49 protein-coding genes (1 of these 49 running past the window's edge) are annotated in these 57,671 nt (G+C 66.6%); 21 read left to right on the forward strand and 28 right to left on the reverse strand.

What is annotated here, in order from left to right; all coding sequences use genetic code 11:
* On the forward strand, positions 1 to 188 hold a 188-nt coding region (locus VFC51_10995; protein ID HZT07547.1), incomplete at its 5' end, for a hypothetical protein.
* 54 nt (positions 189 to 242) lie between these two features.
* Positions 243 to 1,463: a Gfo/Idh/MocA family oxidoreductase gene (locus VFC51_11000; protein ID HZT07548.1), complete on the forward strand. Its 1,221-nt coding sequence runs from the start codon at positions 243 to 245 to the stop codon at positions 1,461 to 1,463.
* Between the two features lie 4 nt (positions 1,464 to 1,467).
* On the opposite strand, the gene VFC51_11005 is transcribed toward VFC51_11000, so the two are convergent.
* Complete coding sequence (locus VFC51_11005; protein HZT07549.1) at positions 1,468 to 3,192, reverse strand: peptide ABC transporter substrate-binding protein; 1,725 nt, start codon at positions 3,190 to 3,192, stop codon at positions 1,468 to 1,470.
* A 210-nt stretch (positions 3,193 to 3,402) separates the two neighbouring features.
* Between VFC51_11005 and VFC51_11010 the strand changes: the two genes are divergently transcribed.
* Positions 3,403 to 4,668 (forward strand): Rieske 2Fe-2S domain-containing protein, encoded by a 1,266-nt coding sequence (locus tag VFC51_11010; GenBank protein HZT07550.1) that lies wholly within the window; start codon positions 3,403 to 3,405, stop codon positions 4,666 to 4,668.
* Positions 4,640 to 6,283 (forward strand): ethanolamine ammonia-lyase reactivating factor EutA, encoded by a 1,644-nt coding sequence (locus VFC51_11015; protein ID HZT07551.1) that lies wholly within the window; start codon positions 4,640 to 4,642, stop codon positions 6,281 to 6,283. The genes VFC51_11010 and VFC51_11015 overlap by 29 nt, the downstream gene beginning before the upstream one ends.
* A 3-nt stretch (positions 6,284 to 6,286) precedes the next feature.
* On the opposite strand, the gene VFC51_11020 is transcribed toward VFC51_11015, so the two are convergent.
* Entirely contained in the window at positions 6,287 to 7,525 is a 1,239-nt protein-coding gene (locus tag VFC51_11020) for a Gfo/Idh/MocA family oxidoreductase (GenBank protein ID HZT07552.1), read from the reverse strand.
* 118 nt (positions 7,526 to 7,643) lie between these two features.
* On the opposite strand from VFC51_11020, the gene VFC51_11025 reads away from it, so the two are divergent.
* Positions 7,644 to 8,837: a Rieske 2Fe-2S domain-containing protein gene (locus tag VFC51_11025; GenBank protein HZT07553.1), complete on the forward strand. Its 1,194-nt coding sequence runs from the start codon at positions 7,644 to 7,646 to the stop codon at positions 8,835 to 8,837.
* Between the two features lie 127 nt (positions 8,838 to 8,964).
* On the opposite strand, the gene VFC51_11030 is transcribed toward VFC51_11025, so the two are convergent.
* The 3 genes from VFC51_11030 to VFC51_11040 are packed head-to-tail and all read right to left on the reverse strand — an operon-like array spanning position 8,965 to position 11,296.
* Complete coding sequence (locus VFC51_11030; protein ID HZT07554.1) at positions 8,965 to 9,780, reverse strand: alpha/beta hydrolase; 816 nt, start codon at positions 9,778 to 9,780, stop codon at positions 8,965 to 8,967.
* Between the two features lie 4 nt (positions 9,781 to 9,784).
* Positions 9,785 to 10,774, reverse strand: coding sequence for an extradiol ring-cleavage dioxygenase (locus VFC51_11035; protein HZT07555.1), 990 nt, complete (start codon positions 10,772 to 10,774; stop codon positions 9,785 to 9,787).
* A 45-nt stretch (positions 10,775 to 10,819) separates the two neighbouring features.
* The gene (locus VFC51_11040; GenBank protein HZT07556.1) at positions 10,820 to 11,296 is read right to left on the reverse strand and encodes a hypothetical protein; all 477 of its coding nucleotides are present in this window, start codon (positions 11,294 to 11,296) and stop codon (positions 10,820 to 10,822) included.
* A 374-nt stretch (positions 11,297 to 11,670) separates the two neighbouring features.
* Between VFC51_11040 and VFC51_11045 the strand changes: the two genes are divergently transcribed.
* The 5 genes from VFC51_11045 to VFC51_11065 all read left to right on the forward strand — a co-directional run bounded on the left by VFC51_11045 (position 11,671) and on the right by VFC51_11065 (position 17,906).
* The gene (locus tag VFC51_11045) at positions 11,671 to 12,861 is read left to right on the forward strand and encodes a Rieske 2Fe-2S domain-containing protein (GenBank protein HZT07557.1); all 1,191 of its coding nucleotides are present in this window, start codon (positions 11,671 to 11,673) and stop codon (positions 12,859 to 12,861) included.
* Between the two features lie 150 nt (positions 12,862 to 13,011).
* On the forward strand, positions 13,012 to 14,205 hold the full coding sequence (locus tag VFC51_11050; protein HZT07558.1) for a Rieske 2Fe-2S domain-containing protein: 1,194 nt from the start codon (positions 13,012 to 13,014) through the stop codon (positions 14,203 to 14,205).
* A gap of 6 nt (positions 14,206 to 14,211) precedes the next feature.
* Positions 14,212 to 14,838, forward strand: coding sequence for a 2,3-diphosphoglycerate-dependent phosphoglycerate mutase (locus VFC51_11055; GenBank protein HZT07559.1), 627 nt, complete (start codon positions 14,212 to 14,214; stop codon positions 14,836 to 14,838).
* 92 nt (positions 14,839 to 14,930) lie between these two features.
* Entirely contained in the window at positions 14,931 to 16,646 is a 1,716-nt protein-coding gene (locus VFC51_11060) for an ABC transporter substrate-binding protein (protein HZT07560.1), read from the forward strand.
* 72 nt (positions 16,647 to 16,718) lie between these two features.
* Positions 16,719 to 17,906, forward strand: coding sequence for a Rieske 2Fe-2S domain-containing protein (locus tag VFC51_11065; GenBank protein HZT07561.1), 1,188 nt, complete (start codon positions 16,719 to 16,721; stop codon positions 17,904 to 17,906).
* A 3-nt stretch (positions 17,907 to 17,909) separates the two neighbouring features.
* On the opposite strand, the gene purU is transcribed toward VFC51_11065, so the two are convergent.
* The 7 genes from purU to VFC51_11100 all read right to left on the reverse strand — a co-directional run bounded on the left by purU (position 17,910) and on the right by VFC51_11100 (position 25,296).
* Positions 17,910 to 18,782: a formyltetrahydrofolate deformylase gene (gene purU / locus VFC51_11070; GenBank protein HZT07562.1), complete on the reverse strand. Its 873-nt coding sequence runs from the start codon at positions 18,780 to 18,782 to the stop codon at positions 17,910 to 17,912.
* 46 nt (positions 18,783 to 18,828) lie between these two features.
* Complete coding sequence (locus tag VFC51_11075; GenBank protein ID HZT07563.1) at positions 18,829 to 20,007, reverse strand: Rieske 2Fe-2S domain-containing protein; 1,179 nt, start codon at positions 20,005 to 20,007, stop codon at positions 18,829 to 18,831.
* Positions 20,008 to 20,147: 140 nt separating this feature from the next.
* Complete coding sequence (locus tag VFC51_11080) at positions 20,148 to 20,915, reverse strand: class II aldolase/adducin family protein (protein ID HZT07564.1); 768 nt, start codon at positions 20,913 to 20,915, stop codon at positions 20,148 to 20,150.
* Between the two features lie 4 nt (positions 20,916 to 20,919).
* A complete protein-coding gene (locus VFC51_11085; protein ID HZT07565.1) occupies positions 20,920 to 22,101 on the reverse strand; it encodes a Rieske 2Fe-2S domain-containing protein in 1,182 nt (393 codons plus the stop codon).
* Between the two features lie 81 nt (positions 22,102 to 22,182).
* Positions 22,183 to 22,566, reverse strand: coding sequence for a RidA family protein (locus VFC51_11090; GenBank protein ID HZT07566.1), 384 nt, complete (start codon positions 22,564 to 22,566; stop codon positions 22,183 to 22,185).
* A gap of 90 nt (positions 22,567 to 22,656) precedes the next feature.
* Positions 22,657 to 23,643 (reverse strand): extradiol ring-cleavage dioxygenase, encoded by a 987-nt coding sequence (locus tag VFC51_11095; protein ID HZT07567.1) that lies wholly within the window; start codon positions 23,641 to 23,643, stop codon positions 22,657 to 22,659.
* A 69-nt stretch (positions 23,644 to 23,712) separates the two neighbouring features.
* Entirely contained in the window at positions 23,713 to 25,296 is a 1,584-nt protein-coding gene (locus tag VFC51_11100; GenBank protein ID HZT07568.1) for a peptide ABC transporter substrate-binding protein, read from the reverse strand.
* On the opposite strand from VFC51_11100, the gene VFC51_11105 reads away from it, so the two are divergent.
* Positions 25,295 to 25,555, forward strand: a complete 261-nt coding sequence (locus VFC51_11105) for a hypothetical protein (GenBank protein HZT07569.1) — start codon at positions 25,295 to 25,297, stop codon at positions 25,553 to 25,555. The two genes, VFC51_11100 and VFC51_11105, sit on opposite strands and share 2 nt — an antisense overlap.
* A 156-nt stretch (positions 25,556 to 25,711) precedes the next feature.
* Here VFC51_11105 and VFC51_11110 read toward each other — a convergent pair whose 3' ends face one another.
* The gene (locus VFC51_11110) at positions 25,712 to 27,358 is read right to left on the reverse strand and encodes an ABC transporter substrate-binding protein (protein HZT07570.1); all 1,647 of its coding nucleotides are present in this window, start codon (positions 27,356 to 27,358) and stop codon (positions 25,712 to 25,714) included.
* A 326-nt stretch (positions 27,359 to 27,684) separates the two neighbouring features.
* Positions 27,685 to 28,833, reverse strand: a complete 1,149-nt coding sequence (locus VFC51_11115; GenBank protein ID HZT07571.1) for a Rieske 2Fe-2S domain-containing protein — start codon at positions 28,831 to 28,833, stop codon at positions 27,685 to 27,687.
* 209 nt (positions 28,834 to 29,042) lie between these two features.
* Between VFC51_11115 and VFC51_11120 the strand changes: the two genes are divergently transcribed.
* Together VFC51_11120 and VFC51_11125 are read left to right on the forward strand one after the other, a co-directional pair.
* Entirely contained in the window at positions 29,043 to 30,110 is a 1,068-nt protein-coding gene (locus VFC51_11120; protein HZT07572.1) for an LLM class flavin-dependent oxidoreductase, read from the forward strand.
* A gap of 3 nt (positions 30,111 to 30,113) precedes the next feature.
* Complete coding sequence (locus tag VFC51_11125) at positions 30,114 to 30,977, forward strand: alpha/beta hydrolase (GenBank protein HZT07573.1); 864 nt, start codon at positions 30,114 to 30,116, stop codon at positions 30,975 to 30,977.
* A 196-nt stretch (positions 30,978 to 31,173) separates the two neighbouring features.
* On the opposite strand, the gene VFC51_11130 is transcribed toward VFC51_11125, so the two are convergent.
* Together VFC51_11130 and VFC51_11135 are read right to left on the reverse strand one after the other, a co-directional pair.
* Positions 31,174 to 32,883 carry an ABC transporter substrate-binding protein gene (locus VFC51_11130; protein ID HZT07574.1) on the reverse strand — a complete coding sequence of 570 codons (1,710 nt, stop codon included), beginning with the start codon at positions 32,881 to 32,883 and terminating at the stop codon, positions 31,174 to 31,176.
* A 16-nt stretch (positions 32,884 to 32,899) separates the two neighbouring features.
* Complete coding sequence (locus VFC51_11135; GenBank protein HZT07575.1) at positions 32,900 to 34,651, reverse strand: ethanolamine ammonia-lyase reactivating factor EutA; 1,752 nt, start codon at positions 34,649 to 34,651, stop codon at positions 32,900 to 32,902.
* A gap of 267 nt (positions 34,652 to 34,918) precedes the next feature.
* Between VFC51_11135 and VFC51_11140 the strand changes: the two genes are divergently transcribed.
* The 4 genes from VFC51_11140 (at position 34,919) to VFC51_11155 (ending at position 37,918) form a co-directional block, all read left to right on the forward strand.
* Entirely contained in the window at positions 34,919 to 36,217 is a 1,299-nt protein-coding gene (locus tag VFC51_11140) for a Rieske 2Fe-2S domain-containing protein (GenBank protein HZT07576.1), read from the forward strand.
* 76 nt (positions 36,218 to 36,293) lie between these two features.
* Entirely contained in the window at positions 36,294 to 36,719 is a 426-nt protein-coding gene (locus VFC51_11145) for a transcriptional regulator (protein HZT07577.1), read from the forward strand.
* Between the two features lie 32 nt (positions 36,720 to 36,751).
* Positions 36,752 to 36,952, forward strand: a complete 201-nt coding sequence (locus VFC51_11150) for a hypothetical protein (GenBank protein ID HZT07578.1) — start codon at positions 36,752 to 36,754, stop codon at positions 36,950 to 36,952.
* Between the two features lie 69 nt (positions 36,953 to 37,021).
* Complete coding sequence (locus VFC51_11155; GenBank protein HZT07579.1) at positions 37,022 to 37,918, forward strand: VOC family protein; 897 nt, start codon at positions 37,022 to 37,024, stop codon at positions 37,916 to 37,918.
* Positions 37,919 to 38,024: 106 nt separating this feature from the next.
* On the opposite strand, the gene VFC51_11160 is transcribed toward VFC51_11155, so the two are convergent.
* The gene (locus VFC51_11160; GenBank protein HZT07580.1) at positions 38,025 to 38,915 is read right to left on the reverse strand and encodes a hypothetical protein; all 891 of its coding nucleotides are present in this window, start codon (positions 38,913 to 38,915) and stop codon (positions 38,025 to 38,027) included.
* 127 nt (positions 38,916 to 39,042) lie between these two features.
* On the opposite strand from VFC51_11160, the gene VFC51_11165 reads away from it, so the two are divergent.
* Positions 39,043 to 40,548, forward strand: a complete 1,506-nt coding sequence (locus VFC51_11165; GenBank protein HZT07581.1) for a diguanylate cyclase — start codon at positions 39,043 to 39,045, stop codon at positions 40,546 to 40,548.
* A gap of 377 nt (positions 40,549 to 40,925) precedes the next feature.
* Entirely contained in the window at positions 40,926 to 41,204 is a 279-nt protein-coding gene (locus tag VFC51_11170) for a hypothetical protein (GenBank protein HZT07582.1), read from the forward strand.
* Positions 41,205 to 41,250: 46 nt separating this feature from the next.
* On the opposite strand, the gene VFC51_11175 is transcribed toward VFC51_11170, so the two are convergent.
* From VFC51_11175 to VFC51_11200, 6 genes are all read right to left on the reverse strand, one after another.
* Entirely contained in the window at positions 41,251 to 41,394 is a 144-nt protein-coding gene (locus VFC51_11175; protein ID HZT07583.1) for a hypothetical protein, read from the reverse strand.
* Positions 41,395 to 42,136: 742 nt separating this feature from the next.
* Entirely contained in the window at positions 42,137 to 43,861 is a 1,725-nt protein-coding gene (locus VFC51_11180; protein ID HZT07584.1) for an ABC transporter substrate-binding protein, read from the reverse strand.
* 151 nt (positions 43,862 to 44,012) lie between these two features.
* The gene (locus tag VFC51_11185; GenBank protein ID HZT07585.1) at positions 44,013 to 44,825 is read right to left on the reverse strand and encodes an NAD(P)-dependent oxidoreductase; all 813 of its coding nucleotides are present in this window, start codon (positions 44,823 to 44,825) and stop codon (positions 44,013 to 44,015) included.
* A gap of 68 nt (positions 44,826 to 44,893) precedes the next feature.
* Entirely contained in the window at positions 44,894 to 46,057 is a 1,164-nt protein-coding gene (locus tag VFC51_11190) for a Rieske 2Fe-2S domain-containing protein (GenBank protein ID HZT07586.1), read from the reverse strand.
* Entirely contained in the window at positions 46,054 to 47,763 is a 1,710-nt protein-coding gene (locus tag VFC51_11195) for an ABC transporter substrate-binding protein (GenBank protein ID HZT07587.1), read from the reverse strand. Before VFC51_11195 ends, VFC51_11190 begins: the two co-directional genes overlap by 4 nt.
* A 199-nt stretch (positions 47,764 to 47,962) precedes the next feature.
* On the reverse strand, positions 47,963 to 49,138 hold the full coding sequence (locus VFC51_11200; GenBank protein HZT07588.1) for an amidohydrolase family protein: 1,176 nt from the start codon (positions 49,136 to 49,138) through the stop codon (positions 47,963 to 47,965).
* 144 nt (positions 49,139 to 49,282) lie between these two features.
* Here VFC51_11200 and VFC51_11205 point away from each other — a divergent pair, with 144 nt between their 5' ends.
* On the forward strand, positions 49,283 to 50,407 hold the full coding sequence (locus tag VFC51_11205) for an amidohydrolase family protein (protein HZT07589.1): 1,125 nt from the start codon (positions 49,283 to 49,285) through the stop codon (positions 50,405 to 50,407).
* Between the two features lie 159 nt (positions 50,408 to 50,566).
* Here the strand turns inward: VFC51_11205 and VFC51_11210 are convergent, their stop codons facing one another.
* Positions 50,567 to 53,329, reverse strand: coding sequence for a cation-translocating P-type ATPase (locus tag VFC51_11210; GenBank protein HZT07590.1), 2,763 nt, complete (start codon positions 53,327 to 53,329; stop codon positions 50,567 to 50,569).
* Positions 53,330 to 53,430: 101 nt separating this feature from the next.
* Here VFC51_11210 and VFC51_11215 point away from each other — a divergent pair, with 101 nt between their 5' ends.
* A complete protein-coding gene (locus tag VFC51_11215; protein HZT07591.1) occupies positions 53,431 to 54,210 on the forward strand; it encodes a class I SAM-dependent methyltransferase in 780 nt (259 codons plus the stop codon).
* 87 nt (positions 54,211 to 54,297) lie between these two features.
* On the opposite strand, the gene VFC51_11220 is transcribed toward VFC51_11215, so the two are convergent.
* The 4 genes from VFC51_11220 to VFC51_11235 form a co-directional block, all read right to left on the reverse strand.
* A complete protein-coding gene (locus VFC51_11220; GenBank protein ID HZT07592.1) occupies positions 54,298 to 55,395 on the reverse strand; it encodes an ethanolamine ammonia lyase-activating protein in 1,098 nt (365 codons plus the stop codon).
* A gap of 113 nt (positions 55,396 to 55,508) precedes the next feature.
* On the reverse strand, positions 55,509 to 56,381 hold the full coding sequence (locus VFC51_11225; protein HZT07593.1) for an NAD(P)-dependent oxidoreductase: 873 nt from the start codon (positions 56,379 to 56,381) through the stop codon (positions 55,509 to 55,511).
* Between the two features lies 1 nt (position 56,382).
* Positions 56,383 to 57,597, reverse strand: a complete 1,215-nt coding sequence (locus VFC51_11230; GenBank protein ID HZT07594.1) for a glycerate kinase — start codon at positions 57,595 to 57,597, stop codon at positions 56,383 to 56,385.
* On the reverse strand, positions 57,590 to 57,671 hold the 3' end of the coding sequence (locus tag VFC51_11235) for a putative quinol monooxygenase (GenBank protein ID HZT07595.1). 212 nt of this gene lie beyond the right edge of the window; the window shows 82 of its 294 coding nt (coding positions 213-294); the start codon falls outside the window, past its right edge — the gene reads right to left on this strand; it ends in the stop codon at positions 57,590 to 57,592. The genes VFC51_11230 and VFC51_11235 overlap by 8 nt, the downstream gene beginning before the upstream one ends.

Consider the following 57,671-nt stretch of genomic DNA (forward strand, 5'->3'; position numbering starts at 1 on the left):
ACTATCGCACCCCGTATGCCGCCCTCAAAGCCGAACTGCCGAACATCGACGAGGCCATCCGCTTCCCTATCCCGTTCTTACTCGACGACGTCAGCGTCCGCCTTGGCCCTTGGAGTGGATACCATCTGTTGGCGCATCACCTAACGTTGATTCGTCACGAAAAAGTCCGGTTTGGCCGCGCGGCCTGAAAACACGGATTGGAGTAGGATTCGCTGATCAACAGCAATGGGAGGAGGCCTACGATGGCAGGCGACGTCCTGGTCCGCGTAGGGATCTGCGGCCTCGGTGTCGCGGCCCGGCAAGTCCGCAGCAGCATCGATCGCACCCGGGGCGCGAAGCTGACAGCCGTGTGTGACGTCCGAAAAAGCGAGGTCGACGCGTGGACAGAGCGGTACGACCTCGAAGGCTTCACCGACATCGCCGACCTGTGCCGGAGTAGCTCGGTCGACGCCATCTGGGTCGCCACCCCGAACAACTTGCACGCCGAGCACACGGTGATGGCGGCGGACCACGGGAAGCACGTGATCTGCGAGAAGCCGATGGCGATCTCCATCGACGAGGCTACGCGGATGGTGGACGCGATCGAGCGCAACGGCGTGAAGTACATCCAGGGGCATAGCCGCATTCACCGCCCCTACGTGCACAAGATGGGCGAGGTGATCGCCAGTGGCCGCTTGGGCCAGATCGTTCACATCAATAGCTGGATGTACAACGACTGGATGCAGCGCCCATGGGAAGTTCACTCGGTCGACGAGCGATTGGGGGGCGGTGTGGTCTTTCGGCAGGGCCCGCACCAGATGGACGTCGTCCGATATCTGGCCGGGGGGCTGGTGCGAAGCGTCCGGGGCACCGCCGGCTACTGGCACCCGCACTACCACGTGCCGGGCGACTACCACGCCTTCATCGACTTCGAGGACGGACCGACGGCGATGATCAGCTTCGTGGGTTACGGGAACTTCGACATCCGGGAGCTGACCTGGAACATCGGCGAGGGGGGCGGCATCGCATCCGATGACGTCGTGCTGGGGCCGAAGCCGCGCGCCACCGGCGACATCCCCGCAGACCAGTTCTACGCCCTCGACCAGTACTCCCTTGATGCCTTCGATCGGCGGGACCAGGCTCGCCGCAAGCAGGACTTCTTCGGCCTCATCGTCGTGAGCTGTGAGCGGGGGGACATCCGCCAATCACCGGATGGGCTGTTCGTCTACACCGAGAAGGGGCGCGAGGAGGTACTGCTCTCCGAGGAGGAGCTTCGAGCGGGTGAGATCCAGGCCCTGGTCGACGCGGTGAAGCAGGACGGGCCCGGGTTTCCGGACGTGCGCTGGGGCCGCGCGACGCTCGAGGCGTGCATGGCGATCAAGGAGTCCGGTCAACAGCGTCGGGAGATCATGATGCAGCACCAGGTCCCTTCCCCGCTTCGGCCGGCGCTCCAACGGATCGGAACGCGCGCGCCGCGCGGCTAGCGGACTACCGCAGCTCCCAGGTGTGGACGTTCCACGTCGTCGAGCTGTCGGGCGAGGCCACCTGCGGCCCATGGAGGGCCGCCACGTACGCGGTGATTCCCGGATTGAAGTTGATGGCGATCGCGGGCAGCTCATCGCTGAATATGTGCACCATCTGCGCGATCTGATGGATGCGCTCGGTTCGGTCGAGCGTCGTATTGAACGCGTCTACGAGGCGATCGTACTCCGCGTTCGACCACGAGCTTCGGTTCGTCCCGTTCCACCGGTTCTCCGGTCGCGGCGTTCCGGCCGTGCCGAGGTTCGGCAGCGAGTTCTCGCCGAGCGGTCCGCCGGTGGTGAACATCGACGGAAAGGTGGCGCGGATCTGCGGGTCCTGCGCCTGAGCCGCCGGCAGCACGGCCTCCTGGATATCGAACCCCGCCTGCCTCCACACTGAGGCCATGATCGATTGCTCCGCCTCGTTCTGCGAGTTCTGAATGACCTTCAGCTCGGGGGACAGCTTGCCTCCGGGCGGACTCGTGAAGAACCCGTCCGCGCCTTTCGTGAACCCTGCCTCGTTCATGAGCTGCTCGGTCCGTCTGACGTCGAACGGATACTTGACGGTGGCCGCGTCCACCTCGGCGTAGTAGTCCACGGTGGGCGGAATCACCGAATCGGAGTTGATCCCCTGCCCTTCGTAGATGCCATCGTCGATCGCCTGCTTGTCAACGGAATAGGCAAGGGCCTTGCGGACGCGGATGTCGGTGAGAGCGCGCGGCGACACCCGCTCGGGATGAAGCTGGATCTGGGTGTATCGCCACAGCCCCGGCGTCACGAGGACGCTCCCGCCCTGGTTCGCGGCCCACTCGCGCTTGATGACGGTCGCCTGCTGGAAGTAGATGGCGTCGTCCATAAGGACCTGCACGGCGCCCGATAGGAGGCTCGCGAGCGCCGTGTTCGCGTCATTGATGAACAGCAGCTTGATTCGATCGATCTTGGACCGGCCGAGGGCGTGCCCCCCGAAGGCCGACGCCTCGATGTAGGCGCCGGGCTCCCAGTGCTCGATCTTGAATGGCCCCAGGCCGATGTAATCCGTGGTCCAGAACGGGAGCGCGACGAAGGCGTCTGAGCTATTTTGCTGGAGCGCCGCCTCGAGGATGTGGCGCGGCAGTGGCGGCAGGTCTCCGTAACCGAGAATCCCGGCTCGCGGGTAGGGACGCTTCCATCGGATCGAGACGGTTCGGTCGTCCTGGGCAACGACATCCTCGATGAGCCCCTGAGGCGCGGCGCTGGAGATCCCGAAATCCGGCGTGGTGTAGGTGCGCCACGCAAAGATCACGTCCTCGGGCGTCAGCGGCTCACCGTCCTGCCACGTCAGTCCCGGCCGGAGCCGGTACACGGTCTCCATGCGCCCGTCCGGCGCGACTTGCCAGCTCTCCGTGTTGAGCTGCGGAAGGGACTCGGCCAGGTACGGCTGCGCCGCCCCGCGATCGTCGATGATGGCGAGCCCCGCGTTGAAGAGGCGGATCGTGGCGCCGAGCGTCAGGCCGGCCTGCTGAAGCCCCTTGCCGGCGACGTATGCCGGCTCGACGCGGATCGCGGCGGTGAGCGTTCGCGGCTGTTGGCCCGCGGTCGCCGCGCCCTGAACCGCACCACCGGCTGTCGCCTGCGGTCGGCTCGCCGGTGCACAGGCGACGAGGACCAGCACCCCCAGCACGACGCTCGATGCCACACGCTTCGATCCGATCATTCACGTCCCCCATTCGCGATCATCACGCCAACCGTGCCATCCATATTACGCGCTCAGCGGGAGACGATTCCCGTCGTCGATGGCCTACGCGTGTCGCGCCCAGCGATATACTGCCATCACAGTCGCCAGGAATCGTCGGACCAGCGGGCGGGAAGCTCGTCGAGCGAGCGCTCTTGCAGCAGGTCGGGCGCGATTCAGGGGGGAGGGTCCATGCTCACGAAGGAAGAAAACGCGCTGCTGACCCAAATCGGACCAGGCACGCCCTGCGGCGAGCTGCTCCGACGTTACTGGCATCCAGTGGCCCTCACGCGTGAGCTGACCGACGATCGGCCCATGCGGCGGGTCAAAATCCTCGGCGAGGAGCTGGTCCTTTTCCGCCAGCCCGACGGCGCGTTCGGGTTGGTGGGCGAGCACTGCTCGCATCGCGGGACGTCGCTATACTACGGCTTCCTTGAGGACGGCGGGATCCGCTGTCCATACCACGGCTGGCTTTACGACGCCGTGGGGCGCTGCGTCGAGCAGCCCTTCGAGCCAGCGCAATCGATGCTCAAGCACACCCTTCGCCACCCCGCGTACCCGGTCCAGGAGCTGGCCGGCATCCTGTTCGCCTATCTGGGGCCGCCCGAGCGCCAGCCGCTGCTTCCCCGATGGGACGTCCTGGTCTGGGAGGGCGGCATCAGGACGCTGCGCCGCCAGCAAACCCTCTCGTGCAACTGGCTGCAGGCGGAAGAGAACTCGGCGGACGTCACGCACACGTACTTCCTCCACGGCCACGCGATGAAGGCCAAGGGGCTGCAGGGCGGTCAGTACTACTACCGGCCCATCGAGCGCTTCGGGTTCCAGCCCTTCGAGTTCGGCCTGCTGAAAAGCTGGCACTACCAGGACGGCGGCACCCGGTTCGGGGAGGAGCGCGGAGGCGGAAACCCGCTCATCTTCCCGAACATGCTGCGCGTCCGCGAGGGCGCCTGGCATGCGATCCACTGGCGGGTACCCATCGACGACGCCCACACCGAGATCTTCTGGGCGGGCTTCATGCGTGACGCGGACGTGGAGCGCGGCCGATGGCTCGCCGACGCGGACCGCGAGGGCGAGGTTCGTCTCACGGGACCCAACGGCGAATACACGATGGACACCTTCCCCAGCCAGGACACGATGGCGTGGGAGACCCAGGGCGCGATCTTCGATCGCGGCCGCGAGCATCTCGGAGCGTCCGACCAGGGCATCGCGCTGTTCCGGCAGATGCTGCGCGACCAGATCGAGGCGGTCCAGCGGGGCGACGACCCGATGGCGCTCGTCCGCGATCCGGAGAGGAATCGCATCATCGAAGTGCCCGAGTGGGTCGCCGAGTTCGAGTCGCCCGACCTGACCGACCTAAGCGGCACGAGCCCCACGTTCACGTCCATGGCGGACGTCTTCGACGAGCGGCACCAGGTGTTCGAGGTGCCGTTTGGCGCCGCGCGGCCGCGAGCGAGTTAGTCCGGGCCGCATGGTCAGCTCATTCACACACGAGCACGGCGGCGAGGGCGTCCACCGTCATGGGCCAGGTGAGTCCCACTCTCACGCGATCGAGAGCTTCGCCGAGCACGGCCACTTCCACGAGGAAGACCTGGTCGCCCTCATGGCGCAGGACACGACCATCGACGCCATCTCCACCGCGGGGATCAATCCAGGGTGGATGGTCCTCAACAGCGTTGGCATCGACATCGGGTCGTCGACCTCGCACCTTACCTTCTCGCGCCTCTTTCTCGAGCGTCAGGGGCTGGAGATGTCCAGCCGTTTCGTCACCGTCCGCCGGGACGTGCTCTATCGCTCACCGATCCAGCTCACCTCCTATCTGGACGTCGAGACTATCGACGTGGATCTCCTCTCCGCCTTCGTTCGCGAGAGCTACGAACGGGCCGGCGTCGATCCGTCGGAGATCCACACCGGCGCGGTGATCTGCACGGGCGAGGCCGTTCGCAAGCGCAACGCCGAGGCGATCACGCGCCTCTTCTCCCACATGGGCGGAAAGTTCGTGTGCGCAACGGCCGGTCCTCGGCTGGAGGCGATCCTCGCCGCCCACGGCTCCGGATCGGTAGCCCGATCGCGGGATCGGCTCACCGTCATGAACGTCGACGTCGGCGGGGGTACGACGAAGATCACGGTCGTTCGCGATGGCGCGATTCTGGAAACGGGGGCCATCAACGTCGGAGCGCGCCTCCTGGCCTGGGACCCGGCCACGGGACGTCTGAACCGAATCGAGGTGAGCGGGCGCCGCATCGCGGAGGCCATCGGCATCGCTCCCGAGATCGGCGGGACCCTGTCGGAGGACGAGAAGTGGCGCTTCGCGCGGTCCCTGGTCGACCGCCTGCTCGCCTACCTCGCCGGCGATTCGACGAGCCCGCTCATCGAGGCTCTGCTCATCACCGGGCCGCTGGTGTTCCGAGGGCGCGTCGACGAGGTGATTTTTTCCGGGGGCGTCGGCGAGTTCATCTACGATCGCGAGGCGGCCGACTACGGGGATTTTGGTCGCTACCTCGCCGCCGAGATCCAACGGCGGATCTCCGACTTCCCCGGTCCCGTCGCCGAGGGGGCCGAGGCGATCCGCGCGACCGTCATCGGCGCCTCCCAATACACCGTTCAGGTCTCCAGCAGCACCATTTTTCTATCGGATCCGTCGATGCTGCCCATGCGCGATTTCCAGGTCGTTGCGCCGCGATTTTCCGGCGCCGAGGCCGACGAGGGATCCGTCGCCCTGGCCATTACGGATGCGATGGCGCGCTACGATCTCCTGGACGCGGCCACGGCGCATCCGGTGGCGTTGTACCTCGCATGGCCGCACGAGACCTCGTACGCGAACCTCTCGATGCTCGCGGGCGGCATCGTTCGAGCGCTGGCGCCGGTCAACGACGGCAAGCCCCTGGTGCTTATCTTCGACCGCGACATCGGCGCGCTGGTCGGGGCCCTCATCAAGGAGGACATGGAGGTCCCGAACGCAGTCGTCGCGGTCGACGAGGTCGAGGTGAAGGAGCTGGACTTCGTGGACGTGGGCCAGCCCCTGGGCAATCGATCGGCGGTGCCCGTCGTGGTGAAGTCGCTGATCTTCGAGTAGCGCTCAGTCCCGCGCCGGGCACTGGTGTGAGAGCAGCACCTCGCGCCGCTCCCGCCCCGACTGCATGATGGCGAGGCACACCTCGAGCGTCGCCATGCCCCAGTGCCCATCGTGGCTGATGGGCTTGCCCTCGACAACGGCGTCGTACAGCTCGCGCAGCTCCGCGTTGCCGGTCGACCGACCCCGCGCGACCGGTACCTCCCGGCGGCCGTCGTCGCCGTACACGTAGAGTCCCTCCGGCGACTGGCGCACGTCGCCGCGCTCGCACGAGGCCAGCGTGATGCCGAACCAGCTCCGGTCCGGCGGAAGCGGGCTCCCGTCGGCCGAGCTGTTGCCCCGCGGCGGCTCGCCCGACTGTGCGCCGAACCGCATCGCCTCTTTCTCGGCCTCGACGTTGACCGAGCCCGCGCGCAGGCCCTTGCGCACCGCGACGGCCTGCTCGTCCGAGTAGAGGCGGCTCCCGAACCCCCAGGTCAGCTCTGACGTGTAGAAGTACCCGTAGCCGCTGTAGGCGATCGTCGCCGACGCCCCGTCCTCGAACTCGAGGAAGGCCGAGTAGTTACCGGGCGCCGGCCGTTCCGGCAGCCACTGGCCCACGGCTGCCCGCACGCTGCGGACCATCCCGCCGCCGAGCACGCGAATCGTGTCGATGAGGTGCGGACCGTGGCGATAGACAACGCCGCCGCCGAGGGTAACATCGATCTCCTCCGGCATGCGTGGCTTCAGGAGCCAATCGGTGTAGAGCCAGCAGTGCACGGCGTAGAGGTGGCCCAGCTCGCCCGAGCGCACGACCCGCTTCATGGCCTGGATCGTCGGGTGCAGGCTATAGGTGTGGCCGCACACCATCTTCACGTTGTTTCGCTCGGCCGTCTCCACCATCCGCTCGGCCTCGGCCATCGAGAGGGCCATCGGCTTCTCGCAGACGACGTGCTTCCCGCGCTCGGCCGCCATGACGATGTGCTGGCAGTGCCGATTATTGGGCGTGGCCACCCAGACCACGTCCACGTCCGGATCGTTGCACAGATCTTCGACGCTGGTGTAGACGTGGCCGCCATATTGCGTCTGGAAAGCCTGCAGCGCGCCGGTCCGGAGGTCGGCCGCCGCGGCGAGGCGAACCTCGGGCATCTTCGCGAGCCCGGGTATGACCTGCGACCCGCCGACGCCGAGGCCCGCGATGCCAACCCCGAGGGTTCGCTTGGGTGCTCCGCCCGTCTCGCGTGCCCGCTCGTCGACACTCGCCACCGTTTCACCTCTCTGGCCGTGGGCCCACGGCGCCCGAATTGTTGAATGATATACTGGGTCGCAAGCCATCGCCGGCCCGGCGCCCAGCGTCGGCAGGATCTTTGAGGGGGAATGTGCAGTGATCACGAAAGAAGAGAACGACCGCCTCACGCAGATCGGTCCCGGCACCCTCATGGGCAACCTGATGCGGCGATACTGGCACCCGGTCATCGCGACGGCCGCGCTGGACGAAGACCCGGTGCAGCCGATCCGGCTCCTCGGCGAGGACCTCGTGCTCTATCGCGACGAGGCGGGCAAGCTCGGGCTCGTGTCGCACCGATGCGCGCATCGCGGCATCTCCCTCGCCTACGGCATCCCGCAGACCAACGGCCTTCGTTGCGCCTACCACGGATGGGTCTACAACGAGCAGGGCCAGGTGGTGGACATGCCCTTCGAGCCGGCCTGCCTGCCCCTGAAGATCACGGCGTACCCGGTGCAGGAGCTGGGCGGTCTCATCTTCGCGTATCTCGGGCCCGCGCCGGCGCCACTGCTCCCCAGGCACGAGCTGTTCGTGCGGGAGGATTTCGACAAGTCCATCGAGATGACGCCGTTGCCCTGCAACTGGCTGAACGCCATGGACAACTCGCTCGACCCGGTCCACTACGAGCATCTGCATGGGCATTACGGCAACTACGTCGCCAAGAAACAGGGGCGAAAGCCACCGATGAATCCGGTACGGCACCTCAAGATCGACTTCGACGTGTTCCGGTACGGAATCTATAAGCGGCGGCTGATGGAAGGCGAGCCCGAGGACATCGACGACTGGACGACCGGGCACCCGATCCTCTTCCCGAACACGCTGCTGGTCGGCGACGCGCGCGTGGCGCGCTATCAGATCCGCGTGCCGATCGACGATACGCACACCATGCACTACAACTACAACGTGTTCTCCCGCGCGCCCGACGCCCCGCGGAAGTGGGAGGGCATTCCCGTCAAGCGTACGACGATCTACGAAGAAAACGGCGACATCGTGGCCGACACCGTGTTCAAGCAGGACGCGCTCGGCTGGGTGGGCCAGGGACCCGTCTCCGACCGGACCGTGGAGCACCTGGTGACGTCCGACCGCGGGATCATCCTGTACCACAACATGCTCATCGAGCAGGCGGAGAAGGTGGCGCGGGGTGAGGACCCGATGGGGATCGTGCGCGACGAGGACGAGAACGAGCCGATGATCCGGATCCGGTGGGAGGAGCGCGCGAAGGAGGCCTACTGGCCGGGCGGTCGACCGGTCCAATACTTCACGCCGGCCGCGGAGGCCCGCCCCGTCGGGTGACGATCGCGCGGGTTGCCGTATCCGCGGCCGCTCCGAGCGACATGAACGGCCGCGTTCCGTCTATCTCGGGCCCTTGGCCTGTGCGAGCACACCTATCCGGTTCGATTCGCGCAACGCGTCCCGACCGTCACGCCGTCAGAAAATCGCGCACGATGGTGTTGAAGCGCTCGGCCTGGTCCCACTGGACCCAGTGCCCGCAGCGATCGAACACGTGCAGCTCCGCGTTCGGGATCTGCTGGAAGAGGAGCTGCGACCGCTCCAACGCGACGCCGCTGTCGTTCGCGCCCCACAGCAGGAGCACCGGGATGCGCAGGTTTTTCAGATCCTCGTACACGGGCCGCGGCGGCTTCACGCCCCTGCGGAGCTGCTGCGTCTCGTAGTTCTTGCCGATGCTCATCTGGTAGCGCTCCGTCACCAGCTCCTCGGTCACGCGGTCCTGGTTGTAGAGCGTTCCCCGAGTGAGGGCCCAGCAGTTCTCGAGCGACGGCTCGTACGAGCCGGTGAAGTCGGCGTGCTGCCTCGCCAGCTCCTCGGCGGCCGGCGAGCCCCGGGGCGCCAGCGTCCCGCTCGACACGAGCACCAGCCGCCGGACCCTCGGGTCCTCCAGCGCGATTCGTGCGACGATGTAGGACCCCTGTGAGTTCCCCATCAGGTCGAAGCTGTCGAGCCGCAGGCCGTCGATGAAGGCCTTCGCGTGCGCGACCCGGTATTCCAGCGTGTAGTCCCCCGGCGCATCCGTTCGCCCGTATCCGGGCTGGTCATACGCGTAGACGGAGAAGCCCGCCTCCGCGAAGAAGTCGACGTTGTTCCCCCAGTTCACGCGCGCGCACGCCCCGGGCGATCCGCCGTGGACCATGATCAGCGGATGCCCGACGCCTTTGTGAATCCAGTACGTCTTGAGTCCGTCGACGTCGCTAAAGGTGCCCGGCTCCGTCGTAATCACGCGGTCACCGCCAGTAGGCGAACGCCATCCCACACCCAGTGCCCGCGGGCGAGCGGTAGGCAGGGATGTAGTCGCCGATCAGGTGCACGTCCATCGGCTCCATGGCCCCGGCCACCGTGATCCAGTTGCGGATCTCGGACGTGCCCAGATTCAGTCGCTCGCGCGGGAGATTGCGCAGGGCATCCGCGTCCTTTTCCATTACGCCGTCGAGCGTGGCGTGGTCGATCTCCTCGTCGAGGATCGTGTGGCTGAGACCCCCCGAGGCGACGACGGCGACCCGCTTGTCGCTCTCCCAGGACTCAATCGCCTCCCGCAGCCGCTGGCCCAGCGCGTAGCAGCGGGCGGGCGTGGGCTGGTTTGGCGGAAAGAAGGTGTTGATCATGAAGGGGACCATGGGAACGTCCCCGTTGGGCAGCATGAACTCGTACAGGAAGGTGAAGGCGTGGCCCAGGCCCACCTCTTTCTTGAGTTGGTTGGAGCACGCGATGTCGAACCCGTCGTCGCGCAGGCGATCGATCAGGTGCTCGGCCAGCGCCGGCTCGCAGGGGTGGTCTCCCCACACGTTGAGCCGCTCCGCGATGGCCTCCTGGATCTCATCCAGCCGCGCGGCATTCCACATGCCCGAACCGGACCGCGCGTTATGCCCGCGCCGGGTCACCGCGACGGATTCCCCCCGGTAGACGCAGAACATCGGCATCAGCTCGTCGTGGAACTGCTCGTGCTGATCGTCGCCGACGACGACGAGAACGTCTGGAACCGCCTCGGCCAGGACCTGCGAGAGCTGCTTCAGGGACGTCTGGCACGCATCGTACCGCTCGCGCAGTCGGGCATCGGCTAGCTCGGAGTCCATGTCCGGCTTCGCGCGTTTCAACAAGTCCGCGTAGTTGATACGGCGATCCGTCTCGTCTTTCTCGCGCAGGGCATACCACCCCTCGAGGGGCAGGCGCAGCTGCGGCGCGTGTGGGGTCGCGATGCCAACAACGATTTCGGCCATGATCTCGCTCCTTCTAGCTCAGCTCCCATTCGTAGACGTTCCAGTTCACCAGGGTGTCCAGGGCGTGCGGATCGGGCCCGTGCAGCGACGCCAGGTGGGCCGTGATGTTCGGATCCAGTACAGGCTCACGATCGGCAGCTCCTCGCTGATGATGCGGGCCATCTCGATGATCTGGCGCGTCCGTTCCGCGGGTTCCAACGTTGAGTTATACGCCTCCCACAGCCGATCGTAATCGGGATTGGACCAGCCGGCAAAGTTCGACCCGCGCCAGCCGTTGTCCGCTTCAGACTTGATGTCGGCCGTCGTCCAGTTCGCCAGGTTGACGGCGCCGCCCTTCCAGGCGGGCGAAGCCGACGCCGTGAGGAGCGCGGGGAAGACGGCCCGGGCGGGTCCGTCGCGGATCTGGACCGACGGCAGGCCTCGCGCGTGCGTCTCGAGGTCGCCCGCCTTGCGAACCATGTACACGCGCATCCCGAAGTCTGTCTCCTCGGGAACGATCTCCGGCGCTGCGCTCCCCATCATGCGGGGATCGCGCTCGAGAGGTCCCGATGGAGGAATGAGACGTGCGCGGGGTCGAGGGCGAGCCGTCGGAGCGCGTCCCGCGCCACTGTTCGAGGGAGAGACGCTGGTTCGCACCGTCGATGCAGAGGGGGACGAGCACACAGTCGAATCCCGCGCGCGCCGCGTTCTCGCGCACGCGGGGCCCAGCGGCGGTCGCGCTCCGCCAGCGAATAGCCTGGCCAGATCTCGCCGCTATCGTCGCCCGTGGAGGCCCAAGGATATCACGGCCCCGTCTGTGCATACACTTGGAAAGACGCCCCGCACAGCCGGCCGTTGACCGATCGCCGTCTTCCATGGTTCAATGACCCACTTCGAGCGAAACGAGGAGCGTGCAGATGCTGACACAGGAAGAGAACGAGCGGCTTTCGCGCGTCGGACCGGGTACGCCAGTCGGCACCCTCTTGCGCCGGTACTGGCACCCCGTCGCACCGACCGCTGACCTCGACCAGGATCCGGTCCGCCCGGTGCGGCTCCTCGGCGAGGACCTCGTGCTCTACCGCGACGAGTCCGGGAAGCTCGGCCTCGTCGCAGAGCGCTGCGCGCACCGGGGCATCTCTCTCGCGTATGGCATCCCCCAGGGCAACGGCCTCCGCTGCGCCTACCACGGCTGGACCTACGACGAGCAGGGGCACGTCGTCGATATGCCGTTCGAGCCGGCGTGCCTCCCCCTGAAGATCACGGCGTACCCGGTTGAGGAGCTGGGCGGGCTCGTGTGGACCTATATGGGGCCGGACCCGGCCCCGCTGCTTCCCCGCTGGGACATGCTGGTTCGGACCGACTTCAACAAAGAGATGCGCATCACCCCGCTCACCTGCAACTGGCTCCAGTGCATGGACAACTCCCTCGACCCCATTCACTTCGAGCACCTCCACGGCGTCTACGGCAACTACACCATGAAGCGCATGGGGAAGCCGCCCATGCTGAACCCCGCGCGCCACGTCAAGATCGACTTCGATCTCTGGGAGTACGGCATCTACAAGCGGCGGCTCCTGGAAGGACGGCCGGAAGACGACCCGGACTGGACCGTTGGGCACCCGATCCTCTTCCCCTACATCCTCGCCCAGGGCGGGCCCGATCGCGGCAACTTCCAGATCCGCGTCCCCACCGACGATACCCACACGATGCACATCTGCCTCAACGGCTGGGCGCCGAGGAACGGCGAGGAGCTGCGCTCCGAGGTCCCCGTCGTCTACGATCCGCTCGTATACGACGACCTCGGCCGCGTCGTCGCCACGCACATCGTCCGCCAGGACGAGATGGCGTGGGTCGGTCAGGGCGGCATCACCGACCGGAGCACCGAGCACCTCGCCACGTCGGATCGGGGCATCCTCCTCTACCGCAAGCTGCTCCTCGAAAACATCGAGAAGGTGGAGCGCGGGGAGGACCCCATGGGCGTCATCCGCGATCCCGCCAGGAACACGCCGATGATCTCCATTGAGCGCGGCACCCGCTACGCCGCGTTCAAGACCGGCATCGACGAGGCGAACTACGGCGGGGTCCGCGACACCGTCGCGATGGCGCGCTGACACCCGGCGCTGGGGCAGCGGTTCCAGCAGGGTGCGAAAGGGCCGGTGCTATACTCGGGCAGAAGGCACGCGCGGTGCATTGGGAATCGTATCTATTGCGCACGGGCGCTCAGACTCCTGGGGCCCGCGGCGTGAGGAGATGGGAAGACCATGATTACGCAGGAAATGAACGACCGCCTGACCCACGTAGGCCCCGGAACGCCCATGGGCACCCTGCTCCGCTGCTACTGGCACCCGGTTGGCACGACCGCGGATCTCGACAAGGACCCTGTCCGTCCCGTTCGGCTGCTGGGGGAGGATCTCGTCCTGTACCGAGACGAGGCGGGGAAGCTCGGCCTCGTCGGCGAGCGATGCGCGCATCGCGGCATCTCCCTCGCCTACGGCATCCCGCAGACCAACGGCCTGCGCTGCGCCTACCACGGCTGGACGTACGACGAGCAGGGCCACGTCGTGGACATGCCCTTCGAGCCGGCCTGCCTACCGCTCAAGATCACCGCGTACCCAGTCGAGGAGCTCATGGGCATCGTCTGGGCCTACATGGGCCCGCCCGAGAAGAAGCCCCTCCTCCCGCGCTGGGACATCCTGGTCCGCGACGATTTCAACAAATGGATCCGAATCACCCAGCTCGACTGCAACTGGCTCCAGTGCATGGACAACTCCCTTGACCCCACGCACTTCGAGCATCTGCACGGCGTCTACGGAAACTACGTCATGAAGAAGCTGGGCAGGCCGCCGATGATGACGCCGGCGCGCCACGTCAAGATCGAGTTCGACGTCTTCGATTACGGGATCTACAAGCGGCGCTTGCTGGAGGGCGAGCCGGAGGACAACACCGACTGGACCGTCGGCCACCCCATCCTGTTCCCGTACATCCTGGCCCAGGGCGGCCCCAACCAGATGAGCTTCCAGATCCGCGTCCCAGCGGACGACACGCACACGACGCACGTGGTCGTGATGGCCCAGCGGCCTAAGGACGGCGAAGCCGTGGATCCGGAAGTCAAGGTCACCCACGCAACCCTCGATCGCGACGAGCTGGGCCGCATTTTTGCACCCCAGATCGTCGTGCAGGACGAGATGGCGTGGATCGGGCAGGGGCCGATCACGGACCGCACGGCCGAGCACCTGGCGACGGGCGATAAGGGCATCCTCCTGTACCGGCAGCTTCTCCTCGACAACATCGCGAAGGCCGAGCGCGGCGAGGACCCGATGGGCGTCATCCGCGACCCGGAGATCAACGAGCCGTTCATCCAGATTCGGCGGGGAAGCACGTACGCCGCGTTCCGCGCAGGAGTCGCCGACGAGGACTTCGGCGGCGTGCGCGAGCCGGCCGGCGCGGCGGGGTAGAGGGCGATGGCCAAGCTTGCGCTCCTCCGACACGGCCAGTCGGAGTACAACGCTAAAGGGCTCTGGACCGGTCTCACCGACATCTCGCTGAACGAGGATGGGATCGCGGAAGCCCACCGCGCCGCCGACGCGCTCCGCGACGTCTCGTTCGATGTGGCGTTCACGTCGATGCTGAAGCGCGCCCAGGAGACCCTCGACATCATCCTCGCCGATTTGCAGAACACGGCGATCCCCATTCATCGGAACGCCGCCCTCAACGAGCGAGACTACGGCGACCTCACCGGCAAGAACAAGTGGCAGGTCCGCGACGAATATGGCGAGGAACAGTTCCTCAAGTGGCGCCGAAGCTGGAACTATCCCGTGCCGGGGGGCGAGACCCTCGAGGACGTGTACGCCCGGGTCGTTCCGTATTACGAATCCCAGATCCTGCCGGAGCTGCGGGCGGGTCGGAGCGCCATCGTGGTGGCGCACGGGAACAGCCTGCGCGCGCTGGTGAAGCACCTGGAGTCCATCAGCGACGAAGACATTCCCAAGCTCGAGATCGGCACCGCCGAGGTGTACCTGTATGAGATCTCCGCCGACGGGAGAATCCAGTCAAAGGAGATCAGGGCGGCGAACCCCAATCTCGTTTGAGCGCGATCCCAGGCGCGCGTGGCTCATCGCGTGGAGCCATGCCATTCGCCGCCATTCACCCAGGAGCTGACGGAGGTCCCATCGTGAACTGGATGCGTGCGTTCCCCGTCGTTTTCGCAATGCTCATCCTCGCATGCGCGCAGCAGCCGGCGCGCCCCTCCTCCGGACCATCTGGCGGGCCCGTTCGGCCGCAGGCCACCGCGAGCCAGCCGAGCCGAACGCTGCGCGTCGTGATCCGGTCGGAGCCCGGGTCCGTCGCCGGCACGATCCTGATCCCCACCGGCATCACGACGGAGAACCAGCGGCGCATCTTCAACGCCAGCCTGGCGCTCCTCGATGGGGACAGTAAGCCACGACCGTATCTCGCCGACAGCCTGCCCGCGCTGAACTCCGATAGCTGGCGCGTCGCCGCCGACGGAACGATGGAGACGACGTTCCACCTCAAGCCCAACCTCACCTGGCAGGACGGTACGCCTCTTACCGCCGACGACTTCGTGTTCGCGCGGCAGGTGTACGCCAACAAGAACTACGGTCTCGCGGGCACCGTGCCCCACTCCGTCATGTCCGAAGTGGTAGCGCCCGATCCCCAGACGGTCCAGATTCGCTGGAAGGAGCCATATCCAAACGCGGCGGAGATGGACCTCGAGGCCTTCGCCCCGCTGCCCAGGCACCTCCTCCAGGCCTCGTTCGAGCGCGAGCCGGAGAACCTTCCGAATCTTCCCTTCTGGACGAGCGATTTCGTCGGCGCGGGTCCGTATCGCGTCGACAACTGGCAGCCCGGCGCCTTCATCGACGCGGCCGCCTTCGATGGCCACGCTCTCGGCAAGCCGAAGATCGATCGGCTGAAGATCACCTGGAGCGCCGACTTCAACGCCACGCTCGCCAGCCTGGTGTCGGGCGACGAGGACATGCCGCTGGACGACTCCATCCGCGTCGACCAGGGCCTCGTCCTCGAGCAGGACTGGACCGCGCGAAACGCGGGCACCGTCCAGTACCGGCCGAACCTCCCCCGCTTCGTCCAGGTCCAGCATCGCGCGGAATACGCGAACCCTGCCGTCGTTCGCGACGCGCGGGTCCGGAAGGCGCTCGCCCACGCCATCGACAAGTCCGTCATCAACGATACGCTCTTCTCCGGTAAGGGGATCACGACGGACACGCTCATCTACCCCACCCTCGACTACTACGCGGTCGTCGACGCCAAAGCCGTCAAGTATCCCTTTGACCTTCGTGCGAGCGAGCAGCTCATGAACGAGGCGGGCCTATCGAAGGACGCCAGCGGCGCGTACACCCTTCCCGGTGGCGGACGCATCAACCTGGAAGTCCGCAATATTCAGTCCGCGCAAAACGACGCGGAGCGGTCGATCATCGCGGATGGCTGGCGGAAGGCGGGCTTCGAGGTCGAGGAGAACGTCTTCACGCCCGTTCAAACGCAGGACGGCCAGGTGCTCGGCACGTTCCGGTCGCTGTCCATCACCAGCGCCGCCGCCGTGCACGAGGGTGAAGACGTGGGAGCGCTGACCACGAACTCCGTGTCGCGGCCCGAGACGCACTGGTTCGGGCAGAACCGGGGGGGCTGGTCCAATCCCGACTTCGACCGGGCTGCCACCGCCTTCGCCACGACCCTGGACCCCGACGCGCGCCACCAGGCGCTTGCCGATGCGATCCACGCGCTCACGGACGACCTCGGCGTGATCCCGCTGCATTTCAACCCCGGCGTCATCGCCTGGGCAGCCGGGATGCAGGGAGTTTCGGTGAAGGCGCCGGACGCCGTGGTGAGCTGGAACATTCACGAGTGGACGTTCCGCTAGAGGCTAGAATACGCTGGAAGTCCACGCAGCGCTCAGGACGAACAACGAGCGGACCATCGAAGGGGGCGACGAATGCTGACGAAGGAAGAGCACGAACGACTCGCGCGCGTGGGACCTGGCACCCCCATGGGAGAGCTGCTCCGGCGCTACTGGCACCCAGTGGCCGCGACGGCCGACCTGGACCAGGACCCGGTGCGTCCGGTCCGCCTGCTGGGCGAGAATCTGGTCCTGTACCGGGATGAGACGGGAACGATCGGGCTGGTGGCGGAGCGATGCGCACATCGCGGCATCTCCCTCGCCTACGGCATCCCGCAGACGAAGGGCCTGCGTTGCGCCTACCACGGCTGGATCTACGACGAGCAGGGCCACGTGGTGGACATGCCCTTCGAGCCCGCGTGCCTTCCCCTGAAGATCCAGGCGTACCGAGTCCAGGAGCTCGGCGGCCTGGTGTTCGCCTACCTCGGGCCGGAGCCGGCGCCCCTTTTGCCCCGCTATGATCTCTTCGTCCGCGACGACTTGAACCGAAACGTCGAGATCACGATGTTGCCCTGCAACTGGCTCCAGTGTATGGACAACTCCCTTGACCCGATCCACTTCGAGCACCTTCACGGCGTCTACGGCAACTACGTGATGAAGCGGACCGGCAAGCCGCCGATGCTCAACCCGGCCCGCCACCTGAAGATCGACTTCGACGTGTTCGAGTACGGCATCATCAAGCGTCGACTGGTGGAGGGAGAGCCCGAGGACTGCGACGACTGGACGACGGGCCACCCCATCCTCTTCCCCAACATCCTGTCTGTCGGGGACGTCCGTCGGCCGAACTACCAGATCCGTGTCCCGGTCGACGACACTCACACCCTCCACGTGCGATACCAGGGCATCCTCCGAAGGGACGGCGTCGACCCGCGCGATGACGTGCCCGTCCAGCATCTCTCGCTCTTCGACGAGGACGGCCACCTCAAGGGCTGGGCCGACGACATCCCCTCGCAGGACATGCTCGCGTGGGTTGGGCAGGGGCCCGTGTCCGATCGGACCGCCGAGCACCTGGCGACGTCGGACCGAGGCGTGGCGCTCTACCATAAGCTGCTTTTCGACAACATCGAGCGCATCGAGCGGGGCGAGGAGCCGATGGCCGTGGTGCGCGACGAGCGGAAGAACTTCCCCATGATCCAGCTTCCCCGCGAGAATCGCGGCTACCGCGCCTTCTTCACGGTGAACGGGGAGTACCGCGAGCCGGTCCGACCCGGCGCCCGCGGATAGCGTTCAATCGAAGACGACCGTCCGGCGCCCGTGGACGACCACGCGGTCTTCTGCATGGGCGCGAACCGCGCGTGCCAGCACGATGCGCTCCACGTCCCTGCCTTTCCGGATCAGATCATCGGCGGTATCTCGATGCGTCACGCGAATGACGTCCTGATCGATGATCGGCCCGTCGTCCAGCACGTTGGTCGCGTAGTGGCTGGTCGCGCCGATCATCTTCACTCCGCGCTCGAGCGCCTGATGGTACGCTCGCGCACCCGCGAACGCAGGGAGGAATCCATGGTGGATATTGATGACGCGCAGCGGAAATGCGGCCAGAAACGTCGGGGTCAGCACCTGCATGTAGCGCGCGAGCACGACGAAGTCGCAGCCCGCCTCGCGCAAGTGCCGAAGCTGTTCCGCCTCCGCTTCGGATTTCGAATCCGGGGTAACGGGCACCACACGAAAAGGCACGTTGAAGGCGGCCGCGATCGGCTCAAGGTCCGCATGGTTGCTCAGGATCAAAGGGACACGAACGGCAAGCTCACCGATGCGATGCCGCGCGAGAAGATCGATGAGGCAATGGTCCAGTCGCGAGACCATGATCCCCATCGAAGGTGTTTCGGACGTGGCGCGAATGCGCCAGCGCATCCCAAACCGGTCCGCTACCTCCGCGAACGGCTTTCCGAACTCAGCGAGGCTGATGTCCAGCCGCGTGGCATCGAACCTGACGCGCATGAAGAACGTTTCATCCGAGCGATCGGTGTGCTGCTGGGCATCGAGAATGTTGGCCCCGTGCCCGAAAAGAAAGCCCGAGATTGCGGCGACGATCCCCTGCCGGTCGGGACAAACGACCGTCAAGATACCGGTGTCCGGGCGTTCTACTGCCGGCGCCACCCCATCACCAGGCGCGACCCGCGGGGACCGAGAGGAGCAATGCCTCCTACCGCCGACCGGCAGCCGACGGCGGGAGCATGCCCACTTCGACGATCAATGAGCCCGTCAGGTTTGTATCGATCATCGGGTGACTCGGATCGCGGATGACACCCAGCGGGTCCAGCCCCGCCTGCACGCGCTCGATGTTCTCGCGCATCAGCTTGCGGAGCATGACGATGCCGCGGTCTGACGTCGCCAGCCGCTCGGTCGTGCGATCGAAGATGGGCCCCTGAGTCTCCCATGCCATGTAATCCTGCGCGTCCACCCGATCCATGCGATACCGGGCATGCGGGTGCCGCTGATCGGCGGGAGCCTTGTGCGAATCCTGCGGCACGAACTCGGGCTCTTCATCTTCGGGCACCAGCGAGCCGTCTTCCGTCGGGATGAACCGGATCTCATAGATCCACATGGCCGTGTCGTCCCGAGGGACGCGCACCTCCATGCCGTTCCCCTGGCGGAGGATGTTGGGGAAGATCAACGGATGCTCGTCGACCCGCCCGTCCGTATACACTCGCCGCTTCATGATCCCGTACTCGGTCTGGTAGAAGTCGAAGCTGACCACTTCGTCGGTGAAGCCGCGCGTCGTGCTGCGCGCGCGACGGCCGCCCGCCACGTTGGCGCCCGCGTCCTGGTGCAGGATCTGGAGGTGCGCGGGATCAACCGAGTTCTCCATCGCCTGGAAGTAGTTCGCATCGACCTGGCCGCGGAGCTGCACCGTATGGTGGCCATCCCGGCGGACGAGGATGTCGTACGGCGGGATAACTGGGGCTGGGAGCGGCCCGAGATACCCCCAGTAGAGGCCCGCCAGCCGCCGTACCGGGTACGCCTTCGCCTTGACCGTCAGATAGAGCTTGCTGTCCGCCGGCTCGGCCGGCGTCTCCAAGCAGTTCCCCTTCGCGTCGTAGAGCCAGCCATGGTACGCGCAGGCGATCCCGCGCTCCTCGACGCGGCCGTACAGCAGCGACGCGCCCCGGTGGACGCAATGATCCTGGATGAGGCCCACGTTCCCGCTCTTGTCCTTGAAGAGCACGAGGTCTTCACCGAGCACGCGCGTGAAGTGCGTTGGCCTTTCATCCGTCAGCTCGTGACAGAAGGCGACCGGGTACCAGTACCGGCGAAGCAGCTCGCCCGCTGGCGTTCCCGGTCCAACCCGCGTCAACAGCTCGTTCTCTTCCCGCGTGAGCACGGCAACCTCCGGCTTTGAAGTGTGCTGTAAGACCGCTCGCTCCGAGTCAGTCGAAGGGCGCTGCGTGCTTCGACTGGCCTGCCCCGAGCGAAGTCGAAGGGCTCAGCACGAACGGTTTACGCACGTTCTTCAGCATCGTGTCAGAAATCGGCGGGGATCCCGACGGAGTCCTCCACGAGCTTCACGTAGTGGGCCCACACCCACTCCTCGCCGCGCGGGATATTCGCGCGCGTCGGCGCGCGTCCATCGACGTATCCGAACGCCTCCAGGTCCTCCTGGGAGATGCTCGGGGCCTCGCGGCCCAGGTGCGCAATCTCGAGGATCATCTCCGCGAGGCGCTCCAGACGCAGCGCCAGAAGCGTCGCCGCCTCCACACTCGGCCCGACCGCGGTGATGCCGTGGCCCTTCATGAGGCAGCAGTCCCGCGGACCCATGGCAGCGACGAGATCCTGGCCCAGCTCCTGCCGATTGATCAGCACGGACCTAGGGTAGACGGGCAGCCCCTTCGCGGCGATACCCATGGCGCCGGGATCGTACGCGCCGAAGATCGGCTTGAACTCGAGCCCGAGGATGCCGCACAGCACCGCCGCGTGCGGGTGCGCGTGGACCACGGCCGCGACCTCAGGGCGAGCCTTATAGTTCTCGCCGTGGATCGGCAGCTCCAGCGGGGCCATGAAGTCCGCTCCGAGCCCGTCGCCCTTCCCGTCGAAATCCAGCCGACGGATCTGCTGGACGTCGGTGTACATCAAGCCCCGCTCGTTGCCGCCTCGGCACCGAATGAACATCTCGTTCGTGCCCGGAATCCGGGCGCTCACGTGGCCGGTGATGTCCTTCACCAGCCCCTCCATGCCCAAGATGCGCATGGAGATCGCGACCTTCTGGCGAAGCAGGTCGAGAGAGTCAGGCACCCCGCTACGCCTGGGCCGTGGTGGCCAACTGGCCGCTTCGGCCCCAGCCCTCCCGTACCTCGACGAGCGACTCCTGCAGCTTCGTGTCGATCAACCCGTGGTTTGGATCGCGGATCACGCCCTTCGGGTCGAGCCCCATCTGCACGCGCTCGATCTCGCGCTTCAGGACCTCGCGCAGCAAGACGATTCCCCGGTCGGTCGTCGAGAGCCGCTCGATGCTGCGATCGGCGATCGGGCCCTGCGTCTCCCACGCCATATGGTCCTGCGCCTGGACGTCGAGGGACATATCGAACCAGGTGTAGGGGTGGAGCTGGTCGGCAGGCTGCTTGTAGGAGTTGATGAAGGTAACCGGCGGGTCCCCCTCCTCCACGATGCTGCCATCCGGGCTGGGCTTGAACCGGACGAAGAAGATCTTGGTGTGGGTGTCGTCGATGGGAACGCGGATCTGCGTGGCGTCGCCCTGGCGCAGGATGTTCGGAAAGATAACCGGGTGCTCGTCCACGTGCCCGTTCTTATAAGTCCGCTTCTTGATTAATCCGTAGTCGACTTCGTAGAACTCGAACTTCTCCACGTCGTCCGTGAAGCCGCGGGTCGTGCTGGCGGGCGTCCGGCCGCGGAACGCGATCGTCTGGTGGAGGATCTGGAGGTGAGCCGGGTCCATGGAGTTCTCCATGGGCTGCAGCCAGTTGGCGTCGAGGCGCGGCTGCAGATACAGCTCGCGGTGGCCATCCTTGCGCGCCCACACGTCGTACTGTGGGATCTCCGGCGCCGGCAGCGGCCCCAGGTACGCCCAGTACATCCCGATGAACTTCTTCACCGGGTACGCCTTCGCCTTCACCGTCAGATAGAACTTGCTGTCCGCCGGCTCGGCCGGGGTTTCCAGGCAGTTCCCCTTCGTGTCGTAGAGCCAGCCATGGTACGCGCAGGCGATCCCCCGCTCCTCGACGCGCCCGTAGAGCATGGAAGCGCCGCGGTGGACGCAATGGTCCTGCATGAGGCCCACGTTGCCGCTCTTGTCCTTGAAGAGCACCAGATCCTCGCCCAAGATCCGCACGAACTGGGTGGGTTTCTCGTCCGTCAGCTCCTGCACGTAGCCTACAGGCATCCAATAGCGTCGAAGCAGCTCGCCTGCCGGGGTACCCGGCCCGACGCGCGTCAGGAACTCATTTTCTTCCTTCGTGAGCATCAGTTCCTCCTCATGAGCTTCACTGGCCCATTATCGCACAGCATTTTGGACGAAGGGGACGAGCGGTCCTCTCGCGCGTCATTAGGAGGGCAGTATGGCCACGATCTCGGCCTGGAAGAAACCCTGGCGTACGTCCGTCGTCAGCGCGTGGCGCGCGGGGCGGCTGTGCTCGTCGGGGAACATCTTCTGCCACTCGGGGTCGATGTACTTGCGCAAGTCCGGGTCCTTCATCAGCAGGCGAACGTGGATGATGTCGTCCGGCGAGCCGCCGGCGATCTCCATGAATTGCTTGATGTTCTTGAACATGCAGACAGCCTGCTCAGCCGGGTCGCTGGGCATCACGTTCTTCTCCTGGTCCCTACCAGCGATGCCGGATGAGTACACGACGTTGCCGATCTTCGATCCCATGGGGATCGGCGCGCCGTGCGCCATGCCGGGAAGGTTAATGGATTCGCGCTTCGCCATGAGTCCTCCAACGTCAATCAAATCTGGAGATCGGGCAACCATGGGCGCGGACGAACGTCATCATACTACGGCCACGAAGGGCGACTCGTCCTACTTCCAATATGCGAAGGTCATCCCGCACCCCGTCGCGGCCGGTGAGCGGTAAGTCGGCACATAGTCGACCAGCGTCATGTCGAGCCCCTCGAGCGCTGCCCCCGCGATGATCCAGTTCCGAATCTCTGATGTCCCGTGGACCATCTTCTCAACCGGCAGGGCACGGAGGCGATCCGGGTCCCGCTCCATCAGCCCATCGATGGTGCGCCGGTCCAGATCCTCGTCGATGATCGTGTGGCTGAGACCGCCGGACGCGATGACGGCGACGCGCGCGTTCGAGTCCCAGCGCTCGATGGCTGCGCGGACGGACTGGCCCAGCGCATAGCAGCGCTTCGGTGTGGGCGCGTTCGGCGGATAAAACGTGTTGACCATAAAGGGGACCATCGGAATGTCGCCCTCGGGCAGGAGCCGTCGATAGACGAAGCTGAAAGCGTGCCCGATCCCGACACCGTCGCGCATATGGTTCGACCGCGCGATGTCGAACCCGTCGTCGCACAGCTCGCGGAGCAGATGGTCGGCGAGAGCCGGATCGGCGCGGAACTCTTTGCCCTCTTCGGCTTGGTCGCGGCCGCCCTCCACCGAGCGCCATTCCGTGCTCGTGCTGACCGGCGGCGCGCCCGCCCGCCTTCCGCGGTGGATGGCCATTGTCTCGCCATTGTAGATGCACAGCATCGGCATGAGGTCGTCGAGGAACTGCTCGTGCTGATCATCGCCGAAGACGAGCATAACGTCCGGGCGCGTATCGCGCAGCAGCTCCCCAAGGGCGCCGATGGCGCGCTGGCATGCCTCATCGCGCTCCCGGAACTTCTCGATCGTCAGCTCTTTTTCGAAGCCGGGCCGTGTCTGCCGAACACGCTCGGCCAGCTCCCGATAGTTCATCCGCGAGTCGCCTTCGTCCTTCGCCTGAAGAACCCGCCACTGTTCGCCGGGGATCCCGAGCTGCGGACTGTGCGACGTCCCAATGCCGAGAACGACCTCTGCCATAATTCACCTCCTGTGAGCCCTCGCGATGCGCATCCAGTGTAGCGCGGGTCCGTCGGCCGCGCGAGCGCGCTATCCCACCCACGTCCAGCGGTAGATGTCCCAGCTGATATTGCCTTTCGGTGAAACCAGCCGCGGACCGGTGAGGCCGGACACGTAGGCCATGACACCGGGGTCGAAATAGAGCGGAATCTCCGGCAGATCCTCGGTAAAGATTCGCGCCATCTCGACGACCTGGCGCCTGCGCTCGGTGGGATCGAGCGTCGTGTTGAAGGCCTCGACCAAGCGGTCGTACTCCGGGTTGATCCATGCCACCCGATTTCGACCCACCCAACGGTTTTCGGGGCCCGGGATATTCGCACTGCTGTAGGCCCGGAGCAGGTCTTCGCCCAGAGGACCGCTCGAAGAGAAGACGCCGGTAAAAGTGGAGCGCACCTCGCCGTCCTGTGCCAGCGCGGCCGGGTTTACGGACTCGCGGAAGTCGAAGCCTGCATCGCGCCACCCGGCCGCCAAGATGGACATTTCCTCCTCGTATTGCGCTCCGCCGTTTACCTTCAGCTCGGCTGAGAACCGACCCTCGCTCAGATTCGCGTACGTGCCATCGGGCGCCCTGCTCCACCCAGCCTGGCTCATGAGCGCTTCGCTCTGTTTGGGGTCAAACGGATACTTACGAATGCTTCGCTCCACGTTGTCAATGTTCGGATCCGTAGGCGGAATCATGCTGCCGGTGACGATGCCCTGACCTTCGAACAACGCGTCGTTCAGCGCGGCCTTGTCGATCGCGTGCGCCAGCGCACGCCGCACCCGGACGTCGAGGAGCGCGCGCGGGCTCGCGAGCTCCGGTCGCAGTTGGACCTGCGCGGCGCGCCAGAGGGTCGGCGTCAGGAGGACGGACCCTGCCGAGCGAGGCGTCCACTCCCGGCGCAGAAGCGACGCCTGGCTGAACTGGAGCGAATCGTCGGCTGCGATGTTGACCTCGCCCGCGAGCAGGTTCGCCACCACGGTGTTCGGATCGCTGTTCCAGCGCACCTGTATGCGGCCAATCAATGGGCGACCGAGCGCATACCCGTCGAAAGCGGAAGCCTCAATGGACGAGCCGGGCTCCCAGCGCTCCAGGCGGTACGGGCCCAGACCGACGTAGCGGCTGGTCCAGAATGGGCTTGCCAGAAAGGTTTCCGGCGAGTCCTGCTGGAAGCTTTGCTCGAGGAGATGGCGCGGGAGGACCGGAAAATCGGTTGCCTGCAGCGAGCCGGCGTCGGGATACGGCCGTTTCCATTCGATTTCGACGGTGTGATCATCGGTCGCACGAACATTGTCGATGAGCCCGAACGGGAGGGACGCAGCCTGTCCCATCGCCGGAGTCGAATACACCTGCCAGGTGAACACGACGTCGTCAGCAGAGAGCCGGGTCCCGTCGTGCCACCTGAGGTCGGGCTTGAGCACATACGTCGTCTGCATGTGCCCGTCGGCGGACACGCGCCACGCATCCGTGTCGAGCGCCGGCACGCGCTCAACGAGATCCGGCTGAGGATCGCCATGCTGGTCGCGGATGACGAACCCGGCATTGAAAAGCCGTACGAGTGTCGCCGTCGTGACCCCGCCCGTGCGTACGAGCGGCCGCGACGACAGGGTGGGCGGCTCGACGCGGATCATCATGACCAAGGCTCGCCCCGAGGCGCCCGGCTGGGACGGGGACGGCGACCCCAATGAGCGGGATGGCACAGCAGGCTGCGCGCACGCCGTGAGGGCAAGCAGCGCAAGAACAGTCGTGGCGAATGGGTTCATCGTCATGGGGCTGGCAACGGCTCCACGGCCGCGTATCGAGGACCAAATCCTATCACAGTCTGTCGTCGACGACGCAGGCGGCAAGGAGGCCGTCGACGATGCCGATGCGACCGACAATCATCGTCCCTGACCAACGCGCACGCGTCGCGCCCGGAGCCCAAGATGTTCGACGGTCCGTATCGTGGCGCCGGTTGCGAGCACAGTCGCCGTCGTCAAGCGTAGCCCGTGAACAGGATTGCCACTCCGAGTGGGTCAATTCCCTCCATGGTGCCCTTAGGGCTCTGGGCTAATCGAGGTCCCAGAGGTATGCGTTGCGCGTGTACGAGCCGTACGGCGCCCCAGCCCCAGCGCCGCCGGCGAAATCGGCGAAGGCCTGCACGCCCTTGCGCATGCCGATGTTGTCCGCCTCGAACATCGTCACGAGGTAGGGCATCTCCGCGACGATGAAGTCGCTGATCGCTCGAACGGCTTGCCGCTGGTCCCCGGGCTTCATGCTGTGGTAGTAGGCGTCCACGAGACGGACGGCCCGGGAATCGTCGTAGCCGGCCCGATTGGCACCCGCCCAGCGCGTCTCCGGGCCCGAGGGGTCCTTGAGACGGCCAAAGGTCGAGTCGTCGTAGTTGGCCGTCGTCTCCCATCCGGGGTAGCTGGCGCGATACTGATTGTCCCGCGTGAATGCCGCCGGCACGATGGTCTCCTCCACCTCGAGCCCGACGCGCCGCCAGTAGTCGGCGATGGCGGCGATCTCCTTGTCCGAGCCGGGCGTGGACCAGATGGATGTCTGGAACCGACGTCCATCCGCGTTTCTCAGCAATCCGTCCGGCCCGGGCGTCCAGCCTGCCTCGGCCAGGAGGGTTTTCGCTCGGTCCGGATCGAACGCGAATGGCTTGAGCCCATCGCGCACGGCCTCGTAGTTGCGGTCCTCGGGGGGCAGGATCGAGGTCGCCGCCAGCTCGGCATGGCCGTCCTGTAGCGCGGCGGATAGCGCGGGCCGGTCCAGGGCAACGTACAGGGCTTGCCGCACCGTTGGGTCGAGGTTCGCCGGCTCCTTCTGGAACTGCGCTCGATACTGAGGGATCAACATCCGCACGTACCCGGTTGTCAGGAGCACCGTTCCCTGGCCCGACTTGTCCCATTGGTCCTTTAACTGAAATCCGACGTCGGGGCTCATGGCGAGGTCCATGAACACGTCCACCGCGCCCGCGAGCAGGTTGGCCAGGAGCGTATTCTCGTCGCCGAAGGTCTTGAGGTAGACGACGTCGATCTTCGGTCGACCAAGGAAGTAGTTCTCGTACGCCTCGAACTTCAGGCCCTCTCCCGGATCAAACGAGGTGAGCCGGAACGGTCCAAGGTTGACGTAGCCGCTCGTGAAGTAGGGCTGGTTGATGAAGTCGTCGGCGTTTTTTGTGCTCACGTATTGGTCGTAGCTGTCCTGGAGCAGGTGCTGGGGATAGGGCCAGAAGAGTCGAAGCCCCAGGGAGTCGGCCAGGTAGTACGGGCTGCTGAAGACGAACACGAACGTCTGGTCGTCCGGCGCCTCGGTCGTGGTCACGAGCTTCATGGCGTCACGATTCACGAAGGGCAGGCCTGGGTCGGTGTTCACCTGATAGGAGAAGGCGAGGTCGCGCGACGTGAACGGCGCGCCGTCTTGCCACGTCACACCCGTCCGCAGGTGGTACGTCGCCCGCATGGTGCCGTCGGGCTGGACCACGATGGAGCCATCGTCGAAGGACGGCGCGCGCTCGGCAAGCCGGCCCACCGGAGTCCGCGAGCTGGTGTCGGAGGTCACCAGACCCTGCGAATGCAGCTCACCCGCGGACATCCACCCGCCGGCCGTGGTCGTCGTTCCTGCGAGCCCGAAGGCCCGGACGGTGCTGGTGATGCCGACGGTCAGGGTCTTCACGCGGTGCGAGCCCGGCGTCGCAGGCGCCACACCTTCGCCGGGGCGCTGGGGGGATGGCGCGCCCGTGGTACACGCCGTCATCAGGAGCGCGACGGCTACGAGAAGTGTGTGGCGTCCAATGAGCTGCCCGTGCGACGGAGGCGCGCACCCCGCTCGCCTCGCCCACCGCGAGGAGCCCAGCGCCACCCCCGCTCGCCTCGCCCACCGCGAGGTGCCCAGCGCCACTCCCGCTCGTCTCGCCCACCGCGGTGGGCGAGGCCGGCCGCCGGCCGCCGCAGGGGGCCGCGACCGGGTGAGGGCAACCCGGGCCCTCCACCACGACCGGAGCAACGCTGTCCACCGGGATCCTTGCCAGCTCATACGCGCGCCCGACCCACGCTCAACCGCCTCGTGCGTCGCCATTCCTTCAAGGGGCGCCCTTCGGCCAGGTTCCGCAACTCGCGCTGCCACAGGTTGCGCAGCATGATGACGGTCACATCCTCATAGCCCTGGTGCCACTGGCTGCGATCCGGAAGCGCCCCCTGTCCGACCTGAGAGACGTAGTCCTGCATATTGAACAGCCGGTCGGGATGCTTGTGCCGGTCCTCAATGTCCTCGATCCTCATCTCACCGCGCAGCACCGCTTCGGCGATTTCGGCATAGGGAGGGAGCGTTGCTGCCTCCGCCGCCCGCGTCGCCCGCCGCTCCAAATAGGATGGGCGCGCTTCTTTGGGCATATGGGTGAAGTTGACGCCAAATGTCGTGCAGTGCTCGTCGTCAATGGGCACGCGGAATGCGAGAGCTTCACGCCACGCCTCCGGACCCAGCTCGGGCGCGGTCCGCGTCGCGTAGCTGCCCAGCGGCATGAGGTAGTGCGTTTGGGACTCGGGCCAGAGGGTGGCGCCCTCTGGGAGGGTCACGAACGTCGTGTACCCATATTCGGTCTCCTCGCACCGGACCCGCGGGATCCCGATGCGCCCGGCCGCGATGTACGACTCGCGATGGACCCAGGCGCCGTGGAAGGGATCGTTCTCCAGCGAACTGAAGACGTTCATCGGCCAGGGCGTTGGGTACGTGTAGTTCTCGCGGATTCCCTCTTCATCGTCCTCGAACTCCGGGAAACGCGGAAGGTCGGGCGGCTCCCCTTCGCCCAGGTACGCGAACACGAGGCCGAGGTAGTCTTGGGCCGGATACGAGCGAATTCGGATCCGGCCGCAAAATGGCTCGGGCTCGGCGGGCTGCTCGGTGCATTGTCCGTCGGGACCGTACTTCCAGCCGTGATAGAAGCAGCGGATCTGGTCTCCCTCGACCCAGCCGGTCGAGAGCTGCGTACCTCGATGGGCGCAGCGGAACGCGACCGCGTGAGCGTCACCGCCCTCACCGCGGTAGAGGGTGAAGTCCTCGCCGGCGATACGGACGGGCTTGGCTCGCCCGGCGATCAAATCCTCCGAGCGATGGATGGGGATCCAGAAACGCCGCAGGTAGCGGCCCGCCAGCGTCCCTGGCCCGGTCCGCCAGAATTCCATCCATTCTCCTGTGGCCGCGCTGTGCTCGTTGGGCATCCGACACACCCCGTGAACTGGTTTCTGTCCCGCGCCCCGGGCAGGAGCGGGTGCTTCTCGCCGTAATAATAGTCGCGGCGACCTCGAGCCGAGGGGTCGAGTGGCTGCTCGACCGACGGTCCCACCAGCAGGCAGGCCACGCGCGGTAGAATCGCCGCACAAGGAGGCGGTGCGTGGAGTTCGGGATCTTCTCCAACGGCGAGCGCCGAAACGCGGTGGCGGCCGATAGCTACGACGAGGATCTGTACGAGATCCAGCTCGTTGACCGCGCTGGCTTTCGTGAGGCCTGGATCAGCGAGCACCTCCGCGGGGTGCAGTACACGAGGCCGGACGCCCTGTCGGCAGCCGACCTTTTCATCTGCAAGGCTGCGGCCCTCACGAAGCAGATTCGGCTCGGGCCGGGCGTTCGGCCCATTGCCCTTTATCACCCGATCCAGGTCGCGCTCGAGGCCGCGGTTTGCGACCACCTCACTCGCGGGCGCTACCTCTTCGGGTTGGGCGTCGGGCTGCCCAACGACAACGGCATGGCCCAGCGCGGCATTGGCGACGATAGCATGCCGTTGCGCCGTGCCCGAATGCACGAGGCGGTCGACCTGATCCTCAAATGCTGGTCATGTGACGAGCCGTTCGACTACCAGGGCGAGTTCTGGCACGGAAAGAACATCCAGGTGATGCCGAAGCCCTACACCCGGCCCCACATGCCCGTCGGCGTGGCCAGTAGCACGACCCAGGGCACCGTGGAGCTGGCCGCGCGGAACGGCTTCATCCCGATCCTGAGCCAGTACGACAACACGGAGCACATGCGCGCCCACGCCGACGCGTACGTGGCGGCGGCGCGGGCGGCCGGACGCGTCGCCCGACGCCGCGACATTCGCGCATGCCGCCTGGTGTACGTCTCGGACAGCGTGAGGAAAGCGAAGGACGAGCTGCGCGAATCGATCGCGCCGACGATCGCCGAGCACGTTCGCCAGTTCCCGCGCTACTACGAGAAGTTCCTGCCACCCAGCGGCAGACTCGAGGACATCACCTGGGACCACCTCGTGGACTCCGGCTTCTACTTCGTCGGCGACCCGGACACGGTCTACGAGCGGATCGTCGAGCACTATCAGGCAAGCGGAGGATACGGCGTGCTGCTGCTGGTGATGGGGAAGGACTATGGCACGCGGCGCCTTCGGACCCGCTCCCTGCGTCTATTCGCGCGCGAAGTGGCACCGCGGCTACAACACCTCTCGCCCGACTGACGCGTGCGCAGTGTCTTCATCACGACCGCGGACGGGGTCCGACTCCCGTTCGATTGGTACCCCACAGACGGCCCGGAGCGCGCGGCGCTCCTCGTTATCCACGGGTATGCGGACCATGGCCTCCGCTATCGCGCCGTCGCCGAGCGCTTTGCGTCGGAGGGTTTCGCCGTGGCGACGTACGACTTTCGCGGGCACGGTCGCGCCGAGGGCCAGCGCGGCCACTGTCAGTCCTTCGACGAATATCTCACCGATCTGGAATGCGCGCTGGCCGCGGTGCGAGCGACGGACCCGCAAGCGCCGATCTGCCTCCTGGGGCAGAGCCTGGGATCGCTGATCGCCCTGCGGTATCTCTCCAGCTCAGAGCGAGAATCCGGCCAGGTGTTCGCCGCGATTCTGACCTCGCCCTACATCGCCCTGGCGATGCCGGTCTCGCCCATCAAAGTCGCGCTGGCGCGCCTCCTGAGTGGACCGTTCCCGCGCCTCACCATGAGCAACGGGCTGCGCGGCGAGGTCATCAGCAGCGACTCGAACCTCGGGCGCGACTTCGACTCGGACCCGCTCGTCCACCATGCGGCCACCGCGCGCTGGTTCACCGAGACGGCGGCGGCCCAGGGCGCCATTCTCGACGCGGTAGGCCGGCTGTCCGTGCCGACCCTCTGGCTGGCTGGAGACGCGGACCGGATCGCAGATGTCGCCGCGACGCGCGCGGCTTACGCCCGGGCGGGCGGGTCGAAGCGCCTCATCGTGTACGACGGTCGGTCGCACGAGCTGTGGAACGAGGCGGACGGCGACGCCGTTTTTCGGGACGCGCTCCGGTGGCTCGATGGCGAACTCCGGGAGGGTGGGATGCCCGCGTCCCCGGGGTGACCTTGCCACCCCCGCACCGACCCGCCCCCGTCGACGTCGAGGGAGAGGGAGGGATCCTTCCCCCCTTTTCTGGGGCGGGAGGGCTCCCTCCACCCTTGCGAGGAAATGGCCTGGCTTGAGCGCGCCGAAGGGCTGCGATTGGGAGGGTCGCTCACGCCCTCCGGGGCCATTGCCCGGGCGGAGGGGCGAGCGCGGGTCAGCTCCCGCCGGCCGTCCAGCGGTGCGCATCCCACACGTCGCCCGGTGAGCTGACGTTTTTCAGGCGGCTGGACACCACCGTCGGTGAGATGTCCCAGAACATGCCAAGCACGACGAGCTGGCTCGTCATGATCTGAACGATCCGGCCCAGCACCTGCATTCGCTCGGCCACCGGCACGGTGACAAAGTATCGATCGATAAGCGAATCCAGCTCCTCGTTCTTGTAGCGCGGCCGGTTGATGCCCGTGTAGTTGTTCTCCGGCAGCGGCGTGTAGCCGCCATAGAAGCGCTCGACGTTCTTCGCGCCTCCGGGCTGGCGCACGACCTCGAACGCTGGCCGCGTCGCGCGATACTCGCGGTCCGACTCGCGCTGCTGCGGCACCGCTACCTGGTCCACCCCCACGCCCACCTGCTGCCAATCGTCCGCAAGCGCGTACATCGTCTTCATCTGCGTGTCGTCGGTGGCCGTGCTGCGAATCTCGACCGTCAGACGCTGGCCGGTCGCGTCGCGGAACGTTCCGTCCGACCCGCGAACGTAGCCAAGCCCCTCGATCGTCTGCGCGGCCGCCGGTGGATCGTAGGCGTACTTGACGATACTCGACTCGATGGCGCTCCTCTCGCTGGCGGACTCGTTTACGATGCAGTCGGCAATAGGGGCGAGCCCGCCCAGCAGACTGTCGATGAGCTGTCGGCGATTCGCGCCCTGCATCAGCGCCCGGCGGAACTGGACGTCGGCGACGACGGCCGGATTGGGGTTGATGAACTGCGGATACGCGCCGAGGTACGTGGTCGGCGTGCTGTGCTCCACCTTTCCATCGCGCCACTGGTCCGCGAGCTGCGCTCCCCACTCATAGGACAAGCGGCCGCCCAGGGTCAGGTCCACGCCGCCGGAAAGCACGTTCGCCGCCATCGCCGAGGGGTCGGGAATAAACTTCACCTCGATCTGGTCGATCTGAGGCCTCCCCAGGACGAACGCATCGTTCGCGTCGAGGATCACGTGGGTCCCCGCTTCCCATTCACGAAGCTTGAATGGGCCAGTTCCGACAAACTCGCGGTTCCAGTAGGGGAGGTTGACGAAGTCTTCCTTGTCGGTCGTGTAGGTCTTCTCGAGCAGATGTCGCGGCAGCGGGAGGGCGCGAGCGTTGGTGAACATCGTGTCCGCTTCGATGAACGGCCGCTTCCAGTGGATCGTGATGGTCTGCGTATCCGGCGCCTCGACCCGGTCGACCGAGCTGTATGCGACGTTGCGAAAGATCGGCAGCTCGGCATCCTGTTCCACGCTGGCGGTGAAAAGCAGATCCGCTGATGTGAAGGGCGTCCCGTCGTGCCAGGCGGCGCCTGATCGAATCTTCCACGTCGTCTGCATCGTACCGTCGGGATAGACGACCCAGAGCCCGTTCTCCACGGACGGCACCGCTTCCGCGAGCTGCGCGTGGAGTGCATCCGTCGAGTCCTGGATCGCGAGGCCGGCGTTCAGCAGCGTCTCGGTCTCCGAGACGCCGGGCACGCCTCCGGCGCCTGCCGCCGAGTTGAGCTTCGCACTCAGCGTCTTCGGGTCGCCGCGAATGCCGATGGCGATCCGCTTCGGGCCCGCCGTGGGCTGGGCAGGCGCTGGGCCACCGGGCGCCGAGCGCGTCCCGTCCGGCGCGGTGCAGCCGAGGACCACGAGCACGAGGGCAGCGCCAACGACGCGGGTGAGCGCCCCCATGGTTTACGTGGGCAAGTCAGTGGGTGTGCGGGTGATCATGGTCGTGGTGATGGTCGTGATCGTGATCGTGATCGTGATCGTGATGATGATCGTGGTCGTGCTCGTGGTCGTGCGCATGGGCGAGGGCACCCGCCCCGCGGACGAGGCCGGACTCGCGCTCGCGGGCCGTGCTGAATACGAGAGACTTCACCACGACCGGCACCGCGTGCACGTCCTCCAGCTCCTCGCCCAGATCGATGAAGTCCAGATCGCCGAGGGTCACCTCGTCGATGGAGACGATGTCGTAGTCCGGCAGCAGCTCGCGGGTCAGCAGGCTGCCGACCGCGCCCCCGATGTCCGTGTCGAACACGATGGTGAGGGGGATTTTCGCCGCGATGGTGTTCGGCATGGCGGCCACGATCGCCTCGGCGAGGGTCTTGACCCGGTCGTACGAGGGCTCCATTCGCCAGCGGAAGGAGAGGGCGACGGGTCGATCCCCCTCCTCGATGTCGAGGCGCTGCATCGCCTGCTCGATGGCCACCCTGGCCGACTCGACCGTATAGGTCCCATCGGGCATGACGGGCGCCACGACCTGGAGGTTTCGATGCGGCAGGAGCTCGGGCCGCGTGATGTAGATGGTGCTGCCGCTGACCTGCAGCGTGTATTGGCCAGCGCCGATGACGGTCGCGCGGATCATCTGCTCCGAGGTGTCCATGGGCACGCCGAGGCGTACGACGCGGTCGGCGACGGCCTTCCCCAGAAGGATGCCGAGATCGCCAAAGTTTCGCGGCTCGTTGCCGTACACGTACTCAGAGACTCCACCTGAGAAGCTCACGGAGTCAATGGGCCCCGTGTACGTGAGCGGCCCAGTGATCATGAGGCGATTGGCCAGCCGGCCGAGCGGGCGCCGCTCCGCCACGTTGTAGAGGCACTCGGCGAGCAGCTCGGCCATGGCCTTCTGGTGCTCGGGTGAGAGGGGCGCGCCCACGACGAGGGGGATGCCCAGCTCGTCAGCGATGATCTGCCCTGCCAGCTCGATGCGACTCACCAGGCCCTTTTCATCCATCGCCACGAGCCGCGCACCGACGTTGATGGCCGCCGTCTCGAGGACCTCGCCGTCGCGACAGATGGCGAGCTTGGCGGTGCCGCCGCCCATGTCGATGTTCATCACCGTGTGCGACTGTCCATCGCGCCGGGCGGAGCGCGCGCAGGCGCCCGAGCCGTAGGCGGCCATGACCGCCTCCAGGTTCGGGCCGGCCACGGCGCACACGAACTTGCCCGCGTGCTCGGCGAACAACGCGGAGATCGCCTCGGCGTTGCTCTTCTTCGCCGCCTCGCCGGTGAAGATCGTGGCGCCCGTCTCCACGTCGTCGACGGTCATCTGGGCGTCCTTGTACACACCCTGGATGAAGCGCTCAAGCTCTTCTGTGTCGATCGTCGTTTCGTCGACGTACGGGGTGAGGAGGATGGGCGAGCGGAAGGTGATGCCTCGCTCCACGACCTTGAAGCGGCTCGAGAGGGCGATGCCCTGCCGCTCGAGGACGAGGCGGGAAAACATCAGGTGGGAGGTGGAGGACCCGACGTCGATGCCCACGCTGGTGAGGGTGATCCGGTTCCCCGCCTCCTCTGGCGTGAGGATCACCATCTCCTCTTCGCCGGGATGGGTATGGAAGAAGGGGTCGTCGTGGATGTGCCCGAACATCCCCTCGGCATGGTCATGGGCGCCCCAGTGCCCGTGCTCGTGCATCTGGTCGGCCGTTGTCGGGTTTCCGGCTTCCGTTGGTTCCATACTCCTCTACGGTCCTCCGAGCTGAAAATCTCTGCCGTCACGGAACTGCGCAACGTGGGTCAGGCGCGACGTTACCGGCTCCATCCCGCCGATCGGGGGCCCGACGCGACGGAAGTCCTCGCACTCGGAGGCGGAGTCATTGGGTTCGTGATCCGCGAGGCTATTCTGGTGGTACGAGTGTATCTGCAATTGATGGCGATCACAAGAAAATCCAGGGCTTGACGGGAAGGCCGCCGGCGGGCCAGGATGGCATCATCGGAGGGGAGGATGCTGAGCAAAGAACAGAACCAGCTATTGACCCAGACGGACCGGGGAACACCGATGGGCGAATTGATGCGCCGATACTGGCTGCCGGCGCTGCTCAGCGAGGAGATCCCTGCGCCGGATTGCCCGCCCGTCCAGGTGCGGCTGCTCGGCGAGGACCTGGTCGCCTTTCGCGACACGAACGGCCGAATCGGACTGCTCGCCGAAGCGTGCTCGCACCGGGGGACCAGCCTCTTCTACGGACGCAACGAGGAGGGCGGGCTTCGGTGCATCTATCACGGGTGGAAATACGACGCGGAGGGGCGCGTGCTCGACACGCCGGCCGAGCCGGCCGGCAGCACCTTCAGGCAGCGCGTGAGCCATCCCGCGTACCCAACACGCGAGGTGGGCGGGATGGTGTTCGCCTACATGGGACCGCCCGAGCGCGAGCCGCTCTTCCCCGCGTACGAGTGGGCCGGCCTCCCCGCGGAGCAGTGCTACGCGACGAAGGCGATCCAGGACTGCAACTACCTCCAGGGGCTGGAGGGCGAGTGCGACTCGTCCCACCTCTCGTTCCTGCACCGCAGCTTCCGATTCGAGCTTCCCTCCGACACCGCGCCACGCTACGAAACGGAGGACACCGACTTCGGCGTCCGACTCATCGCCCTGCGCGACGCGCCCGGTGGCGCGACGTACGTCCGCGTGTCGTCGTTCATCCTCCCGGTCGCGTGCGCCGTCCCGGTCGGGCGCGGGGGCACGAGCCTCGATACCTCTGAGGGGTACGAGGTGCACTTCTATACGCCGATCGACGATACACACTCGGCGCGATTCGACTTCGGGTTCAATCGGCGGCGGCCCATCGAGCCCGACGAGCCCGTGCGCCGGCGGGCCATCGGTCCCGGCTACCGCCGCTTCGCCAACGCCGCGAACCACTATCTGCAGGACCGAGAGAAGCAGCGGACCGAGAACTACACGGGGATGACGGACTTCGGGTTCGGTAGCTTCCTCGCCCACGATTCCTGCGCGACGGAGAGCATGGGTCCGCTCTACGATCGGAGCCGCGAGCACCTGGGGGTCAGCGACCTAGGCGTCATCTCCGTGCGCAGGCGGCTGCTGGACGTGGTCCAGGCCTTCCAGCGAGGCGAGCAGCCGGCCCACGTGGTGACCGAGCCCGCCCGCAACGTGATGACCCACGTCACATCCTTCGCGGAGATCTCCGATGCGGCCAATTGGCGCGCCGAATATCCGGGCCTCGCGTCGTCGGCCGAGGAGGCGCGAGCGGACGTTCCCGGGCACGCGCGCGTTTCGGTGGCTTCCCGGTAGACTGCGCGCGGGTCGAGGGGGTGCGCGGCAGCGATACGAGTTCCAATGTCACTCGAAGCTCTGAACGGAGCGAGAGATGCGCACGGTCGTTAGCCTCCGGCTCAAGGCCGATCAGGTACAGCGGCTGAGGCGAGCCAGCAGAGCAGTGGGGAAAACACCGTCGGAGACGGCCGCGTTCCTCCTCGGAGAGGCGCTGCGCCGACGCGATTTTCCGTTGATCGACTTCCGCGACTCGCCCGCCGGACGACAAGCGTATATCCTGGGCTCGCGTACGGCCGTGTGGCACGTTGCGAAGCTCGCCCGCGAATTCGGAGGCGACTCCGCCGCGATGGCCGCGTTCCTCGAGATACCGGAGGTGCGCGTTCGGGCTGCGCTCGCGTACGCGCAGTCCTTTCCTCGGGAGATCGAAGCGGCCATTGCCGACAACGAGTGGATCGAAGAGCACGTGTTGCCGCTGACTCCGGGCTCCGAGACGCTCACCGTCAAGATGACGGGCAGATAGCCGGGGCGGGGTTCTGGGCTCCGGGAAGCCCCGTGCGGACGATCCAACCGCTTGCGAAGCGCTGGGCCGTGACACGACTCCATCACGCGGGAATCGCCATCGTCAGCACGCGGACCGTTCAGCAGAACGACCTCAGCGCATTCGTTCGTGGACTCGCCACCTTGGCGGAAGGCGCGGCCGAAGAGTCGTGGACGGACCGCCTAATCTACCTGACCAGCTTGACAGCGACGTAGCGTTGCCGTCAGGATGTGAGGCTGGCGCGCCACGGGACCCGGAGAGCGCGAGCGAATGGAGGACCGGACATGGCTGCAGTATCCCAGCTCGGTTACGTGGGGATCGGCGTGAGCGACGCCGGCGGGTGGAAGAAGCTCGCCACCGAGATTTACGGCATGGAAATCGTCCCCGGCGACGATTCCCGTACCACCTACTTACGGATGGACGACCAACCCCACCGCATCCAGATCCAGGAGAACGGCCGCGACGACATCGAGTTCCTCGGCTGGCAGGTGCCGGACTCGGCGGCGTTTCACGCGGTCGCCCAGCAGCTCGAGGGGGGCGGCGTCAAGGTGACCGCCGGTACCCAGGGCGAGGCCGATGAGCGCCGCGTGGTCGAGCTGTTCCGCTGCGAGGACCCGAACGGCGTGCGGACCGAGGTGTTCTACGGGCGACCGGTCAATCAGCGGCCGTTCCGTCCCAGCCGGGCGATCAGCGGCTTCAAGACGGGCGCGCTGGGGCTCGGCCACGCGCTCATGTTCACGACGGAGCTGGACCGAAGCGTGGCCTTCTACCGCGATCTCCTGGGATTTCGAATCTCCGATTACGTCAACCTGAAGACGCCGGACGGACGGATTCGCGCCGCGTTCCTCCACTGCAACCCACGCCACCATTCCATCGCCTTCATCGAGGCGCCGGCGCCCAAGAAGATCAACCACCTCATGTTCGAGGCCGAAGACCTGGACGACGTCGGCTCCGGCCGCGACCTGGCGCAGCAGCAGGGCGTGCCGGTCATCATCGACCTCGGCCGCCACATGAACGACCGGGTCGTCTCCTTTTATATGGGCAACCCCTCGCAGTGGGCGCTGGAATACGGCTGGGGCGGCCGGCTCATCGACGACGCGACGTGGCAGGTCGAGCAGTACACCGCGATCGATAGCCTCTGGGGGCACCCGCAGCTCATCAATCTCATCCCCCACGACTGAGCGGTTACCGGCGATCGCATCGGGCCCGCCATCAAGGTCGCGTTGTCCGCGTGGCGGCCGCGCGCTCCGGGGGGAGCGCCGATGAGAAGCGGCTCCGCTTGCGCGATCAGAGCGCGACCGCCACCTCGTACGGCGCCTGACCGAGCTGCCCGTCGGGGAAGAGCTGAAGGCTCTCCATCCACCGATGGGTCTGCTCGTACATCTCCCGCGTGTAGTCCTCGAACACGATACGCTCGCCCGGGCCAAAGCCGGTGACGTCCACGATGCTGTGGAGTCGCTCGGGGATGGCCTTGAGAAGGTAGTGCTTGTACCGCTCAGGCTCGAGGTCGATCGCCTTCTGCGCGCGCTTCATGGCTCGGAAGAACTTTTCCACGTCCTCGATTCGCGCCTCATTACTCACCATGTGGCCGATCATGAACGTCGTATCCACGATATTCCGAAAGCCCTGCTGCGACAGAATGGAGAAATCGACGCTGAAGACGTTGACCGCCGGCACTTTGCGGTCGAGCGCCGCGGCCAGGCGGTCCTGCGTCCCGCCGATGAAGCTCAGCTCGATCTCCTCCGGCCGCAGGATCTTGTGGAGGGCCTGCAACGCCGAAAAGTGGCTGCCGGAGTGGTAGCCAACCCCGATGGGTACGCCGATCAGATCGGCGGGCTTCCGAATCGGGGATTCTGGCGGAACGAGGATGCCGGCCGGCGCGACGGAATACGCGTGGCCCCACATGCGACCATGCCGGGCGGACGAAGCCATGTTCACCGCCCAGTGGCAGGCGGAGTTGATCTCGCACGCGCTCCCCTGCTCCATGGACTCGAAGGCGCCCGAACGCACCTGGGGCGCCCCGCCGTCCACCGTCTGCACGCTCGCGTAGCCGCCGCGGGAGACCATCATGGAATCGGTGACGAACTCGTAGTCGAGACCCTCGTCCCGAAAGTAGCCATTCTCTTCAGCAACCCATTCGTGCAGTCGGCTGTGGGGCTGAATGCGGAACCTGCTCATGATCGGCGCCCCCTCTTGCTCGGAATACCCGACTGTAGGCAACGGCGCCGCGATGTGTCAATGACAGCGTGATACACTGGCCGCCAACGAATCTCCGTCGAGACGCTTATCCAACGAGGACGGCCGCGTGTCGATCGAAATCCCACAGCACAGACAGGAGATCGATGACCGCGACCGGGCGCTTCGCACGCTCGCCGAAATTGGCTCGGCCGTCCTCGAGGCGTTCGACTCCGGCGCTGTCGTCGATCTCGTCCTCGACAAGGCAATGGTCGTCGGACACTTTGACTTGGGCATCCTCCACATGGTTCGTGGCGACCGCCTCGAGGCGGTCGCAGCACGGGGCTTGAATGATCCCAGTCACGCCCAGTCGTACAGCCGGTCCGCCGAGGCCGGAGGCAGAGAAGCGATGTTCAACGTGATCGCCAGACGGGAGCCGCTCGTCGTGGAGGACGTGCAATCCTTCGACGGACTGCGGGTCTTCAAGGCTGAGGATGCTCGATCAGCGATCGTCGTTCCAATTCAGGCAAGAGCCGAGGTGCTCGGAGTGATCGCCCTGGGGAGCCGTGAGTCCAGGCGTTTCCCTCCACCCACGGTGGAGCTGCTCGCGGCTATCGGGAGCCAGCTCGGCCTCGCAATCCAGAAGGCGCGGCTCTACGAAGAGATGCAGGTCGCCTTTGCCGAGCTGAGGCGCACCGAAGAACAGCATGCGCGCCTCGCCGCCATACTGGAAGCGACGCCTGACCTCGTCGCCATAGCCGACGCGGCCGGGCGCCGGCTCTATCTCAATCCGGCCGGGCGTCGGCTTCTGGGTATCACGGCCAGCGACGATATCTCATCCGGCCGGCTCGACGACGACCGACCCGATTGGGCCAGGCAGCAATTCCTCCGCGAGATACTCCCGGCTGTTACACGCAATGGCGTGTGGTACGGCGAGAGCGCTTACCGCGATCGGGAAGGGACAGAGATCCCGGTATCGAAGGTGGTGCTCGCGCACAGGGCTGAGGACGGCACGCTCGCCTACTACTCCACCATCGCCCGCGACATCAGTGGACGCAAACGAATGGAACGGGAGCTCGAGGAGCGCGCGCGCGAGCTCGCTGAAGCGAACGTCCTGCTCGCGGAGCGGGCTTCTACGGACACCCTCACGGGGCTGTCGAATCGCGACCATGGGGTAGAGCTTCTGCAGAAGCTCATCGCGCTCGCCCGTCGTCAGGGCATGCCCCTCGCGTTCGCATTTCTCGACATCGATCACTTCAAAGACGTGAACGACCGATACGGCCACCCCGTCGGCGACGAGGTGCTCCGCCAGCTCGGATTGCTGCTGAACGCATCATTCCGGGGAGAAGATGTGGTAGCGCGGTGGGGCGGCGAGGAGTTCCTGGTCGCCATGTTTGGGACCGGCAAGGCGCAGGCCGTGAAGCGCCTCACAGCCGTGCTCAGCGATTTCCGCGACTTTCCGTTTGCCTCGTCCGATGAAAGGCTCTTCCACGTCACGTGTAGCGCGGGCGTGGCTGAATTCCCGCGCGACGGGACCGATCCCAAAGCCCTGCACCTCGTGGCCGACGAAGCGCTGTACGCGGCCAAGACGGCCGGCCGCGACCGAGTCGTCGCCGCGCCCGACGCGAGGTGCTGACGGATGAGTCGACCGCGCTGCCGTTGAGGGCAGCGCCTGCGCCGGGCACCTCAGCCGAAGTCGTGTGCTCAGCGCAAGCGAGGGGCTGCTCGCTCAGGTCGCGCGCATCGTTGAGGACTTCATCCGCGCGGGACGCTGGGCGAGAGCAAGCACGCTCAGAACGTCGTCAGCGCCGTCACGTCGGGCTCCACAAACGACCTGGTGCCGGTGTCCGATCCGGAGCGGCCCGTCCGTAGCACGGGCGACATGGCGCCGTGCTACACGGGCAGGCCGTGCGGCGCGACCAGCCATTCCCAGGTGAACTTCTGCGTCTACGACAGCACGTCGGAGGCTCGGAGGCGTTCCAGCGCGACCGCGGCCCGCTGGTGGCCGCGGGGGTGAAGAACGACCATCTGGGGTTCGACGTGACCTACGTCTTCAACAGCGTCGACCACCGATACGTGCCGGACTTTCTGGTGCGCCTTGCCGGCGGCGCGACCCTCGTGCTAGAGGTCAAAGACAGGGACAGCCAGCAGAATCAGACGAAGCGCGATGCACTGGCCGAGTGGGTCGGGGCGGTCAACCGGCACGGCAGCTTCGGCCGCTGGACATGGGACGTCTCGCCGGGACGCGGCCGACGCGCTCGACATCCTCGCGAAGCACGCCGAGGCAGTTGATCAGATCCGGCCGGGGTGAGGAGCGCGTTGCCGCCCTTTGACCTGGTCAATCATGAGGCTTCTCTTGCGCCGGGGGCGCGGCTCCGTTACGCGCGTCTGGCTTGGGTTCGGTATGAGGCGTGATTTTTTCGCCAATGTCGGCCAGCTTCTCAACGACGGCCGTGGCCAGTTTGTTGAGCGCCTCCTCCATCGGACATCCCCTTCCTGTCTCTGATTAAGTCTATTGCATAGACGTAGGCTGTGAGTTTAGCCAAAGGCGCCCACGTGGTAGCCTCACCGGTCACGAACCATGGCCATAACGTTTCTGCGAATACGGCCTTCCCAATTGGTGCGCTGGCCACGGCTGGACCAAAGAGCAGGCCCGCGGCAACGGTTAGTCCATGCGTGAAGTGCCCGCGGCGCAGCTCGAGGACAAAATAGGCAAACGGCGTTAGCGCCAGCACCCCCATGAGCGCTCCAACGATTAACGAACCCCATGTAGGTGGCATCGGGGGTAGGATACCGCAACTAGGCGTCTGTCAAGCAGCGCCCGTCGTCGGTTGTGCCAGTCAATCCACACCTAGCCCGTGCGCGAGCACCTCGTCTTGTCAGCAATCGAGAGGTCGGGCATGCTGGAAGGCGTGTGCCGTAGCTTCGAGGGAGCGGCGATGGGAGGTCCAAACGGCCAGGTCGTCGCTGGCGAAGAGTCGAGCGGGCTCGCCCGTTCGGGACGCCGGCCTCTGATGCCAGAAGGTCGGTTGTGTCGATCTCCCAATTCTGGTACGCGCCGCGGCCCTGGGTTCCCTCCATCCGATGAGCCATTTCCGGAGAGCATCGACTCGACGTCCCAGACGGACCGACGATTGTAGAGGTGCCGCACCCGATCGCGGTCCGGGCGCGGCCCGCGCGAGGCCGGCGGCCCATCCACCGCTCCTCCCCCTCGTGACCGGCGTCTACCGCATCTCCCACTCGTGGATGTTCCAGAAGTTCGTCGACGTGTTGGCGATGCCAAGCGCCGGGCCCGTCACCGTCGCCAGGTTGGCCATCACGTTGAAGTCCCAGTAGATGGGCCACGCGGGCAGCTCATCGCTCACCATCTTCAGCATCTGCGCGGCGATGCGATCGCGCTCGGCGCGGTCGAGGGTCACGTTGTACGCGTCCCACAACCGGTCGTAGTCGGGATTCGACCATGCGCCGCGGTTCGCGCCGGTCCACCCATTCTCCGGCTTCCCGATCTGGCGGCTCGTCAAGTATTCCAGCGTTCCTCGCTCGCTTCCGCCCGCCGCCCCGGGCGTCGAGATGCCGGGAAACGCGTCGCGCACTTCGTTCTGCCGCACCTGCACGGCCGGCAGGATCGAGAGTTGCACGTCGATGCCGGCGCGCTGCCACGTGTCGGCCATGATGGCGCCACCCCGCTCAAACTGCGTCCCCGTGAGGACCTGGAAGTCGGGGCGAAAGCGCTCGCCCGCTGGATTGGCGAAGTACCCATCGCGATCCTTCGCGAACCCGGCCTCGCTCATGTCCTGCTCGGTCAGACGCGGATCAAACGGATACTTGGTCACGGTCCGGTCGATGAGATCGTAGTTCGGCGTGCCCGGCAGGGCGAAGTGCTGCGGATTGATGCTCTGGCCCTCGAAAAGGGCGTCGTTCAGTCCCTGGAGGTCGAGGGAGTGCACCAGCGCGCGCCGCACCCGCACGTCGAACAGCGCTGGCGTGCGCTGGAACTCCGGCCGAAACTGCACCAGATTGTTCACGAGCCGCGATGGCGCCATCGACACGACGCCGCGCTTCGTCGCGCCCCACTCACGCTGGAGCACCAGCGCATGCTCGAAGCGCAGCGTGATCCCGGTCGCGACCTGGATCGACTCGGACAGGACGGCCGAGAGCACCGTGTTTTCGCTGTCCATGATGCGCGCGACCACCCGATCGACCTTGGGTCGGCCCAGCGCGTATCCCGCGAACGCGGAGCCTTCCAGCTCGGAGCCCGGCTCCAGGCGCTCCAGCCGATACGGGCCAGCGCCGACGTAACCGTCGTTCCAAAAGCGGTGGTTCACGAAAGCGTCCCGCGCGCCCGCGTCCTGTTGGAACGCTTCGAAGGCGTTGGAGAGGATGTGGCGCGGCAGCGGCGGGAATTCGTCCTCGGTGAGCTTGTCGGCGTCGGGATACAGCGCGCTCCAGTGAAGGACGACCGTCTGCGGGTCGGGCGCGGTCACCTGGTCGATGTGGTCCTGGGGCGCGGGCGAGAAGATCCCGAGCCCTGGTGCGGTGTAGGCGCGCCAGGCGAAAACGAAGTCGTCGGCCGTCAGCGGCTCGCCATCGTGCCACGTGAGGCCCGGTTTTAGCCTCCAGGTCGTTTCCATCCCGTCCGGGAAAACGCGCCAGCTCTCCGTGTTGAGCTGGGGGACCTCCACCGCGAGCTGCGGCTTCAGCGCGCCGGAGCCATCGACGAGCGCCAGCCCCGCGTTGAAGAGCGGGCGGTACTCCTGCCCGGCCTGGGTAAGCGTCTTCGTGCATAGGTCGTTTTTCTCGTAGCGGAACGCGAGGATCATGGTGCGCGGCTCACTCCGCGTCGCCCCGGTGGACGCCGGAGACGAAGCCGCTCCGCCCTGGCGCGCGGTCGGCTGCGCGCACGCGCCGACGAGCACAATCAGTCCGACGATCGCTGCCGCTCGATGCATGTCAGTTCCGCCCAATCCGCCCCGTTTTCAATTCCGATCACCCTGGCCCTGTCGAAGGGTGCGGTGACACTTCGCGCTGACCTCGTCGAAGCGCGCCGCGCAGCCCTCCGCCCGATGCCGAGAGCGGACGACATCTTACCCTGGAGGGCGATCACTGCTCCATCAGGGCCCACGGGATGACCTGCTGCGCCAGCGCCGTCGCGGGCGCGGGGACGTCGAGGTCGAAGGCGAGCCCCAACACAGCGCGGAGCCCCCGGTAAAAGGGGCGCGGGTCCGTCGTCGCCATGGGACGATAGTGCTGCAGCCAGCGGTCCGTCATGTAGCTCTGGCCCGCGCTCACCGCCAGCAGCTTCTGGAACGACTCGAGGTCCACGCCGGCCGTCTCGGCGATCCGGAACCCTTCGACGGCGGCGAGGATGTTCACGACGGTGATGGCCTGCTGCGCCGCCTTGGCCGCCGCCCCCATGCCGAGGTCGCCCATGTGAAAGATGTTCTCTCCGGAGGCCTCCAGCACGGGGCGACAGCGCTCGAACGCGTCCCTCGGTCCGCCCACCATGAAGCAGAGGGTGCGCGCCCGGGCCCCGGTCTGGCCGCCGCTCATCTGCGCATCGATGACCTCGACGCCGCGCTGACGCCCGCGCGCGGCGAGGCGGCGCGCCGTGTCCGGGTGGATGGTGCTGTGGATGGCGACGACGGTTCCCGACACTGCGGCGTCGAGGGCGCCGTGTTTGCCGACCAGCGCCTCCTCCACAGCCCGATCGTCCGGCACAGCGAGAGCGATGATCTCGCTGCGCGCACCCAACTCGCGCGGGGACGCGGCCGCCACGGCGCCGAGGCGGACAAGCTCGTCCATCGGCTCCTGGCGAACGTCGTAGACGGCGAGGTCAAACCCCGCGTTCTGAATGTTGGTCGCGATGGGTTTGCCCATCTGGCCGAGGCCGATGAACCCGACTCGAGTCGGCACTCCCGTCACTCCTTCATGATTCGAATTCGGATGCCCACGATCAGGCCGAACGGAACAGGGGCGGGACTTCACCCGCCGACGCTGCTCATGTCCGCAAGGCCCGCCGGCTCGGTCCACTCCTTCAGCGGTCGTCCGTCGGCCAACGCCTTCAGCTCCCGCTCCCAGATGGCCCGCTTGAGGATCACCGTCTGGTCGATGCTGGCGAGCCGCTCAGGCGGACGCTCGCGCGACGGGCCCTGGCCGACCTGCGTGACGTAGTCCTCGATCCAGAACAGCTTGTACATGCTCGTCTCGGGCGCCACATCCTCCACGCGCAGGTTCCCGCGAAGGATCGCCTCCCCGATTTCGTTCGGCGATGGGCCCTCGGCCTCCTCCGACCTCTGGCGACGCTGCGCGTACGCCTGTGCCTCCTCGCCCGTCAGATGCAGGAAGTCCACAACAAAGCTGATGCAGCGATCGTCGTTGATGGGGACGCGCCAGAAGAGCCGGTCGACGAACAGCCGCTGCGCGTCTTCCATAGTCCCCTCCACGCGCACGACGGACCGCGTCTGGTTGATATTGGGCATATGGAAGTGGATGTAGAAAGGCGGCCGCCCGGGGGCGAGCACGGCGCTCCGCACGCCGTACTCCGTTTCCGTCACCGTCGTGGAGCGGTCGCCGATCTGCGCCGAGCGGCCGGCCCGGAGCTGCGACTCCCGGTGCGTGTACGGGACGTGGCCCGGATCGTTGTCGATGCGGCTGAAGTAGCTGCACGGCCAGATCTCCGGCACGCCCGTCTCGACGAGCCCCGGGCGCTCGAAGTCGGGGAAGCGGCGCAGGGGTGGCGGATCGCCCTCGCCCAGGTAGGCGAAGACGAGCCCCAAATACTCGCAAACGGGGTACGTGCGAATCGTGACCCGGGCCGCGTACGCCTCGTCCTCTCCGGGCATCTCTACGCACTGGCCGGACCCGTCGTACATCCAGCCGTGGTAACGGCAGCGGATGCAGTCGCCCTCGACCCAGCCCACAGAAAGCTGGGTGCCCCGATGCGCACAGCGGAACGCGACCAGGTGGGGGTCGCCGCCCTCCCCGCGATACAGGGTGAAGCGCTCGCCCATCAGCTCGATGGGCTGCGCATAACCGGGCTTCAGGTCCTTGACGCGGGAAACCGGCTGCCAAAACCGGCGCAGATAGCGGCCGGCGAGGGTTCCCGGGCCGACCCGCTCGAAATCGGCGTAGGTGATCTCGGTCATTTCCACGCCCACTCGTGGATGTTCCCGAACCGGGTGCTGTCCGGCGTGATCGGCTCCGGTCCGGTGATCGCGCCCGAGTACGCGACGATCTGGAAATTGTAGTAGAGCGGGAGCGAGGGTAGCTCGTCGCTTAGCCGCTTCATCATCTGCACCATGAGCCGGTTCGACTCCGCGCGGTCCAGGGTCGTGGTCCACTGGTCGTAGATCCGGTCAAACTCCGGGTCCGACCAGCCCATTCGGTTCCCGCCGACCCAGTTGTCGTCCGGTCCGCCGATGTTGGTCGTGAGCCACTTGTTGAGGCCGAGCCCGATCTGGAGCGTGTTGTTGTTCAGCGTCAGCGCCGGAAAGGTCCCCTTGGTCTTGTCGTCGACGGCCCGCGTGGACGAGGGCAGCAGCATGATCGCGGGATCGAAACCACCGTCGTGAAGGTTCCCGGCGACGATGGTCGTGTCCTGCTCTTCCTGACCCCCAGACACGCCACGAACCTCGAGGTGCATCCGGCCATCGGTTGGGCTCACGTACACGCCGTCTGGTCCTTTCGTGAAGCCGGCCTGGGCCATGTTCTGCTCGGCCGCGCGCAGGTCGTACGGGTACTTGGTGATGGCCTTACTCACGTCGGGGAAATAGGGCTCGCTCGGCGGGGGGATCGTATCGGCAACCATGGAGCTATCGTCCAGCATCGTCTCAGCCAACGCGGATCGGTCGATGGATTGCAGGACCGCGCGCCGGACGCGCACGTCGAGCAGCGCCTTCGGGTTCACGTAGTCGGGCCGCGCCTGGACCTGGATGTAGCGAAGACTGGTCGGGTTCAGCAGCAGGGTCCCGTTCGTCTGTGGGACCCACTGCTCCTTCAGCGTTCGGGCTTGATCGAAGCGCAGCGAGCCATCGAGGGCAACGTCCGCGTCGCCCGCCATGAGGCGTGTGACGGTCACGTTGGGATCGTTGTTCCACGTGAGGCGCACCCGGCCGATCTTCGGCTTGCCGAGGGCGAACTTGTCAAACGCGACTCCCTCGATAAACGCGCCGCGCTCCCAGTGCTCCACACGGAACGGCCCCGCGCCGACGTAGTCGGTGGTCCAGTAGGCAAGGTTGCCGAAGGCGTCGCCGTCTCCCTGATCGAGCGACGCCTGCAGCATCGCGCGCGGGAATGGCAAGAGGTCAGGGGCCGCGGCGAGCATATATGGACGCTTCCACCGAATGACGACCGTTTGAGTATCCGGCGCGACTACCTCGTCCGTCTGGCGGAGCTCCGCGCTCGTCTGGTCGAGCCCCCAGTCGACCCGCGCCACCTCGACGCGCCAGCCGAAGGCGAAATCCTCGGCCGTGAGGGGCGTTCCGTCGTGCCAGGTGAGGTCACGCCGCAGGCGGTACGTCGTCTCCATCTTCCCATCGGGCGTCACCTTCCACGTGTCGGTGTTCAAGGTGGGAAGCTTCTCGGCGAGGACCGGGTACGGCTCATTCTGGAGGTTCCAGTAGCCGAGCCCGGCGCTGAAGAGCGGCTTGTGCACGGCGCTCCGGTCAACGGCGGAGTCCATCATGGTCGGCGGCTCGACCCGCATGATGATGCCGAGGGTGCGGCTCGACGGATCGCCGGCGGTCCCCGAATCCCCGCGCGGCGCGCCGCCGGTCGTGGGCGCCGGCCCCGGTCCACACGCTGCCAGACCCAGGGCGATCAGCAACACGATGGATGTCAGATCGAGTCTCACAGCGCAGACCTCCCGGCGGGCCGTTCGCGTCGGAGCGAGACGTCGCGTCGGCGGACTCGGAGGCAACCGTCGGACCAGCTGACCTCACGCATCTTCGCCACGTCGATCTCCTCTCATACGATGCCTGTATATCCCTGTGCAGCGAGCGCCGTCAAACCCCGGTCCGGTCCCTCGGGCCCCAACGCCCGGACGTCCGGGTCTACGGCTCGCCGAAGAACCGCACCGCGTTGTCCCAGAGGAGCTTCCGTAGCTGATCTGGAGTGAGGCCCCTCCATTCGAATGGGATCTCGGCCGAGTTGGGAAAGCGCGATTCCGGGTGCGAGTAGTCTGATCCGAAGGTCAGGATGTGGTCGCCCAGCAGCTCGGTGACCATCCGCACCATCCGCTCGCCCTCGTGCAGCACGGTCGCGGCGAAAAATCGCCCGCCGGTCATGTACTCGCTCATCGTGTGCTCGAGGCCTTCAGCGACGTACCCCATATAGACAGCCTGGTCGTCCATCCGCTGGGCCCAGAATGGGAGCCAGCCGATGCCCGATTCCAGGATGCCGAATCGGAGATTCGGGAAGCGGTCCATGATGCCCGCCCCGAAGAACGCGGCGACCGCGCGCATGGCCCCCCACGGGTGCGACGCCAACCGCCCCAGGAAGGGATTGGACCACAGGTCGCGGTGGCCAGGATACCCGGCCGAAAAACTGTGGTGGATTACGGCCAGGTTCTCGTCCTGCGCGGCTGCCCAGATCGGATTGAGATCCGGGTGGTCGAGCGGGTAGTTGAGGGGCAGGTGGGGCTCCACGGCGACGCACCAGCGGCTGCGCCCCCATCGCCTGATCTCCTCGACGGACTGCTCCACGGCCGCTGGGGTGACCGTGAGCCCGGCTTTCAGGCGGTGCTCGTCGGCGGCGCAAAAATCGTTCAGAAACCGGTGTCCGGCGCGGAGAAACTCCATGGCGATGTCGGGCTCGGGGTGGGTGGGAGCCCCGCCCACCATGAAATGCGCGTCCACGCCCTCGGCATCCATGTCGCGGAGGCGCGCCTGCGGATCGTCGTCGTCGCTTCCATCTGTCGGGTAGATCTCGGCCATGTTTTTCCCGTACGCGCGCGTGACGCCAGGCCGCGGTTCCGACTCTCCCAAGTACCGCGGGGGGTCGGTCCCCCAACCGCCGCCTTCGTCCATGCCCGCGCCGCGGAAGCGGTACCAGTGTCGGTACGGGGGCTGCATGGTCTTCCCAGCACGGGTGATGCGGATGGGCACGCGGTGCTCGTCCAGGTCCGGAATGCGCTCCAGAACGCTGCTCGGCAGGTAGGGGCGAAGCGCCTCGGCGGATGGCGCGATGTGAGTATCCGTGTCAAACACCTGCAGCCCGTGCTTCATCATGCAGCCCCCTGGCGACCGGCCCATTCCTGCAGTCTGGGCTCGTGGCGGCAATCACGCTGAGTATAAGGGGAGGGCACGTGGCGACCCTCGCCGCCCGCGTCACGTACAATGGCCCCTGCGCGTACAGCTCATGAGGAGGCGTCCGTGTTCAACGGGGTCAAAGTCCTGGACGTCCACAGCCACATCCACGACATTCCCATGATCGATCGCAGCCAGGCTCCTCGCCTGAGCTATCAGTTCTGGCACGACCTCTGGTACATCCAGGGCCTCGGCGCGGCCAAGCCATTGCCGAGCCCCATCGCCCCGGGTAAGCACTCCGACCGTCCCGGCAACCGAGATGAGGATTTCCAGGCGGTGGCGGCTGCGCTCGCCAAGTATCTCGAGGTCCGAAAGATCGACGCCCAGATCATCAGCCCGCATCCGCTCCAGTTCCACGGCTGGATGGAAGACGACATCCAGTTCAAAAGCTGGATTGCCTACCAGAACGACCTGGCGTTCAAAATCGTCCAGGCCAAGCCGGACGTGTTCCTGGGATCGTGTCAGCTCCCACAGCGCGCCAACCAGAAGGACACGGAGCACTGCCTGGAGGAGCTGGACCGCTGCGTTACCGAGCTCGGCTTCGTGGCTGCCTACGTGTCGCCCGACCCGAACGGGAAGGGCAACACGCCGCCCATGCACTCACCCTACTGGTTCCCGCTGTACCAGCGGTGCCAGGACCTGGGTGTGCCGATCATCGTGCACGGAACGGACGTCGTCGATCCGAAGTTTCACGCCTGGGAGATGAACCGCTACTTCGAATTCGGCTTCATGGTTCCGCAGTCCATCGCGATGGCGACGCTGCGACAGCATCCCGAGGTGTTCGAGCGATTTCCCGGCCTCCGCATCATCATTTGCCACTGCGGCGGCTTCATCGACCGCCTCGGCGAGAACGCGGCGTTCCGAGCGAAGGAGCATCGGGATCGCGTGGCGGGCGGACTGTTCTTTGATACCGCCGCCTACGATACGGACTTCCTCGCGCTGGCCATCAAGCAGCGCGGCTTCACGCAGTTCACCTTTGGGACCGAGGCCCCGGGCTCCGGTGTCGAGATCAGGCCCGGCACCAACCGCACCGCGGACGACCTCGTCCCGATGTTCGAGAGCGATCCTGCCCTGAGCTTCCTGACCGACGAGCAGAAGAAAGACATCCTGCACAGCACTCCCGCCAGGCTTGCGCCCGGGCTGGCTGACGCCGCCGCACAGAACGCGAAGGCCAGAGCAAAGGCGTACTGAGCGGAAGCAGCCGCGCCGCCAACTTCACGTGCCGCGGACCGGTGTCGGTCGCCTTCCTTTGCGCGCGGGCTCAGAACGAGCGCGGCCCGCTGCTTGCCCGTCATGCTCGGCGTCTTCCCTTGCGCGCAGGCTCAGAACGCTGACCATGCCTCCCTGCCCTCAGCGAGCTGTTGGGCGCCGCCTGGCGACGAGCTTCTCCAACTCAACGGCCCAAAACACCAGCATGCCGAGCCCAGCCGCCAGGGCGCAGTCCCGCAGAGTGAGCGGCGCCACGTTGAGCACGTGCCGCATGGCGGGCGTGGAAACGGCCCCGAGCTGCAATCCAAGGGTCAACACGACCGCGCCCAGCAGGGCGAGGTTCGTGTGCAGACCGATGCGGAACACGGATTCACGCTCGGACCGCACTGCGATGACGTGCGCCATCTGGGCCACCACGAGCGTCGTGAAAAGCATGCTCTGCCATTGCGGCTGACCCGAGCGCCAGTAGCCATAGCCGACCCCGAGGACGATCAGGGCCATGAGGAGCCCGACCCATGCGATGTGGCCGCCCAGTCCTCGCGCCAGGATGCTCTCCCCGGGACGGTAGGGTGGACGACGCATCGTTCCGCGCTCCGGCGGCTCGAGGTCGAGCGCGAGCGCCGGTAGCCCGTCGGTCACAAGGTTCACCCAGAGAATCTGCAGCGGCAACAGGGGCAACGGCATTCCCATGAGCGGGCCGATCAGCATGACCCACAGCTCGGCCGAGTTCGCGGTCATCAAGAAGCGGACGAACTTTCGAATATTGTCATAGATGACCCGGCCCTCCTCGACCGCGGCCACGATGGTAGAAAAGTTGTCATCCAACAGGACGATGTCGGCGGCTTCCTTCGCGACGTCGGTGCCGGCAGCGCCCATCGCCACGCCGACATCCGCCGCCCTGAGCGCCGGCGCATCGTTGACGCCGTCGCCCGTCATCGCCACGACATGGCCCCGCGTCTGGAGCGCGCGCACGATCCGCAGCTTGTGCTCGGGCGCTACCCGCGCAAACACCGGTACCCGTTCCACCGCGGCGCGCAGCTCGTCGGGCGACAGCCGGTCGAGATCCGAGGCGCTCAACATCTGTCCATCGCGCGCGATGCCCACCGCGCGAGCGATCGCCAACGCCGTGAGGGGGTGATCTCCGGTGATCAGGATGGGGAGGACCCCGGCCTCCCGGCAGGTCTCGACCGCCGCCCGCGCCTCAGGGCGGGGTGGATCGATGATGCCGACGAGACCCAGGAATACCAGATCTCGCTCGAGCGATGCCGGCTCCCGGAAGTCTGTCGCGCCGTCGATAGGCCGCGCCGCCACCCCGAGCACGCGCATGCCCCGCTGTGCCATGCGGCTGCTGGATAACTCGAACCGAGCGCGCAAGTCCGGTTCCAGCGGCTGCGCGCGAGACCCCACCAATACGTGCGTGGCGATGGGGAGGACTTGCTCGACCGCGCCCTTGGCGAAGGCGACGTAGGCCGTGTCCGCCCCGCTGCGCCACGCCCGCCACGCTGGCAGGAGCGCAGCGGGAACCGTGTGCCCGACGGTGGGGACCGCGTGCACCGTCGTCATTCGCTTGCGTACCGCGTCGAACGGGGCCTCGGCGATCCGCGGGAAGGCCCGGTCGAGTGCTGGCTTTTCCAGACCGAGCGCCGCCGCCGCGACACTCAGGGCGACCTCCGTGGGGTCGCCGAGCTGCTGCACGTCTCCCGACCCCGAACCAACGGGCTCGACGACCGCGTCGTTGCACAGCGCACCTGCCGCGAGAAGGAGAGCGATGGGCGTGCTCGAAGGCTGGTCCTGCAGCGCTGGCGGCGGCCCGGCCGCCTCCGCCCACCTCGCGACGAGCGCGCGGAAGTCGGTGACCTCGCCCGAGACCTCGATCTCGGCCACCTCCATCCGGTTTTGCGTGAGTGTGCCGGTCTTGTCGGTACAGATGACGGTGACCGAGCCGAGGCTCTCCACCGCGGACAGCGTACGCACGAGGGCTCGCCGTTTGAGCATGCGCTGGGCGCCCAAAGCGAGGGCGATGGTCACGACCGCGGGCAGGCCCTCGGGAACGGCAGCGACGCCGAGGCTTATGGCGGTCAGGAACAGAAGGCGGGGCTCCTCATGGCGCAAGAGCCCGATTCCAAACATCATGCCGATCAGCACGAGCACGATCCCCACGAGCACGCGGCCGAGCTGGTCCATGCGCCGTTGGAGCGGTGTTGGCTCCCGCTCGACAGACGCCAGCATGGACGCGACACGGCCGATCGCTGTTGCTGTTCCCACCGCTGTCACGACGCCTGTTCCCCGCCCGGCGACCACGCTCGTCCCCATGAAGGCCATGTTGGCGCGGTCCGCCAGCGGAAGATCGGCCTGGTCGATCGCGGCGGTGTGCTTGTCCACTGGCGCCGACTCGCCGGTCAGGCTCGACTCCTGAACGCGCAGGCCCGCCACCTCGAGCAGCCGACAGTCCGCGGGCACGGCGGTGCCCGCGTCCAGGAGCACGACGTCGCCCGGGACGAGGTCGCGCGCGGCGATCTCGCGAACCCGTCCCTCTCGTCGCACTCGAACCGTCGGAGCCGAGACGCGCCGCAGCTCGGCCATCGCGCGCTCGGCGCGGTACTCCTGCCCGAAACCCAAGAAGGTGTTCAGGACCACGATGGCGAGGATTACCAGCGCATCGCCGACGTCACCTGTCAACAGGGAGATCGCGATCGCACCCAACAAGACGACGACCGTGAGCGATTTGACCTGGCTCCCGAGTATCAGCGCTGCGGTGCGCCGCTCCCGCTCGACCAGCTCGTTCGGGCCATGGGTGGCAAGGCGCCGGCGCGCCTCGGCGTCGGTGAGGCCGCGCGCCGGGTCGGACCCCAGCGAGCGGACGGCAACCGCGGGATCGAGCCGGTACCAATCGTCCACGGCCATCACACCTTCACACTATGGTGCCAACGCGGAATCGTACTGACGCGCGGACGTCGCGGCGATATAACCGATCCATCGATGCGCAAGAGAGAGGAGGCGGCAGCGTGACACAGTCGGATCCTCGGGGGATGCACGACTGGCACTCCCCGACGTACGTCCAGGAGTGGATCGGCGGCTACACCAGCGACGAGCGCAAGCGATCGCTCCGGCGCATCCCGTACCTGGTCCCCTTCGATCCTGGAGAGCGGATTCGCGTTCTGGACGTCGGCGGCGGGTGGGGGCCGGTGACCACGGAAGTCCTCGAGGTGTTTCCCAACGCTGAGGTGGTCCTTCATGACTTCTCCGAGCCGATGCTGAGGGAAGCGGCATCGCGCCTGGCTCGCTTCGGCGATGCCGTCCGCTACGTCCGCGGCGACCTGCTCTCCGCCGAATGGAAGGACGAGATCGTCGGGCAGTTCAACGCCGTGGTCTCGTCGCTCGCCATCCACAACGTTCGCTTCCCGGATCGCATCCGCGCGATCTACGGCGAAATCTTTTCGCTGGTGGCGCCGGGCGGCTGCTTCATCAACCTGGACCAGGTGGCCACGGGGAGCCTCGCAGCCAATGCGAGTCGCCACGCGCAGCAGATGGAGCGGCGGCAGCATCTCTACGACGAGACGGGGCAGTGGGCAACGCTGGAGGAGATCGGCGAGCAGGGCGGGCACGGTCGACCTGCCCACGCGACCGCGCAGCCCGATCCCGAGACGCTCCGCCGCATCGCCGCGGCCGAGCCAGCCACGCTGGCCAATCAGCTCCGCTGGCTCCGTGAGGTGGGCTTCGATGACGTCGACTGCTTTGGCCGCGAGCGCACCAGCGCGTTGATCGGCGCGTTTCGAGCACCGTGAATCAATGCAGGAGCGGTCCGGTGATTCGGACCGCTCCTGCATTGTGTCTATTCGCGCTCACAGCCCATCAGCCTGGGCGCGGGCGTCCTATGCGCGAGCTCGGCGCCGCGGATGGTCCATCGTGACCTCCGCGCCGTTCTTCCGACACTCGGACTCGAAGCGATCAAAGACGTCCGGGTCCTCATCCTCGTACTCGATCTGCCAGCCGCCCTCTTTCTCGCTCAGGTCGGCTCCCTGGTGGTTCGCCATCGTGTTGCCGACGTAGAGGCCGCCGAAGGTGTACGCCAGATAGCGCGCCGGCTCCGGGCCGCTGTTGAAGTGCTGATGGTACTGGCCATCCATCGGTGAGAAGATGGAGCCCTCTTTCCACGGCACCATCTGCTTTTCCTTGTCGCCCTTGAACCAGAGCAGCGAGTAGCCGATGCCGCTCAAGATGATGATCTCCGCGCCCGGGCCGTGATGGTGCGCCTTCTTGTAGCTCCCCGGAGGAAATTCGCTCATGTGGGCCGACATTGCATTGCCCGACATGACGAAGAACATGTTCGTGCCGCCGGCGCCCCGCTCCTTCCAACTCTCGAGCTTGAAGGAGCGCGTGTCGGGAATGAAGTTCGTCTGCCACCGGCGAATGCCGATCTTCTTGCCCGGATCGGTGAAGTAGTCGTCCTCGCCGCTGTATCGATCCTTGAACACGTAGTCGGTGTTGAAGGGGAACTCCTGGTCCCGAACCGCGTTCATCTGCAGCGGGCACGTCGTCGCGGTGAAGAGTCGGGCCGGCTTCTGTCCATCGAGGTTGAAGTGCTGATAGTAGCAATTCAGGGGCGGGGAGAAGAGGCTACCGGCCTGCCACTCCACCGTCTGCTTCTTGGTCGATCCGGGCTGCCAGATGGTGGTGGCGCCGCGCCCATCGACCACGTAGTAGGTGGACTCGAAGAGGTGGTGCAGCTCCTTGGTCTGTCCGCCCGGGGCGATCTCCATCAGCCAGCCGTCGTTCTGCTCCTGGGCGGCGAGGTTGATGATGGCGCCCTTCTGCCCGATCCGCTCCCACGGCTTGACATCCGCGGTATGGAGATCCGAAACGTGGGAGCCCTCATAGACGGGCACGCCCTCTTCGGCCTTCCAGAGCGAGTAGGCCGTGGGGCCCCGGGTCCAATTCGCGCGGGTGCTACCGTTTTCCTGCTCGGTCACGATCGATCCTCCGAACATTCTGTTCCGCCGCCGCCGTTTGGGAGCCAGACAGCCCGAGCAGCGGCGCGCCGGTGGGGTGGTCTAACCGATGATACAAGAATGAGACCCGGCAGTCACTCGCCATCCGCGACGGGCGCCTCGTCCCATAGGCGCACGAGCGCCGCCATGTCCTCCTGCGCGAGGCCGCGGGCGCTGGCCTCGAGGAATCGCTGCTCGACGAGCGCGCCCAGGAGAAGCGGCACTCCCGACCGCATCCCTTCTCCGTGAATAAGCCCCAGGTCTTTGAGGATGAGCCCGACCGGCGTGGCCGGCGTGTAGTCGTTGGCGATGATGCGCGGGAGGTTGCGACGGAGCATCGTCGACGACCCGAAGGATGTCCCGACCAGGTCGAGGACGACCTGGAGATCCGCGCCCAGCTTCGCGCCAAACACCGCCGCTTCTGAGGCGGCCGCCGTGTGAATCGCGACCAGGAGCTGATTGACCAGCTTGATCACCTGGCCCGCGCCCACGGGGCCGCACAGGCGGACGTTCTCCCCGAAGGCGCGAAACACGGGCTCGGCGGCGACGAAGGTGTCGGCCTCGCCGCCGACCATCACCGTCAGCGTGCCTGCCTGCGCGCCCGCGGGTCCACCGGACATCGGGGCGTCCAGAAACGTGGCGCCGCGCTCGGCGAGGCGCTGGGCGCAGCGGCGGTTCAGCTCGGGACTCACGGTCGAGTGGTCTGCGAAAATTTGCCCGCGATGTGCCGCGCCGACGAGCTGGCTGTACACGTCCTCCACGCTCTCTGGCGTCGGGAGGGCCGTCATCACCATCTCGGCCCGTGCCGCCACGTCCGACGCCGAGCTGCCGATGCGCGCGCCGCGCTCCGCAAGCGCGTCCATGGGGCCGCGGGATCGATTGAACACGTGCACGACGTGGCCAGCGGCAAGCAATCGCTCCACCATTGGACGCCCCATCTTGCCGAGGCCAACGAAGCCCAGCTCCATGTCACGCGCCTCCCTCAGCACGCTGCGGGGCCAACCGCTCCAGCTCCTCCGCGACGACCGCCATCGCCGTCTGCCGTAACAACGTTCCCGCCTCCGCGACCGCGCGCTCTTCGCCGTACCGCTCGGTCAGGCTGACGATCCGGCACACGTAGCCGCCCTTCGAGGGGTCGGTGCAATCGGCGGCACCGGCTCCGGTCCCGCCGACGATGGCGATGGTTGGGACCCCCGCGCGACGCGCCGCGGCCGCCACACCGGCGACCGCCTTGCCCTGTAGCGTCTGGCGGTCGAGCCGCCCTTCGCCCGTCAGCACGAGCGTCGCGCGGCGACTACGCGCGGCGAAGCCGACAGCGTCGAGCACCAGGTCGATCCCCGGCGCGAGCCGCGCGCCGCACAACGCGGCGAGCCCGAAGGCGGCGCCGCCCGCCGCGCCGGCCCCCGGCGTCCGAGAGTCGAAGTCGACGAGGCCTGCCAGGTTGGCGAGGCCGTGCTCCAACGCGCGCACCTGGTCCGGCGTCGCCCCCTTCTGCGGACCGTACAGGGCCGCGGCGCCCTCGGGCCCGAGGAGCGGGCTCTGGACATCGCACGCGACATCGATGGCTGGTAGGCCCCGGGGAGGAACGACCTGGCGCACGAGCGACAGCATCTCGCCGGTCATCGGCCATCGCACAGGCCGACCGTTCGCGTCCAGGAACATCGCGCCGAGGGCCTGCGCCAGTCCCGCTCCTCCGTCGCACGTCGCGCTTCCGCCGACGCAGACGATGACCCGGGCGCAGCCCAAGTCGGCCGCGCGCCGAATGAGCTGGCCGGTGCCGTAGGTCGTGGTGCGCGTTGGGTCCCGTCGGTGCAGCGGGACGAGCCCCAGTCCGGCGGTCTCGGCCAGCTCGACGATGCCAATGGTCCCTCCGGCAGCCAGACCGAATCGCGCGCTGACCGGGCTCCCGAGCGGACCCGTCACCACGGCCCTCTCGATTCGCCCGCCCATCGCGTCAATGAGCGCATCGAGGGAGCCTTCGCCGCCGTCGGCGACGGGGCAGACATCTACGGCGATTTCTGACCCGAGAGAGCGGACGCCAGCTGCCATGGCCTGCGCGGCGGCCCGCGCGGACAGAGTCTCTTTGAAGCTCGCGGGCGCGCAGAGGACGCGGAGGCCGCCGTCGTTAAGCGGCGACGCCACGGCCTGAGCGGTTGCGCCACGGTTGGTCGTAGCGCTATGCATCCATCTTCACGAAGAAGGAGACGTCGCGCGACTCGAGCTGTGGAATCGCCTCGCCCACGACGTACCGCTGAAAA

Source organism: Chloroflexota bacterium (assembly GCA_035652535.1).
Lineage (GTDB): Bacteria > Chloroflexota > UBA6077 > UBA6077 > SHYK01 > DASRDP01.

Excerpts from the sequence above, each read along its gene's own strand:
- VFC51_11210 (HZT07590.1), bottom strand. The coding sequence starts at position 53,329 with ATGGCCGTGGACGATTGGTACCGGCTCGATCCCGCGGTTGCCGTCCGC.
- VFC51_11095 (HZT07567.1), bottom strand. The coding sequence starts at position 23,643 with ATGGCAGAGGTCGTTCTCGGCATTGGGACGTCGCACAGTCCGCAGCTC.
- VFC51_11155 (HZT07579.1), top strand. The coding sequence starts at position 37,022 with ATGGCTGCAGTATCCCAGCTCGGTTACGTGGGGATCGGCGTGAGCGAC.
- VFC51_11180 (HZT07584.1), bottom strand. The coding sequence starts at position 43,861 with ATGCATCGAGCGGCAGCGATCGTCGGACTGATTGTGCTCGTCGGCGCG.
- VFC51_11200 (HZT07588.1), bottom strand. The coding sequence starts at position 49,138 with ATGATGAAGCACGGGCTGCAGGTGTTTGACACGGATACTCACATCGCG.
- VFC51_11055 (HZT07559.1), top strand. The coding sequence starts at position 14,212 with ATGGCCAAGCTTGCGCTCCTCCGACACGGCCAGTCGGAGTACAACGCT.
- VFC51_11000 (HZT07548.1), top strand. The coding sequence starts at position 243 with ATGGCAGGCGACGTCCTGGTCCGCGTAGGGATCTGCGGCCTCGGTGTC.
- VFC51_11085 (HZT07565.1), bottom strand. The coding sequence starts at position 22,101 with ATGCTCACGAAGGAAGAAAATGAGTTCCTGACGCGCGTCGGGCCGGGT.
- VFC51_11175 (HZT07583.1), bottom strand. The coding sequence starts at position 41,394 with ATGGAGGAGGCGCTCAACAAACTGGCCACGGCCGTCGTTGAGAAGCTG.
- VFC51_11130 (HZT07574.1), bottom strand. The coding sequence starts at position 32,883 with ATGGGGGCGCTCACCCGCGTCGTTGGCGCTGCCCTCGTGCTCGTGGTC.
- VFC51_11140 (HZT07576.1), top strand. The coding sequence starts at position 34,919 with ATGCTGAGCAAAGAACAGAACCAGCTATTGACCCAGACGGACCGGGGA.
- VFC51_11040 (HZT07556.1), bottom strand. The coding sequence starts at position 11,296 with ATGATGGGGAGCGCAGCGCCGGAGATCGTTCCCGAGGAGACAGACTTC.
- VFC51_11225 (HZT07593.1), bottom strand. The coding sequence starts at position 56,381 with ATGGAGCTGGGCTTCGTTGGCCTCGGCAAGATGGGGCGTCCAATGGTG.
- VFC51_11100 (HZT07568.1), bottom strand. The coding sequence starts at position 25,296 with ATGATGATCCGCGTCGAGCCGCCCACCCTGTCGTCGCGGCCGCTCGTA.
- VFC51_11190 (HZT07586.1), bottom strand. The coding sequence starts at position 46,057 with ATGACCGAGATCACCTACGCCGATTTCGAGCGGGTCGGCCCGGGAACC.
- VFC51_11090 (HZT07566.1), bottom strand. The coding sequence starts at position 22,566 with ATGGCGAAGCGCGAATCCATTAACCTTCCCGGCATGGCGCACGGCGCG.
- VFC51_11160 (HZT07580.1), bottom strand. The coding sequence starts at position 38,915 with ATGAGCAGGTTCCGCATTCAGCCCCACAGCCGACTGCACGAATGGGTT.
- VFC51_11105 (HZT07569.1), top strand. The coding sequence starts at position 25,295 with ATGACCAAGGCTCGCCCCGAGGCGCCCGGCTGGGACGGGGACGGCGAC.
- VFC51_11145 (HZT07577.1), top strand. The coding sequence starts at position 36,294 with ATGCGCACGGTCGTTAGCCTCCGGCTCAAGGCCGATCAGGTACAGCGG.
- VFC51_11115 (HZT07571.1), bottom strand. The coding sequence starts at position 28,833 with ATGGAATTCTGGCGGACCGGGCCAGGGACGCTGGCGGGCCGCTACCTG.
- VFC51_11065 (HZT07561.1), top strand. The coding sequence starts at position 16,719 with ATGCTGACGAAGGAAGAGCACGAACGACTCGCGCGCGTGGGACCTGGC.
- VFC51_11005 (HZT07549.1), bottom strand. The coding sequence starts at position 3,192 with ATGATCGGATCGAAGCGTGTGGCATCGAGCGTCGTGCTGGGGGTGCTG.
- VFC51_11050 (HZT07558.1), top strand. The coding sequence starts at position 13,012 with ATGATTACGCAGGAAATGAACGACCGCCTGACCCACGTAGGCCCCGGA.
- VFC51_11035 (HZT07555.1), bottom strand. The coding sequence starts at position 10,774 with ATGGCCGAAATCGTTGTTGGCATCGCGACCCCACACGCGCCGCAGCTG.
- VFC51_11010 (HZT07550.1), top strand. The coding sequence starts at position 3,403 with ATGCTCACGAAGGAAGAAAACGCGCTGCTGACCCAAATCGGACCAGGC.
- VFC51_11230 (HZT07594.1), bottom strand. The coding sequence starts at position 57,597 with ATGCATAGCGCTACGACCAACCGTGGCGCAACCGCTCAGGCCGTGGCG.
- VFC51_11060 (HZT07560.1), top strand. The coding sequence starts at position 14,931 with ATGCGTGCGTTCCCCGTCGTTTTCGCAATGCTCATCCTCGCATGCGCG.
- VFC51_11135 (HZT07575.1), bottom strand. The coding sequence starts at position 34,651 with ATGGAACCAACGGAAGCCGGAAACCCGACAACGGCCGACCAGATGCAC.
- VFC51_11045 (HZT07557.1), top strand. The coding sequence starts at position 11,671 with ATGCTGACACAGGAAGAGAACGAGCGGCTTTCGCGCGTCGGACCGGGT.